The sequence below is a fragment of the Streptomyces sp. MB09-01 genome, assembly GCF_033794505.1.
Classification (GTDB): Bacteria; Actinomycetota; Actinomycetes; order Streptomycetales; family Streptomycetaceae; genus Streptomyces.
Genome location: NZ_JARAYQ010000027.1, coordinates 1 through 52,797, shown reverse-complemented (window position 1 = coordinate 52,797; position 52,797 = coordinate 1). Strand labels below are relative to the sequence as shown.

General features: G+C 72.0%; 53 protein-coding genes. 19 read left to right on the top strand and 34 right to left on the bottom strand.

Going from position 1 to position 52,797, the window contains the following annotated elements:
• Positions 1–124 precede the first annotated feature (124 nt).
• Entirely contained in the window at positions 125–1,276 is a 1,152-nt protein-coding gene (locus PV721_RS08995; RefSeq protein WP_416371064.1) for an ROK family transcriptional regulator, read from the bottom strand.
• Between the two features lie 55 nt (positions 1,277–1,331).
• Here PV721_RS08995 and PV721_RS08990 point away from each other — a divergent pair, with 55 nt between their 5' ends.
• From PV721_RS08990 to PV721_RS08975, 4 genes are all read left to right on the top strand, one after another.
• Positions 1,332–2,570, top strand: a complete 1,239-nt coding sequence (locus PV721_RS08990; RefSeq protein WP_319722315.1) for an MFS transporter — start codon at positions 1,332–1,334, stop codon at positions 2,568–2,570.
• A gap of 93 nt (positions 2,571–2,663) precedes the next feature.
• The gene (locus PV721_RS08985) at positions 2,664–4,061 is read left to right on the top strand and encodes a uracil-xanthine permease family protein (RefSeq protein WP_319722314.1); all 1,398 of its coding nucleotides are present in this window, start codon (positions 2,664–2,666) and stop codon (positions 4,059–4,061) included.
• Positions 4,062–4,137: 76 nt separating this feature from the next.
• Positions 4,138–4,815 carry a DUF5995 family protein gene (locus tag PV721_RS08980; RefSeq protein ID WP_319722313.1) on the top strand — a complete coding sequence of 226 codons (678 nt, stop codon included), beginning with the start codon at positions 4,138–4,140 and terminating at the stop codon, positions 4,813–4,815.
• 114 nt (positions 4,816–4,929) lie between these two features.
• Positions 4,930–5,250 carry a hypothetical protein gene (locus PV721_RS08975; protein WP_319722312.1) on the top strand — a complete coding sequence of 107 codons (321 nt, stop codon included), beginning with the start codon at positions 4,930–4,932 and terminating at the stop codon, positions 5,248–5,250.
• 66 nt (positions 5,251–5,316) lie between these two features.
• On the opposite strand, the gene PV721_RS08970 is transcribed toward PV721_RS08975, so the two are convergent.
• The 3 genes from PV721_RS08970 to PV721_RS08960 all read right to left on the bottom strand — a co-directional run bounded on the left by PV721_RS08970 (position 5,317) and on the right by PV721_RS08960 (position 8,495).
• A complete protein-coding gene (locus PV721_RS08970) occupies positions 5,317–7,014 on the bottom strand; it encodes an NAD(P)/FAD-dependent oxidoreductase (RefSeq protein ID WP_319722311.1) in 1,698 nt (565 codons plus the stop codon).
• 40 nt (positions 7,015–7,054) lie between these two features.
• Positions 7,055–7,855, bottom strand: a complete 801-nt coding sequence (locus tag PV721_RS08965; protein WP_319722310.1) for a carbon-nitrogen hydrolase family protein — start codon at positions 7,853–7,855, stop codon at positions 7,055–7,057.
• Between the two features lie 199 nt (positions 7,856–8,054).
• Positions 8,055–8,495 (bottom strand): hypothetical protein, encoded by a 441-nt coding sequence (locus tag PV721_RS08960; protein WP_319722309.1) that lies wholly within the window; start codon positions 8,493–8,495, stop codon positions 8,055–8,057.
• A 453-nt stretch (positions 8,496–8,948) separates the two neighbouring features.
• Here PV721_RS08960 and PV721_RS08955 point away from each other — a divergent pair, with 453 nt between their 5' ends.
• Together PV721_RS08955 and PV721_RS08950 are read left to right on the top strand one after the other, a co-directional pair.
• Positions 8,949–9,665: a GNAT family N-acetyltransferase gene (locus PV721_RS08955; protein ID WP_319722308.1), complete on the top strand. Its 717-nt coding sequence runs from the start codon at positions 8,949–8,951 to the stop codon at positions 9,663–9,665.
• Between the two features lie 91 nt (positions 9,666–9,756).
• Positions 9,757–10,056: a WhiB family transcriptional regulator gene (locus PV721_RS08950; protein ID WP_319722307.1), complete on the top strand. Its 300-nt coding sequence runs from the start codon at positions 9,757–9,759 to the stop codon at positions 10,054–10,056.
• 78 nt (positions 10,057–10,134) lie between these two features.
• Here PV721_RS08950 and PV721_RS08945 read toward each other — a convergent pair whose 3' ends face one another.
• Complete coding sequence (locus tag PV721_RS08945; protein ID WP_030027017.1) at positions 10,135–10,590, bottom strand: Lrp/AsnC family transcriptional regulator; 456 nt, start codon at positions 10,588–10,590, stop codon at positions 10,135–10,137.
• Between the two features lie 16 nt (positions 10,591–10,606).
• Complete coding sequence (locus tag PV721_RS08940; RefSeq protein ID WP_319722306.1) at positions 10,607–12,082, bottom strand: amino acid permease; 1,476 nt, start codon at positions 12,080–12,082, stop codon at positions 10,607–10,609.
• 464 nt (positions 12,083–12,546) lie between these two features.
• Between PV721_RS08940 and PV721_RS08935 the strand changes: the two genes are divergently transcribed.
• The 8 genes from PV721_RS08935 to PV721_RS08900 all read left to right on the top strand — a co-directional run bounded on the left by PV721_RS08935 (position 12,547) and on the right by PV721_RS08900 (position 20,420).
• The gene (locus PV721_RS08935) at positions 12,547–13,566 is read left to right on the top strand and encodes a GDSL-type esterase/lipase family protein (RefSeq protein ID WP_319722305.1); all 1,020 of its coding nucleotides are present in this window, start codon (positions 12,547–12,549) and stop codon (positions 13,564–13,566) included.
• A 119-nt stretch (positions 13,567–13,685) separates the two neighbouring features.
• Positions 13,686–14,666, top strand: coding sequence for an SCO0930 family lipoprotein (locus PV721_RS08930; RefSeq protein WP_319722319.1), 981 nt, complete (start codon positions 13,686–13,688; stop codon positions 14,664–14,666).
• A 124-nt stretch (positions 14,667–14,790) separates the two neighbouring features.
• The gene (locus PV721_RS08925) at positions 14,791–15,615 is read left to right on the top strand and encodes a LytTR family DNA-binding domain-containing protein (protein WP_319722304.1); all 825 of its coding nucleotides are present in this window, start codon (positions 14,791–14,793) and stop codon (positions 15,613–15,615) included.
• A 196-nt stretch (positions 15,616–15,811) separates the two neighbouring features.
• Positions 15,812–16,087 (top strand): hypothetical protein, encoded by a 276-nt coding sequence (locus tag PV721_RS08920; RefSeq protein ID WP_319722303.1) that lies wholly within the window; start codon positions 15,812–15,814, stop codon positions 16,085–16,087.
• A 135-nt stretch (positions 16,088–16,222) separates the two neighbouring features.
• Positions 16,223–17,980, top strand: coding sequence for a cation acetate symporter (locus tag PV721_RS08915; RefSeq protein ID WP_319722302.1), 1,758 nt, complete (start codon positions 16,223–16,225; stop codon positions 17,978–17,980).
• Positions 17,977–19,221: a sensor histidine kinase gene (locus tag PV721_RS08910; protein WP_416371063.1), complete on the top strand. Its 1,245-nt coding sequence runs from the start codon at positions 17,977–17,979 to the stop codon at positions 19,219–19,221. Before PV721_RS08915 ends, PV721_RS08910 begins: the two co-directional genes overlap by 4 nt.
• Before the next feature lie 403 nt (positions 19,222–19,624).
• Positions 19,625–19,981, top strand: a complete 357-nt coding sequence (locus PV721_RS08905) for a hypothetical protein (protein WP_319722301.1) — start codon at positions 19,625–19,627, stop codon at positions 19,979–19,981.
• 217 nt (positions 19,982–20,198) lie between these two features.
• Positions 20,199–20,420, top strand: a complete 222-nt coding sequence (locus tag PV721_RS08900) for a hypothetical protein (RefSeq protein ID WP_319722300.1) — start codon at positions 20,199–20,201, stop codon at positions 20,418–20,420.
• A gap of 237 nt (positions 20,421–20,657) precedes the next feature.
• On the opposite strand, the gene PV721_RS08895 is transcribed toward PV721_RS08900, so the two are convergent.
• The 28 genes from PV721_RS08895 to PV721_RS08760 all read right to left on the bottom strand — a co-directional run bounded on the left by PV721_RS08895 (position 20,658) and on the right by PV721_RS08760 (position 49,118).
• Positions 20,658–22,121: a GuaB1 family IMP dehydrogenase-related protein gene (locus PV721_RS08895; RefSeq protein ID WP_319722317.1), complete on the bottom strand. Its 1,464-nt coding sequence runs from the start codon at positions 22,119–22,121 to the stop codon at positions 20,658–20,660.
• 115 nt (positions 22,122–22,236) lie between these two features.
• Positions 22,237–23,397 carry an XdhC family protein gene (locus tag PV721_RS08890; protein ID WP_319722299.1) on the bottom strand — a complete coding sequence of 387 codons (1,161 nt, stop codon included), beginning with the start codon at positions 23,395–23,397 and terminating at the stop codon, positions 22,237–22,239.
• Positions 23,397–24,713 (bottom strand): transposase, encoded by a 1,317-nt coding sequence (locus PV721_RS08885; RefSeq protein WP_319722298.1) that lies wholly within the window; start codon positions 24,711–24,713, stop codon positions 23,397–23,399. The genes PV721_RS08890 and PV721_RS08885 overlap by 1 nt, the downstream gene beginning before the upstream one ends.
• A 72-nt stretch (positions 24,714–24,785) precedes the next feature.
• Positions 24,786–25,433, bottom strand: a complete 648-nt coding sequence (locus PV721_RS08880; protein WP_319722297.1) for a TMEM175 family protein — start codon at positions 25,431–25,433, stop codon at positions 24,786–24,788.
• A 116-nt stretch (positions 25,434–25,549) separates the two neighbouring features.
• A complete protein-coding gene (locus tag PV721_RS08875) occupies positions 25,550–25,891 on the bottom strand; it encodes a nuclear transport factor 2 family protein (RefSeq protein ID WP_030656331.1) in 342 nt (113 codons plus the stop codon).
• Positions 25,892–25,903: 12 nt separating this feature from the next.
• Positions 25,904–27,415, bottom strand: a complete 1,512-nt coding sequence (locus PV721_RS08870; RefSeq protein WP_319722296.1) for an ATP-binding protein — start codon at positions 27,413–27,415, stop codon at positions 25,904–25,906.
• Complete coding sequence (locus tag PV721_RS08865) at positions 27,412–28,668, bottom strand: MFS transporter (protein ID WP_319722295.1); 1,257 nt, start codon at positions 28,666–28,668, stop codon at positions 27,412–27,414. The genes PV721_RS08870 and PV721_RS08865 overlap by 4 nt, the downstream gene beginning before the upstream one ends.
• Positions 28,669–28,722: 54 nt before the next feature.
• Positions 28,723–29,553 (bottom strand): FAD binding domain-containing protein, encoded by an 831-nt coding sequence (locus PV721_RS08860; RefSeq protein ID WP_319722294.1) that lies wholly within the window; start codon positions 29,551–29,553, stop codon positions 28,723–28,725.
• Positions 29,550–31,955 carry a xanthine dehydrogenase family protein molybdopterin-binding subunit gene (locus PV721_RS08855; RefSeq protein ID WP_319722293.1) on the bottom strand — a complete coding sequence of 802 codons (2,406 nt, stop codon included), beginning with the start codon at positions 31,953–31,955 and terminating at the stop codon, positions 29,550–29,552. Before PV721_RS08855 ends, PV721_RS08860 begins: the two co-directional genes overlap by 4 nt.
• 5 nt (positions 31,956–31,960) lie before the next feature.
• Positions 31,961–32,485 (bottom strand): (2Fe-2S)-binding protein, encoded by a 525-nt coding sequence (locus tag PV721_RS08850; protein ID WP_319722292.1) that lies wholly within the window; start codon positions 32,483–32,485, stop codon positions 31,961–31,963.
• 2 nt (positions 32,486–32,487) lie between these two features.
• Entirely contained in the window at positions 32,488–33,102 is a 615-nt protein-coding gene (locus tag PV721_RS08845) for an NADPH-dependent F420 reductase (protein WP_319722291.1), read from the bottom strand.
• Between the two features lie 23 nt (positions 33,103–33,125).
• Entirely contained in the window at positions 33,126–34,610 is a 1,485-nt protein-coding gene (locus PV721_RS08840) for an aldehyde dehydrogenase family protein (RefSeq protein ID WP_319722290.1), read from the bottom strand.
• 32 nt (positions 34,611–34,642) lie between these two features.
• Complete coding sequence (locus PV721_RS08835; protein ID WP_319722289.1) at positions 34,643–35,383, bottom strand: type 1 glutamine amidotransferase domain-containing protein; 741 nt, start codon at positions 35,381–35,383, stop codon at positions 34,643–34,645.
• 69 nt (positions 35,384–35,452) lie between these two features.
• Positions 35,453–36,214, bottom strand: a complete 762-nt coding sequence (locus PV721_RS08830; RefSeq protein ID WP_319722288.1) for a MinD/ParA family protein — start codon at positions 36,212–36,214, stop codon at positions 35,453–35,455.
• Positions 36,215–37,474 (bottom strand): PP2C family protein-serine/threonine phosphatase, encoded by a 1,260-nt coding sequence (locus PV721_RS08825; RefSeq protein ID WP_319722287.1) that lies wholly within the window; start codon positions 37,472–37,474, stop codon positions 36,215–36,217.
• On the bottom strand, positions 37,456–37,929 hold the full coding sequence (locus tag PV721_RS08820; RefSeq protein WP_319722286.1) for an anti-sigma regulatory factor: 474 nt from the start codon (positions 37,927–37,929) through the stop codon (positions 37,456–37,458). Before PV721_RS08820 ends, PV721_RS08825 begins: the two co-directional genes overlap by 19 nt.
• Entirely contained in the window at positions 37,926–38,237 is a 312-nt protein-coding gene (locus tag PV721_RS08815; protein ID WP_319722285.1) for an STAS domain-containing protein, read from the bottom strand. The genes PV721_RS08820 and PV721_RS08815 overlap by 4 nt, the downstream gene beginning before the upstream one ends.
• Positions 38,238–38,253: 16 nt before the next feature.
• Entirely contained in the window at positions 38,254–40,392 is a 2,139-nt protein-coding gene (glgX, locus tag PV721_RS08810) for a glycogen debranching protein GlgX (protein ID WP_319722284.1), read from the bottom strand.
• Positions 40,389–40,733: an STAS domain-containing protein gene (locus PV721_RS08805; RefSeq protein ID WP_319722283.1), complete on the bottom strand. Its 345-nt coding sequence runs from the start codon at positions 40,731–40,733 to the stop codon at positions 40,389–40,391. The genes glgX and PV721_RS08805 overlap by 4 nt, the downstream gene beginning before the upstream one ends.
• A gap of 37 nt (positions 40,734–40,770) precedes the next feature.
• Positions 40,771–42,594, bottom strand: coding sequence for an AGE family epimerase/isomerase (locus PV721_RS08800; RefSeq protein ID WP_319722282.1), 1,824 nt, complete (start codon positions 42,592–42,594; stop codon positions 40,771–40,773).
• Between the two features lies 1 nt (position 42,595).
• On the bottom strand, positions 42,596–43,054 hold the full coding sequence (locus tag PV721_RS08795) for a VOC family protein (protein ID WP_319722281.1): 459 nt from the start codon (positions 43,052–43,054) through the stop codon (positions 42,596–42,598).
• Positions 43,054–43,665, bottom strand: coding sequence for a DJ-1/PfpI family protein (locus PV721_RS08790; protein ID WP_319722280.1), 612 nt, complete (start codon positions 43,663–43,665; stop codon positions 43,054–43,056). Before PV721_RS08790 ends, PV721_RS08795 begins: the two co-directional genes overlap by 1 nt.
• Positions 43,658–45,262: a GMC family oxidoreductase gene (locus PV721_RS08785; RefSeq protein ID WP_319722279.1), complete on the bottom strand. Its 1,605-nt coding sequence runs from the start codon at positions 45,260–45,262 to the stop codon at positions 43,658–43,660. Before PV721_RS08785 ends, PV721_RS08790 begins: the two co-directional genes overlap by 8 nt.
• Before the next feature lie 10 nt (positions 45,263–45,272).
• The gene (locus PV721_RS08780; protein WP_319722278.1) at positions 45,273–45,644 is read right to left on the bottom strand and encodes a nuclear transport factor 2 family protein; all 372 of its coding nucleotides are present in this window, start codon (positions 45,642–45,644) and stop codon (positions 45,273–45,275) included.
• A gap of 12 nt (positions 45,645–45,656) precedes the next feature.
• Complete coding sequence (locus tag PV721_RS08775) at positions 45,657–46,112, bottom strand: nuclear transport factor 2 family protein (protein WP_319722277.1); 456 nt, start codon at positions 46,110–46,112, stop codon at positions 45,657–45,659.
• Positions 46,113–46,135: 23 nt separating this feature from the next.
• The gene (locus PV721_RS08770; RefSeq protein WP_319722276.1) at positions 46,136–46,570 is read right to left on the bottom strand and encodes a nuclear transport factor 2 family protein; all 435 of its coding nucleotides are present in this window, start codon (positions 46,568–46,570) and stop codon (positions 46,136–46,138) included.
• 43 nt (positions 46,571–46,613) lie between these two features.
• Entirely contained in the window at positions 46,614–48,251 is a 1,638-nt protein-coding gene (locus tag PV721_RS08765; RefSeq protein ID WP_319722275.1) for a thiamine pyrophosphate-binding protein, read from the bottom strand.
• Positions 48,252–48,293: 42 nt separating this feature from the next.
• A complete protein-coding gene (locus PV721_RS08760; protein ID WP_319722274.1) occupies positions 48,294–49,118 on the bottom strand; it encodes a type 1 glutamine amidotransferase domain-containing protein in 825 nt (274 codons plus the stop codon).
• 281 nt (positions 49,119–49,399) lie between these two features.
• Here PV721_RS08760 and PV721_RS08755 point away from each other — a divergent pair, with 281 nt between their 5' ends.
• The 5 genes from PV721_RS08755 to PV721_RS08735 form a co-directional block, all read left to right on the top strand.
• The gene (locus tag PV721_RS08755) at positions 49,400–49,672 is read left to right on the top strand and encodes a UBP-type zinc finger domain-containing protein (RefSeq protein ID WP_319722273.1); all 273 of its coding nucleotides are present in this window, start codon (positions 49,400–49,402) and stop codon (positions 49,670–49,672) included.
• Positions 49,669–51,405 carry an FAD-dependent oxidoreductase gene (locus PV721_RS08750; protein ID WP_319722272.1) on the top strand — a complete coding sequence of 579 codons (1,737 nt, stop codon included), beginning with the start codon at positions 49,669–49,671 and terminating at the stop codon, positions 51,403–51,405. Before PV721_RS08755 ends, PV721_RS08750 begins: the two co-directional genes overlap by 4 nt.
• Positions 51,406–51,459: 54 nt before the next feature.
• Positions 51,460–51,969 carry a hypothetical protein gene (locus tag PV721_RS08745; protein ID WP_319722271.1) on the top strand — a complete coding sequence of 170 codons (510 nt, stop codon included), beginning with the start codon at positions 51,460–51,462 and terminating at the stop codon, positions 51,967–51,969.
• Between the two features lie 73 nt (positions 51,970–52,042).
• Positions 52,043–52,363 carry a putative quinol monooxygenase gene (locus tag PV721_RS08740; protein WP_319722270.1) on the top strand — a complete coding sequence of 107 codons (321 nt, stop codon included), beginning with the start codon at positions 52,043–52,045 and terminating at the stop codon, positions 52,361–52,363.
• Between the two features lie 5 nt (positions 52,364–52,368).
• The coding region (locus tag PV721_RS08735; protein WP_319722269.1) for a group II truncated hemoglobin at positions 52,369–52,797 on the top strand (429 nt) is incomplete at its 3' end.

Sequence of the window (52,797 nt, the reverse complement as noted above, 5' to 3'; positions counted from 1 at the left end):
AAAAAGGCCCTCTGGTTTTTTTCCCGTTTCGTGGGGTTGGGGATTTTTTTAAGGGACCGGCGCGCGCCCGGCCCCGCCCCTCCCACCGGCCCCGGCCCCGCACGAGCGGCGCCGCCAACCGGCCCTACCCCCCGAACAGCACGTCCTGCGCGGCCTCCTGTGCGGCCAGGCGGGCTCCGGCCAGGACCGCGGGGTCGCCCAGGGTCGTGGCGCGGACCTCCGTCGGGACCGGGGTCAGCTTCGCCAGGCGGCGGGCGACCCGGGCCGCCAGGGCGGGGCCGCCCGCGCGGCCGAGTTCACCCGCCAGGACCACGCAGCCGGGGTCCAGGATCGCCGCCGCGGCGGCCGCGCCCAGCGCGAGCCGCTCGGCCAGGACCTCGAGGAACGCCTCGCCGGCGGCTCCGGCCACCGCCTCCTCCGCGGGGCCCGTGAAGCCGTGTTCGCGTGCGAGCGCGCTCACGCCGTCCCGGCCTGCCAGGGCGTGGAATCCGCCCCCGCAGTCGGCGGCCGAGGGCAGGACTCCGGTGCCCGGTACCGGGAGGAAGCCGATCTCGCCCGCCCCTCCGGAGGCGCCCCGGCGCAGCCGGCCGTCCAGGACCACCGCCGCGCCCACCCCGGCGCCGAGCCACAGGAGTACGAAGGAGTCCAGGTCGCGGGCGACGCCCAGGCGTTGCTCGGCGAGGGCGGCCAGGTTGGTCTCGTTCTCGACCACCACCACGGCCGGCAGGGTCCGCTGCAGGGCGGTCACCAGGTCGCGGTGCCAGGCCGGCAGGCCGCTGGTGTCGCGGAGTTCGCCGGTGGCCGGGGTGACCAGGCCGGGGGCTCCGATGACGACGGTGTGCAGGGCCGCGGCGCCGGCCTCGTGTGCGGTGCGCAGCAGGGCCGCCACCGCGTCCTCGGGCGCGCCGACGGGCAGGGCGGCCTCGGCCAGGGGGTGGCCCAGGAGGTCGGTGACGACGGCGGTGACCCGGTCCGTGCGGACGTCCAGGGCGGCCAGGTGGGCGAGGCTCGCGACGATCCCGTACAGCTTGGCGTTCGGGCCGCGCCGCTGTGCGCCGGACTCCCCGACGACCTCGATCAGCCCGGCTCCGGTGAGCCGGTCGACGAGGTCGGCGACCGAGGGCCGGGAGAGGCCGGTCATGGACTTGAGCTGGGCGGCCGTCAGCGGTCCGGACTCCTGGAGGAGGTGCAGGGCGAGGCGGTCGTTGATGGCCCGGGCCGTACTGGGCGAGGCGGGGGACGGTACCGGGGCGTGGGCGGAAGTCACGGCGCCCATCCTAGGGAGTCGAAGCCGTCATCTATCAGGCAGGGTCCCTGATAGTTTATTTGTCATGACCGGGGACCACGACCTCAGCCCGGCGCGCCTGCGCCATGCCCGTTTCGCCATCGCCGCCGTCTTCTGCGCCCACGGCGCGGTGACCGGCTCCTTCGCCACCCGCATCCCCTGGATCCAGGACCACGCCCAGCTCAGCGCGGGCACCCTGGGGCTCGCACTCGCCTTCCCCGCCCTCGGTGCGGCGCTCGCGATGCCGCTGGCCGGGCGGATCAACCACCGGTTCGGCGCCCGCTCCGCGCTGCGGGCGCTGCTGGCGCTGTGGACCCTCTCCCTGATCCTCCCGAGCATCGCGCCGAACCTCCCCGCCCTCTGCTTCGCCCTCTTCGTCTACGGGGCCACCTCCGGCATGTCGGACGTGGCGATGAACGCGCTGGGCGTGGAGACCGAGAACCGGCTGCGCCGCTCGATCATGTCCTCGCTGCACGGCATGTGGAGCGTGGGCGCGCTGCTCGGCTCGGCCGCCGGCACGGTCGCCGCGCACGGCGGGGCCGACGCCCGCCTGCACCACCTGGTCGCCGCGCTCGCCCTCACCGCGGCCGGGCTGGTCGCCGTACAGGGAGTGCTGGACCTGAGGAGCGACGGGGAGGCGCAGGCGCCGCCGCACTTCGCACTGCCGCCGAGGTCCGCGCTGCTCATCGGGGCCATCGGGTTCTGCGCGGTCTTCGCGGAGGGTGCGAGCCTGGACTGGTCGGCGGTCTACCTGCGGGACGTGCTGCACACCGACGCCGGCCTGGCGGCCGCCTCCACCACGGCCTTCGCGCTCACGATGGCCGTGGCCCGGCTCGCCGGGGACCGGGTGGTGGACCGGTTCGGGCCGGTGCGCACGGTCCGGGCGGGCGGCGTACTGGCCACCGCGGGCGGGCTGCTCGTGGTGCTCGTGCGGCATCCGGGGGCGGCCATGGCCGGCTTCGGGATGATCGGCCTCGGCATCGCGGTGGTGGTCCCGCTGGCCTTCGCGGCCGCGGCGCGCAGCGGGCCGGCCCCTGCGCAGGCCATCGCGGGCGTCGCGACGATCACGTACACCTCGGGGCTGATCGCGCCGTCGGCGATCGGCGCGGTTGCCGACGCGAGCTCGCTGGTGGTGTCCTTCGGTCTGGTCACGCTGCTGGCCTTCGCGCTGGTCGGGGGCGCCGCGGTACTGCGCCAGCGCCCGCCGGTGGGGCAGTCTGGGGGCGGGACCGGCGAGAAGGCCGGTCCGGCCGATCGGGACGAACCCATCGATATCCGGCCGTAACATGTCGACTGGCCGCAGCGGCACGATCCGTGCCCTGCGGCCTCGACGTGTGAACGGCCGGCGCTGCGGCCGTCCGGAGAAGAGGAGTGGCACATGGGCCTCGGCGTGGGCTGGACCCTGCACGGAGACGGGCGGACCCCCGCCCCCGGCGCGGTGGTGCGGCCGGAGGAGCGGCTGTCGTGGCCGCGGACCGCCGGGCTGGGCGCCCAGCATGTCGTGGCGATGTTCGGCGCGAGCTTCGTCGCGCCGGTCCTGATGGGCCTGGATCCGAACCTGGCCATCATGATGTCCGGCGTCGCGACGGTGATCTTCCTGCTGGCGACGCGCGGCCGGGTCCCCTCGTACCTGGGCTGTTCGCTGTCCTTCGTCGGCGTCGCGGCGGCGATCCGGGCCTCGGGCGGGGACAGCGCGGTCGTCACGGGCTCCGTGTTCGTCGTCGGCGTGGCGCTGTTCCTGGCCGGTCTCGCGGTGCAGCGCTTCGGCGCGCGCATCATCCACACGGCGATGCCGCCCATCGTGACGGGTGCGGTGGTGATGCTGATCGGATTCAACCTGGCTCCGGTGACGGCGTCGACGTACTGGCCGCAGGACCAGTGGACGGCGTTGCTGACCATGCTGTTCACCGGGTTCGCCGTGGTCTGCCTGCGTGGTTTCTGGTCGCGCATCGCGATCTTCCTCGGGCTGGTCTTCGGGTACGCGATCTCCTGGCTCTTCGACCTGCTCTTCGGGAAGATCCACTCGACGGTGGGCGGGGAGGCGGCCGTGGACCACTGGCGCCTGGACCTCTCCGGGGTCGCGAAGGCCGACTGGATCGGACTGCCGACCTTCCACGGGCCGTCCTTCGAGTGGTCCGCGATCCTGATCGCCCTGCCCGTGGTGATCGCGCTGATCGCCGAGAACGCGGGGCACATCAAGGCCGTGGGCGAGATGACCGGCGACCCGCTTGACGACGAGCTGGGCACGGCCATCGCGGCGGACGGCGCCGCGTCGATGCTGTCCACGGCGGTCGGCGGCCCGCCCAACACCACGTACTCCGAGAACATCGGCGTCATGGCGGCCACCCGGGTCTACTCCACGGCTGCCTACTGGGCGGCGGCGGGCTTCGCGCTGCTCTTCGGTCTGTGCCCCAAGTTCGGCGCGGTCGTCGCCGCGATCCCGGGCGGCGTCCTCGGCGGCATCACCGTCATCCTGTACGGCATGATCGGCCTGCTCGGCGCCCAGATCTGGATCAACGGCCGGGTGGACCTGCGCAATCCGCTGAACCTGGTGCCGGCCGCGGCGGGCATCATCATCGGCGTCGGCGGTGTGAAGCTGCAGATCACCGACAGCTTCGAGCTGGGCGGCATCGCGCTGGGCACGATCGTGGTGATCGCGGGCTACCACGCGCTGCGCCACTTCGCCCCTGCCCACCTGAAGCCGCAGGAGCCCCTGCTCGACGCGGGCACTTCCGCCTACGACGCCGACGGGGAGGCGCAGGACAAGCCCCGTTGACGGGGTTTCGCCCGAATCGGGGAAGCGTACGGCCAAGTTCCCCGGTTCCGCGGCGGCGCCTGCGACTCTGCCTCCCATGGAAGCGGTGCTGGCGCGGATGCGCGCCCTGGACGAGCGGCTGCCGCCGCAGGACGGTGTCGCCGTCTTCAACCGGGTCTACCTGACGGTGACGGAGACCCTGCACCATCGGATCGAGCACGGGTGCTTCCCGGCGCCCCGGCGGGCGGCAACCCTCAGCGTGCGGTTCGCGGAGCGGTACCTGACGGCGGTGGAGGCGGACCGGGCCCCGGCCTGCTGGCGCCCGCTGCTGCAGTACCGCCGCCACCCCGGGATCCGGCCGCTCCAGCACGCGCTGGCCGGGATCAACGCGCACATCGGGCACGACCTGGCGCTCGCCGTGGTGGCCACCTGCGGTGAGCTGGACTGCGAACCGCGGGCCCTGGAGGCGGACTTCGACCGGATCGGCGACACGCTGGTCTCGCTGGAGGAGCACATCCGGGAGGACCTGATGCCGGGCCCGGACCTCCTGGAGATCGCCGACCCGCTGACCCACCTGGTCGGCTCGTGGAGCCTGGAGCGCGCCCGGGCCGGGGCCTGGTCGGCGGCCCGGCTGCTGTGGACGCTGCGCCGGGCGCCGGAACTGGCCGAGGAGTTCGCGGACTCCCTCGACGCGGGCGTGGGCCTGGTCGGCCGCTGCCTGCTGACCCCCGTCAGGACGCCCTCGGAAGCGGGCCGCTCCCCGAGCCGGGCCTGACCCGCCCGCCCGGGCACGCCCCGGGCGGCGTCGCCCAGGCGGGCCGTCGAGGAGCTGCACGCGGCGCGGGAGGTCTGGTTCGCCGCGTTCCGGGCCTGGAAGGGCGCGCGCCGGGTGCAGAGGCTCGCCGGGGTGCGGGTCCCGGAGCCGCCGGAGCCGCGCCGCGCGCTGTGGTGCCCCGACCCGGGCTTCCACCCCGCCGAACCGCTCGCGGCCGTGACGGCACGCATCCTGCGCGCCCCGCCGGGAGCCCTGCCGCACTGCCCCGTCTGCCCGGCGGGCCGGGGCACGGTGACCTGGCACGGCGGGACGCTGGTCCACCGGCTCTGCGCGGGCTGCGGGGTGGGCCTCGCCGTCCGGGAGGGCCCGCACGATCCCCGCATCGCCGCCGCCCGGGCGGAGCAGTGGCGGCTGGTCCGGAGACGGCGGGCATGAGAACGGGCCGCCGGCCCGCGTGCTGACGTTCGCGGGGCGGCGGCCCGTGATCGGGGGCCGGGAGGGTCAGTCCTCCGGGAGTTCGACCGGGGCGATGTCGTCGTAGACGTCGCCCGGGCCAGGGTTGGTGGCGTCCGTGGAGCCGCCGAGGTGGTGCATGACGCCCCAGACGGCGTTGAGGGCGGTCTGGACCGCGCCCTCGGCCCAGCCGGCCGTCCAGGAGATGTCGTCGCCCGCGAGGAAGATGCCGCGCTTGTCCTCGGGGAGGCGGTCCTGCATGAAGTGGGTGAACAGGCGGCGCTGGTAGCGGTAGTGGCCCGGGAGGTTGGCCTTGAACGCGCCCATGAAGTAGGGCTCGTTCTCCCAGGACACGGTGACCGGGTTGCCGATGACGTGGCGTCGGATGTCGACCTTCGGGTAGATCTCGCCGAGGGACTTCAGCATGACCTCCATCCGCTCGTTCGCGGACAGCGGCAGCCACTTCAGGCTGTCGTCGCACCAGGTGTACGAGAGGCAGATGACGGCGGGCTTGTCCGGGCCGTTGTCCAGCAGGTACGTGCCGCGGGTCATGCGGTCCGTGAGGGTCATCGACATGACGTCGCGGCCGGTCTCTTCGTCCTTGTCGAGCCAGAAGGGGCGGTCGACGGGGACGAAGAGCTTCGAGCTCTCCATGTAGTGGGTGCGCTCGATCGCCGTCCAGTGGTCGATCGGGAAGAGCGTGTCGTCGCACTCGATCTTCGACAGCAGCATCCAGGACTGGGCCGTGAAGATCGCGGCGCGGTACGTGCGGATGTCGCCGGAGGAGTCGGTGACCGTGATGCGGTTGCCGGCCGTGCGGTGCAGGCGGGTCACCGCCGGGCGCGGGGTGCCGTCGTGCAGGGTGGACAGGGACGTGCCCTGGGCCCAGTGCACGATCTTCTCGGGCTCGCGCTCCCACAGGCGCAGCGGCAGCTGCTGCGAGCCGCCCACGATGCCGCGGTGGTGGTCGTCGGCCTCGGTGTAGACGACGCGCAGGATCTCCAGGATGGAGTTCGGGAAGTCGGTGTCCCAGCCGCCGGTGCCGAAGCCCACCTGGCCGAAGATCTCGCGCTTGCGGAAGGACTGGAAGGCCTCGGACTTGCAGAGGAAGCCGTAGAAGGTCTCGTCGTCGAGCTTCTCGACGAGCTTGGCCCAGATCTCGCGGATGCGCGGGACGTCCCGCTCGCGCATCGCGGTGTTCATGTCGGAGAAGTCGGCGCCCTCGTCGAGGCAGGCGTTCCACGCGGCGGCGACGTCGCGGTAGACCTGCGGGAGGTCGGCGATGGTCTCGGCGTAGTGGGTCTCGCCCTTGAGGTCCACGACCGTCGAGGGGGTGGCCTCGGCGAGCGGGTTCGGGAAGGGCTCGGTGACCAGGCCGACGAGGTCGATGTAGTGCTGCAGGGCCGTGGAGGACGGCGGGAAGCGCATGGCGCCCATCTCCGCGGTCAGTTCCTCGGTGCCGGCGCCCTCGAAGCCGACGGTGCGCAGCCGGCCGCCGATCTGGTCGGCCTCGTAGACGACGGGCTTGAGGCCCATCTTCATCAGCTCGTAGGCCGAGATGATGCCGGACAGCCCGCCGCCGATGACGGCGACCTCGGTGCCGAGCTCGGTCGCGGGTATCTGGCCGAGCCCCGCCGGGTGGGCGAGGAAGTCGTCGTACGCGTACGGGAAGTCCGGGCCGAACATGGTGATCGGCGGCTGTCCGTCGCTGTGCGGGACGGCGGTGGTGGGCACCGTGGACGTCATGGGGGTACGTCTCCTTGCGGCAGGGCTGGGGGAAGAGGTCTTAGACGAGGGAGGCGTAGAGCCCGGGGCGGCGGTCGCGCAGGTAGGGGTTGTTCTCGCGCGACGCGGCCAGCAGCTCGGGGTCGGCCTCGCCGAACACCATCTCCTCGCCGCGGCCGGCCCGGGTCCGGGTGACCCCGTCGGGGCTCGCCAGGCAGCTGAGTCCGACGAACTCGAACTCGCCTTCCGGGCCGGTGCGGTTGACGTACGCGATGTACATCTGGTTCTCGAAGGCCCGTACGGGGACGAGCTGTTCGGCGACGAACTGGAACGGGTGCATCTGCGCGGTCGGCACCAGGAGGAGGTCGGTGCCGGCGAGCGCGTGCGCCCGGACGTTCTCGGGGAACTCCACGTCGTAGCAGATCATGATGCCGATGCGGAGGCCGTCGAGGTCCGCCTGGACGACGGGGGTGTCGCCGGGGGTGAAGGCGTCCTGTTCGAAGCAGCCGAAGAGGTGGGTCTTGCGGTAGTTCGCGAGCCGCACCCCGTCGGGGCCGATGAGCTGTGCCGCGTTGTAGACGGCGCCGTCCGCGCGCTCCGGGTAGCCGTACAGGACGGCGATGCCGTGGCGGCGGGCGATCTCGCCGATGGCGGCGGCGGACGGGCCGTCGGCGGGTTCGGCGAGCCCGGGGATGTCCTGGAGGTCCAGCGCGTAGCCGGTCAGGAACATCTCCGAGGTGACGAGGAGCCCGGACCCGCCCTGCGCGGCGTTCGCCGCCGCCTCGTCGAGCGCCTTGAGGTTCTGGGCGGTGTCGCCGAGAACTCCGGAGCTCTGGAGGAGGGCGGTGCGCAGCGCAGGCATGGGCTACCTCTGTGACAGGAGGGGTGGGGTCATACGAAGGTACGTTCGCGCGTCGTACCCGGACAAGCCGTGACCGTTGCGCTGCGCGCATCGATTCGTTGCGTCTTCCGGGAGGGGTGCGGCGATTCGTTGCGCGGGACCTTCGGGGGCTCCCGGGGAACCCGTGAGGACCGCCCGGGACCCCCTCGTCGGGCCCCTCCTACGAGGCCTTGCGGAAGGCCGGGTGGCCGGCCAGGAAGTGCAGGTCGTCGAGGATGTCGGGGGTGTGGTCGGAGACGACGCGGCCGCTCCAGGTGTCGACGAGGGCCGGGACGGTCAGGGTGCCGTCGAAGTGGTGGCCGGCGGCCTCGTACGCGAGGCGCAGCGCGGTGTGGCCGGCCGCCTCGGTGCCGCAGCCGGTCCCGGTGCCGACGAGGCTGCCGGCCTCGGTGCCGGTGCCGAGGACCGTGGTGGCGACGGAGTCCTCGATGCCCAGCGCGGCGAGGGCCGCGGCCACCCGCCGGGAGCGCGGACAGTCGGCACGGAGGTAGAGGCGGTAGCGGTGCGGGACGGGGGAGAACCCGGCCCCCGCCCTGCGCGGCCGCATCGGGGCCGGGCCGGTGCGGGGCAGGACGGTGTGGGGCAGGACGGTGTGGGACATGACTCTCCTGGGGCGGCGCGGGCGGTGGCCCGGGCGCAGTGCGGCCGGGCCGGCGTGGCGCCCCGGGCAGCAGGGCTCCGCCTCGGGCGGGGCGGTGCTGCGCAGGGCTGCGCTCCGGGCGGCGTGGCGCACGCCCGGTCCGGGTCACTCGTCTCTGAGGGGGGTCAGCCGCGCGGGCCGAATGCGCTGCACACCCGCAGGAGGTCGATGTGCAGGCGCCGGGTCAGCCACCAGCGCCGCAGGGTCGGAACTCCCGCTTCCGGGGTCCGGGGCGTGTTCACCGGTCCTCCACCCCCCGTCCTGTCCTCGGCGGCCCGCTTCGCGGTGGTTAGGCTTCCCGCGGCGGGCTCGGTCCGTCGTGGCCGTCCCCCGCAGTCTCGTGGCGGCGCCCGGGGCCGTCAAGAAGGCGGTCGCGGACGATCGCCGCCGCCCCACGCAAGGAGTCCCGCAGCCATGTCCCCCGAGACCGGCACCCGGTCCGACAGCGCCGTACTCGACAATCCCGTCTGGGCCGCACTGACCGGAACGCACCGCGGTTTCGCCGAGCTGGGGCCCGCGGGGCTGGCCGGCCGGTACACCTTGGACACGTCCCCCTTCGCGGCGCTCGCCGACCCGGCGGATCCGCTGGCGTGGGCGGACCTGGCCGCACTGGTGGGGCCGGGTCGGGAGGTCTGGGTGACCGGGCTGCCGACCCCGCCGCCGGAGTGGGAGACGCGGGTGAGCGTGCCGGGCCTGCAGCTGGAGGGCCGGGGGGTGCGGGCGGAGGGCGCGCCGGAGGCGGTCCCGCTGGGCCGCGGTGACGTACCGGAGATGCTGGAGCTGGTCGGGCTGACCCGGCCGGGCCCGTTCCTGGACCGGACGGTCGAGCTGGGCACGTACCTCGGGATCCGCCACGAGGGCAGGCTCGTCGCGATGGCCGGGGAGCGGATGCGGCCGGCCGGCTGGTCGGAGATCAGCGCGGTGTGCACCCACCCGGACCACCGGGGCCGGGGTCTGGCCGGCCGGCTGATACGGGCGGTCGCGGCGTCGGTCCGCGAGCGCGGCGACAGCCCGTTCCTGCACGCGGCGGCGGAGAACACCGGCGCCGTCCGGCTCTACGAGTCGATGGGCTTCACGCTGCGCCGCCGCCCGCTCTTCCTGGGCCTGCGGACACCGGCCCGCGAGGCCTGATCCGGGGGCGCCCGGGCACGTACCGGGCGTGGCGGTGTTTCAAGGGGCGGCGAGCGGTCACACGCGGGACATCCCGAAGAAAGGAACCGTCATGACCGACGTGTCGCGCCTGCCCGGCGCCGTCCACCACTCCTGGCAGTGGCAGACCAGGGCGGCCTGCCGGGACCTGGGGTCCGGCCGCTTCTTCCATCCCGCCGGTGAGCGGGGCGAGGACCGCGAGGAGCGGGACGCCGCCGCCAAGCGGGTCTGCGCCGCCTGCCCGGTCCGGACGGCCTGCCTGGAGCACGCGCTGCGGACCCGCGAGCCGTTCGGCGTCTGGGGCGGCCTCACGGAGGAGGAGCGCCACGCGCTCCAGGGTCCGGCGGGGATGACCCTGGCGGCGCGGGCTTAGACGTGGGGCGGTGGCCCGGGCCCGGCCGGCATCGGCCGCCCGGGCCACCTCCACTCCACGTCCGCAGCCGGGGAGGGGCTACGCCGGGGCGCCGGAGGTGAAGCGGCGCAGCAGGGGCGAGAGGACCAGCACCGACTTGGTGCGCTCCACGAAGGGCTCCCCCGCGATGCGCTCCAGGACCCGCTCGAAGTGCCTCATGTCGGAGGCGAAGATCTGGACGAGGGCGTCCGCGTCGCCGGTGACGGTCGACGCGGACACCACCTCGGGGTAGCGCTCCAGTCCTCGCCGGATGTCGTCCGGCGAGGTGTTGTGGCGGCAGTAGATCTCGATGAAGCCCTCGGTCTCCCAGCCCATGGCGGCGGGGTCCACGCGGACGGTGAAGCCGGTGATGGCGCCTTCGGCGCGCAGCCGGTCCACGCGCCGCTTCACGGCGGGAGCGGAGAGCCCGACCTCGGAGCCGATGTCCGCGTAGGAGCGGCGGGCATCCTCGGCGAGGGCGTGCACGATGCGTTCGTCGAGATCGTTCAGTCGCACGGGGGGTGAATCACTTCTATTCAGCGACCTCCTCGGCCGTGGCGGCCAGGGCGGCCACAGTGGCCAGGCTGGAGCGGCGCATGCCGTAGAAGAAGTAGATCACGAGCCCGGCGACCATCCAGCCACCGAAGACCAGCCAGGTGATTCCGGGCAGCTCGGTCATCAGGTAGGCGCAGAGGAGGAAGCCCACGATCGGGGTGACCGGGAAGAGCGCGACCTTGAAGGTGCGGTTCATCTCCGGGCGGGTCTGGCGCAGGATGATGACGGCCACGTTGACCAGGGCGAACGCGAAGAGCGTGCCGATGCTGGTGGCGTTGGCCAGCTCGCCCAGCGGGATGAAGGCGGCGAGCAGTCCGCAGAAGAGGGAGACGATGATCGTGTTGACGCGGGGGGTGCCGCTCTTCGGGTCGACCTTGGCGAACGCCTTGGGCATCAGGCCGTCGCGGGACATGGCGAAGAGGATGCGGGTCTGGCCGTAGAGGACGGCGAAGACGACGCTGGCGATGGCGACGACGGCGCCCGCGGCCAGGATGACGCTCCAGAAGGAGTGTCCGGTGACGTTCTCCATGATCTGGGCCAGGGCGGCCTCGCTGCCCTCGAACTCCTGCCACGGCATGGCGCCGACGGCGACCAGGGCGACGAGGCAGTAGATCGCGGTGACGATGGCGAGCGAGAGCATGATCGCGCGCGGCAGGTCCTTCTTCGGGTTCTTGGCTTCCTCACCGGCGGTGGAGGCGGCGTCGAAGCCGATGTACGAGAAGAAGAGCATGGAGGCGGCGGTGCTGATGGCGGTGACGCCGAGCGGGGCCAGCGGGGTGTAGTTGCCGGCCTTGATGCCCATGAAGCCGATGACGCAGAAGAGCACCAGCGTCACGATCTTGACGGCGACCATGATCGAGTTGATCCGGGCGCTCTCCTTGGCCCCGCGCAGCAGGAAGACCATGCAGAGCAGGACCACGACCAGGGCCGGCATGTTGATGTAGCCGCCCTCGCCCAGCGGGGCGGAGAAGCCCTCGGGGATGGTGATGCCGAGGGTCCCGTCGAGGAGCTCGTTGAGGTACTGGCCCCAGCCGACGGCGACGGCCGCGACGGAGACCCCGTACTCGAGGATCAGGCACCAGCCGCAGACCCAGGCTATGAGCTCGCCCATGGTGGCGTAGGCGTACGAGTACGAGGAGCCCGAGACGGGGATGGAGCCCGCGAGCTCGGCGTAGGAGAGCGCCGAGAACAGCGCGGTCAGGCCCGCGATGATGAACGCGATGAAGACGGCCGGGCCGGCGATCGGGGTGGCCTCGCCGAGGACGACGAAGATGCCGGTGCCCAGGGTGGCGCCGATGCTGATCATGGTCAGCTGCCACATGGTGAGCGAGCGCTTCAGCGCTCCGCCCTCACCCTGGCCGCCCTCGGCGACCAGCTGCTCCACCGGCTTGCGGCGGAGCAGCGGGTTGACGGGCTTCGTGGCGAGCGGTGGCGCCTGGCCGTGGTCGAGCACGAGGGGACTCCTTGTCACTGCGGATCGGGGAGGTCGGGGATGAGGCGTCGACCGCGACGATCCGGAGCAGGACAGGGCCCGACGGGGGAAGGGCCTGAGCATGGGAGGACCGCCGAGCTGGCGATCCGCCACTCCACGTACAGCGAGTGAGCCTACGAGCTGAGTGATAGCGCCCGTAATGCACCATCCTTGCACATTGGCGCACGATCGTTGCGCGGATCTGTCCGGGATGGTCCTTTGTTGCGTGCGGATGATCGATCGCTGCGCAGCGCTCTCTGAACCCCGTTTCTTGACACTTCGTCAGACGTGTCGCAGCGTGCCGCCTGACGGCATTGGTGCGACCGGAGGCGGTGGATCCGGGCCTGCACGGGGTACGGGTCGCCGAGACCGCGAGCGGGACCGAAGGATCCGAGCGGGACCGAAGGACCCCGGACCGGGACGGTGGACACGATCGGAGGCGAAGCGTGAGCAGACCGGGCGCTGACCAGCAGTGGCCGTGGCAGGATCCGCAGCCCTTCCTGCGCGGGGTCGCCTGGCTGGACAAGGGGCGGCCGGTGCGGGCCGACCCGGCGGACACCATGCGGCTGCCCTGGGACACCGGCGAGCGGGCCACCCTGCCCATCGGGGTCCGGCTGGAGTTCACCACCGAGAGCGCGCGGGCGGTGGAGATCCGCTACCGGGCGACCCTGCCCGGCCCCACCGACGCCCTGCGCGACCTCGCGCACGGCTTCGCCCTGTGGGACCGGCACGGGGTGGTCGCCGAGGTCTTCACCGAACCGGCCGCGGAGGCCGTCGTACGGATCGAGCTGGGGGGCGGCAACGGCCCGTTCACCATCCACCCGCCCGAGACCCAGTCCCCGCTGGTCCTCGGCCTGCGCGGGATCGGCGGCCCCCTCGCCCCGGCGCCGCCCGCCCCGCGCTGGGTGGTGCACGGCGACTCCATCACCGAGGGCTGGTGGTCCACCCGCCCCGCGCACGGCTGGCCCTCGGTCACCGGCCGCGCACTCGGCTGGGACACCGTCAACCTCGGCTACGCGGGCGCCGCGCGCGGCGAGCTCACCACCGCCGAGCAGCTCGCGGGCCTGCCCGCCGACGTCCTCACCCTCGCCTTCGGCACCAACTGCTGGTCCCGGGTGCCCTTCTCGGCGCCCCTGCTGTACGAGACCACGCGCGCCTTCCTCGAGCTGGTCCGGCAGGGCCACCCGCGGACCCCGCTGCTGCTGGTCTCGCCGGTGCTGCGGCCCGACGCGGAGCGCACCCCGAACAAGCTCGGCGCCACCCTGGGCGCCCTGCGCGACGCGATGGAGCGCGCCACCCGGGACCGGATCGCCGCCGGGGACGACCGGCTCGCCGTCCTCCCGGGCCGGGACCTGCTCGGTCCCGAGCACCTGGCGGACGGGCTGCACCCCAACGACAGCGGACACCAGGTCCTCGGCCTCGCTGTGGCCACGGCTCTGCGGCGCGCCGGGTTCGGCGCGGGGTGAGTGAAACAGCCCACACCGGTCCCCTTGAACAGATCCCTGCCAACAGGGCGTGTCCTGAGCACAGTTGCCGCCGCCGAGGCGACGGCACGACAGACACATCACACGTGGGAGAGATCAAGATGGGCATGAAGCGCGGAACCACCCTTGCCGCGGTCGCGATGGCCGTCGTCCTCGCCGCGACCGCCTGCGGTCCGTCCGACGACAAGGCGGCCGACTCGGCCCAGCCGGCCGGTGCCGCCTCCGCCCAGGGCTCCCAGGCTCCCGCCGCGGACGGCGCATACGGGGCCCCCGCCGCGGACGCGGGATCGGGCGCCAAGCCCGGCGGGCAGCTGGCCATCGCGAACAACGACCAGCTCGGCGCGGTGCTCACCGACAGCGCGGGGCTCACCCTCTACCGCTTCGACAAGGACACGGCCAAGCCGCCGAAGTCGAACTGCGACGGGGACTGCGAGAAGACCTGGCCGGTGGTCGCCGCCGGCGATGCCACCGCCGCGGCGGGCATGGACCCCTCGCTGCTCGGCGAGGTCGTGCGCAGCGACGGCAGCAAGCAGCTGACGGTGGCCGGCTGGCCCGCGTACCGCTTCAACAAGGACGCCAAGGCGGGCGACTTCAACGGCCAGGGCGTCGGCGGAGTGTGGTTCGCGTTCGCGCCGGACGGAAAGAAGGCCGCGAAGGCGGCGGCGCCCGCTGCCGGCGCGCCCGAGGCGGCCGCGCCCGAGGCGGGTGCGGCGGCCGAGGCGTCCGCGGGGCTCTCCGTGGCGAAGGACCCGAAGCTGGGTGACCACATCGTCGACGGCAAGGGCATGACCGTCTACCGGTTCAAGCCGGACACCGCGTGGCCGATGGTCTCCAAGTGCGTCGGCGACTGCCTGACCAAGTGGCCGGTCGTCCCGCCGGTGGACAAGGCGAACGCCAAGGGCATCGTCGAGAAGAACTACCTGGTCCTGGACCGCCCGGACGGCAAGAAGCAGCAGACCGTCGACTGCTGGCCCGTCTACACCTTCTCCGGCGACAAGAAGCCCGGCGACATCAACGGCCAGGGCGTGGGCGGCACGTGGTACGCCGTCTCCCCCGAGGGCAAGCTCATCACCGTCCAGTAGTCCCGGGACGGCTCCAAGACCCCTCCGGGCCCCCACCACGGTTCGCGCGGCCCCTGCCTCCGTCCCCCGGGGCGGGGGCCGCGCCCCGTTCCGCCGCGGCGCGCCGGTATCTAGACTCGGCGCCATGCTGCGCGTACTGGCCGTCGACGACGAGAAGCCGCTCCTGGAGGAACTCCTCTACCTGCTGCGCTCGGACCCCCGCGTGCTCAGCGCGGAGGGCGCCTCGGACGCCACCGAGGCCCTGCGCCGGGTCACCCGGGCGCTGGAGTCCGGACCGGACGGGGCCGACGGCATCGACGTGGTCTTCCTCGACATCCACATGGCCGGGCTGACCGGTCTGGACATCGCCCGGCTGCTGGCCGGGTTCGCGCAACCGCCGCTGATCGTGTTCGTCACCGCCCACGAGGGTTTCGCCGTACAGGCCTTCGACCTGAAGGCCGTGGACTACGTCCTCAAACCGGTGCGCCCCCAGCGGCTGGCCGAGGCCGTCCGGCGGGCCTGCGCGCAGCTGGGCCGCGCCGAGGAGGCGCCGGTGGCCGCCGAAGCGGCGGCGAGCCCGTCGGCCGTGGCGGCGCCGCGCCGCCCGGCCGCCGGGGTCACGGTCGCCGACCGCGCCCCGGAGCAGATCGCGGTCGAACTGGGCGGGGTGACCCGCTTCGTGGCGATCGCCGACATCGCCTACGTCGAGGCGCAGGGCGACTACGCCCGCCTGCACACCGACGAGGGCAGCCATCTGGTCCGGATCCCCGTGTCCACGCTGGAGGAGCGCTGGGCGGCGCGCGGGTTCGTGCGGATCCACCGCCGCCATCTGGTGGCGCTGTCGCGGATCGACGAGATCCGGCTGGACGCGGGCACGACCAGCGTCCGGGTCGGGGCGGCGGAGCTCCAGGTCAGCCGCAGGCACGCGCGGGAGCTGCGGGACCTCCTGATGCGGCAGGCCACTGGCTGAAAGCGGCCGCCGGCGGAGCCGGTACGGGCCGCCCGTCCGCCGGCGCCCGACCGTCCGGCGCGCGCGGGCGCCGTTCGTCGCGCCGGGAGGGACGTACGGCGATCCGCCGGAGCCGTCGGCCGCACCGGCGGGGTGAACGGCCCGCCACCGCCGGCACGCCTGCGTATCGTGGATCTTCCGGCGCGGGAGGAGCGAGATGTCCGAGATCCAGGCGCTGGTCGACACCCTGCGCGGACTGCCCCGTACCCGGCCCGCCGGGCCCGCCGAGGCCGAGGCGCTGCTGGCCCGGCTGCGCAGTGCGGCCGCCCGCTGGGCCGACATCCTGTACGAGGCCCGCGAGGGCGTCCGCGAGCAGGTGCCGCCGCGTGCGGAGGCGGCCCTGACGCTGGCCTTCCGGCGCGCCGAGGAGTCGTACGTGGAGCTGGAGATCGCCCTGCGGGACTGCGCCGAGCACCGCGACCCGGCCGTCTGATCCACGGGCGGCGCGGGGTCCCGGGCGAAGCCCGGGCACGGGCACCGCAGGGCTGGATCGTGCCTGTTGCCACGTCCGGGCTCGTGCGTAGACTCCGGTCTCCGCTCCCCTCCCCTGCGCCGAAGGACCCGATCGGTGAACCAGACGTACGCGCTGACCGCGGTCGCCGTCGTCGTGGTCGTCACCGTCCTGGTCGGCGCGCTGGGCCTGCGCATATCCCGGACCACCTCCGACTTCTACGTGGCCTCGCGCACGGTGGGGCCCCGGCTCAACGCGGCGGCCATCAGCGGGGAGTACCTCTCGGCCGCGTCCTTCCTCGGGGTGGCCGGGCTGGTGCTGCTCCAGGGGCCCGCGATGCTCTGGTATCCGGTGGGCTACACGGCCGGGTACGTGGTGCTGCTCGCGCTGGTGGCGGCCCCCCTGCGGCGCTCCGGCGCGTACACGCTGCCCGACTTCGCCGAGGCCCGGCTGGAGTCGCAGGCGGTGCGGCGGATCGCGGTGCTGTTCGTGGTCGGGGTGGGCTGGCTGTACCTGCTGCCGCAACTGCAGGGCGCCGGGCTGACGCTGGAGATCCTGACCGGGGCCCCGCACTGGGTCGGCGGGCTGGTCGTGGCCTTCGTGGTGAGCGCGGCGGTGGCCGCCGGCGGGATGCGGAGCATCACCTTCGTGCAGGCCTTCCAGTACTGGCTCAAACTCGCCGCCCTGCTGGTCCCGGCCTTCTTCCTGCTCGCCGCCTGGGCCGGGGACGGGGCGCCGCGGGCCACGTTCGACGCCCCGGCGGTCTTCCGGGAGCACACTTCGGTGACCCTCGCGGAGGACGTGCGGCTGTCCCTGGACGAGCCGCTGACGGTGACGGTGACCGGGCAGGTGGACGGGCACGGCTACGTGGCGGTCCCGCTGACCCTGGCCCCCGGCGCGCATTCCGTACGGGCGGACGCGCGGCTGGAGTTCGTCCCGGGCACGCCCGTCCCGGACACCCGTGCGGAAGCCGGACTCGGGGTGTCCAGCTGGTCGGAGCCGCTGTCCGGGGACCGCCCGGAGCACCGGCTGTACGCCACCTACGGGCTGATCCTGGCCACCTTCCTCGGCACGATGGGCCTGCCGCACGTGGCGGTGCGCTTCTACACCAGCCCCAACGGCCGGGCCGCGCGGCGCACCACACTGGTCGTGCTCGGCCTGGTCGGCGCCTTCTACCTGCTGCCGCCGGTGTACGGGGCGCTGGGCCGGATCTACGCCCCCGAACTCGCCCTGACCGGCGACGCGGACGCGGCGGTGCTGGTGCTGCCCGAGCGGATGCTGGGCGGGCTGCTCGGCGAGCTGCTGGGGGCGCTGCTGGCGGGGGGCGCCTTCGCGGCGTTCCTCTCGACCGCTTCGGGGCTGACGATGGCGGTGGCCGGGGTGCTCCACCAGGACGTGCTGCCGGCCCGCGGGGTGCGCAGCTTCCGTTCGGCGGTGCTCGTGGCGATCCTGGTGCCGCTGGGCGGGAGCGTGGCGGCGACGGAGGTGCCGGTGGCGGATGCGGTGGGCCTGGCCTTCGCCGTGTCGGCGTCGTCGTTCTGTCCGCTGCTGGTGCTGGGCATCTGGTGGCGCGGGCTGACCCCGCCCGGGGCGGTGGCGGGTCTGGTCACCGGCGGCGGGGCGGCGCTGAGCGCGGTACTGGCGACCCGGACGGGTCTGGCTCCGGCGGGCTGGTTGCACACGCTGCTGGCGTGGCCGGCGGTGTGGTCGGTGCCGCTCGGGTTCGTGACGATGGTCGCGGTGTCGCTGGCCACCCGGTCGCGGGTCCCGGCCGGGACTGCGGCCACCCTGGCCCGGCTGCACCTTCCGGAGAACGTTGCCGTGGAGCGGGCGTGGGAGTCCCCCCGGCGGAGCGAGGGGGAGGTTCCGCGGTGAGCGGGGTGTGTCCGGCCGTGCCCGCCCTGCTGGCGGTGGCGGGTGCGGTCCTGCTGCTGGCGACGGGCTGGGCGGCGGGGCGCCGGAACGCCCGGCGCGGTGAACGGGCGGCCGGGCTGGACCTCGGGACGCCGGTGGAGCGGGCCACGTTCCACACCCTGCACACGGCTTCGCTGGCCGCTCCCCCGCTGCGCGCCGGGCTCACCGAGGACGCCGCGCGCAAGGCCGCCCGGCGGCTGCGTTCGCTGCTGGGCACGGAGGCCCTGTGCCTCACGGACCGGGAGTCGGTGCTGGCCTGGGACGGGCCGGGCGCCGAGCACCACGAGCGGCGGGCGATGGCCCGGGTGGCGGTGATGCTGGAGTCGGGGCGCAGCCAGAGCGTGCGGACCGAGTGCCAGCGGCCCGACTGCCCGCTGAAGTGGGCGGTGGTGGCCCCGCTCACCGGCGAGGACGGGATGCTGGGCGCGCTGGTGGCGTACGGGTCGCGGGAGTCCGCGGTACTGGTGCGGGCCGCGACGGAGGTCGCCCGGTGGGTGTCCGTACAGCTGGAGCTGTCCGAGCTGGACCGCTCGCGGACCCGGCTGATGGAGGCGGAGATCAAGGCGCTGCGGGCGCAGATCTCCCCGCACTTCATCTTCAACTCGCTGGCCGCGATCGCCTCGTTCGTCCGCACCGATCCGGAGCACGCGCGGGAACTGCTGCTGGAGTTCGCGGACTTCACCCGGTACTCCTTCCGGCGGCACGGCGACTTCACCACGCTCGCCGAGGAGTTGCGCTCCGTCCAGCAGTATCTGGCGCTGGCCGGGGCCCGCTTCGGCGACCGGCTGAAGGTGACCCTGCAGGTGGCGCCGGAGGTGCTGCCGGTGGCGCTGCCGTTCCTCTGCCTGCAGCCCCTGGTGGAGAACGCCGTCAAGCACGGGCTGGAGGACTCCACCGAGGAGTGCCGGATCACGATCACCGCGCAGGACGCGGGCGCGGAGGCGGTGATCACCGTCGAGGACAACGGGGTGGGAATGGACCCGGCCCTGCTCCGCCGGATCCTGGCCGGGGAGCACAGCGGTTCCTCCTCCGGAATCGGGCTGCCCAATGTCGACGAGCGGATCCGGCAGGTGTACGGGGACGAGTACGGGCCGGTGATCGAAACGGGCGTCGGCGCCGGCATGAAGGTCACCATCCGCATCCCCAAATACCGTGCGGGCGTGCACAGTTCACCGTCGGGCCACCAGCTTCCCCGTCCCTGAGCGTCCTATCCCGTGTCATCCTGGGAGGGGCGCGGCGCGACCGGTGGGGACACCCCCGGCAGTGACTGCGGAAGGGATCGCCGACGTGCGGGTCGGGCGAGAGCGGCTTCGTGACGGGTTGCGGGAATGGGTGCGCGCGGGCGCCGAAGGCACGGGGCCTTCCTGGTCGTGGAGGGCGAGGCCGGCGCGGGCCGGACCGGCTTCGTACGGGACGCCCTGACACGGGCGGCGGCCCTGGGCTGCCGCGTGCGGTACGCGGCGGCCGACACCCCCGGCGTGGAACTGCCGCTGCGCGCCGCACTGGACTGCCTGCACCCCCGCGGCCCGGACCGGGCCGCGGCCGTCGCCCTGCTGCGGGAGGCCGAGGGGGCGGCGCGGCCCCGGCTGCGCGCTGCTGGCGGCCGTGGCCCTGCTGACGGCCGCGGTCGAGGAGTGGTGCGCACAGCGGCCGCTGCTGCTGGTGCTGGACGATGCGCACCGGGCAGACGCGGCCAGCCTGCTGCTGTGGCGGCGCCTGGCCGATCGGGCGGTAACGGGGCGGCCGCCCCTGCTGCTGGCGGCGACCCGGCGGCCGCTGCCGAGGCGCCCCGAGGTGGAGGAGCTGTGCGCGACTCCGGGCGGGCGCACGCTCCGGCTGGAGCCGCTGTCCGCGGCGGAGACGGCCGGACTGGTCCGGGACCTGCTGGGGGCCGGGCCCGGCCCCCAGCTGCGGGAGGCCGCGGAGCAGGCGGGCGGCAATCCGCGGCTGCTGATGCTGTAGGAGGGGGTCGAGGAGGCGGTGGCGTACGACCGACCCTGGGTGCTGTCGGAGATCGTCCGGCTGGCCCTGGAGTGCGGGGAGACGGCCACGGCCCGGACGGCGGTGGAGCGCTGCGGGCGCGCGGCGCGCACGCCGGCCGAGTACCCGGGACCGGCGCTGGCCCTGCTGCGCTGCCAGGGCCCTGTTCGCGCAGGATCCCGAACTCCTGGCGCAGGCGGTGGCGCGGGGCGAGCGCGGCGGGTGGCCGCTGGTGCTGGGCCACACCCTGGAGGACCTGGCGGTGGCGGGGGCGTGGCACGGCGATCTCGCCGGCGCGCGGTCGGCGCTGACGCGCGCGGCGGCCGCGTACGAGGACCTGGGCGCCCGGTGGGACATCGCCCGGGCCGATTCCCGGCTGCGCAGCCTGGGTGTGCGCTTCCTGGTCGGGACCTCAGCGTGACCGACCGGCGCCCCGGAGTTATCCGCCGCTTGGCGTATCCGGGTCCCGCCTGCGCCGAACGGTCACCCGCCACGCCGAACGGTCGCCCCGGGCCCTGCCCATGGGGCTCGATCGCCCGCGCGGCTCCACAGCCCGGGGCTCCGGCCCAGACCCGCGCGTCGCCGGGGGCGGGCGCCCCCGGAACGGCCGTGGCCCCGGCGTCCGTGGAGGGACGGCCGGGGCCACGGTCGGGTGGGACTAGCTCCAGCTGGCGTGCAGCGGCTTGCCCTCGGCGTAGCCCGCCGCGGACTGGATGCCGACGACCGCCTTCTCCTCGAACTCCGCCAGCGAGCCCGCACCGGCGTACGTGCACGAGGAGCGGACGCCCGCGATGATCGAGTCGATCAGGTCCTCGACGCCCGGACGCGCCGGGTCGAGGAACATGCGCGAGGTGGAGATGCCCTCCTCGAACAGGCCCTTGCGGGCGCGGTCGTAGGCCGACTCCTCGCTCGTGCGGTTCTGCACCGCGCGCGCCGAGGCCATGCCGAAGGACTCCTTGTAAAGACGGCCGTCGGCCGACTGCTGGAGGTCGCCCGGGGACTCGTACGTACCGGCGAACCAGGAGCCGATCATGACGTTGGACGCTCCGGCGGCCAGCGCCATCGCCACGTCGCGCGGGTGGCGGACGCCGCCGTCGGCCCACACGTGCTTGCCGTGCTTCTTCGCCTCGGCCGCGCACTCCAGCACCGCGGAGAACTGCGGGCGGCCCACGCCGGTCATCATGCGGGTGGTGCACATGGCGCCGGGGCCCACACCGACCTTGATGATGTCCGCGCCGGCGTCGATGAGGTCCTTGACGCCCTCGGCGGCGACGATGTTGCCGGCCACGATCGGGACCTGCGGGTCCAGCGCGCGGACGGCCTTGATCGCGTTGATCATCGATTCCTGGTGGCCGTGCGCCGTGTCGATGACGAGTGTGTCCACGCCCGCGTCGAGCAACTGCTTGGCCTTGGCCACGAAGTCGCCGTTGATGCCGACGGCGGCCGCGATGCGCAGCTTGCCGTTGGCGTCGGTCGCCGGGGTGTAGAGGGTCGCGCGCAGGGCGCCCTTGCGGGTGAGGATGCCGACGAGCTTGCCGTCCTCGTCGACGGCGGGGGCCAGCTTGCGGTGGCCGGCGTCGAGCTTGTTGAAGGCCTCGCGGGGGTCGATGTCGGCGTCGAGGAGCAGCAGCTCCTTCGACATGACCTCGGAGAGCTGGGTGAAGCGGTCGACACCGCTCAGGTCGTGCTCGGTGACGACGCCGACCGGTCGGCCCTCGTCGTCGACGACGACTCCGGCGCCGTGGGCGCGCTTGGGCAGCAGGGACAGCGCGTCGGCGACCGTCTGGGTGGGCGCCAGCGTGATCGGGGTGTCGAGCACGTGGTGGCGGGTCTTCACCCAGGAGATGACGTCGGTGACGATCTCGATCGGGATGTCCTGCGGGATGACGACGATGCCGCCGCGGCGGGCGACGGTCTCGGCCATCCGGCGGCCCGCGATGGCGGTCATGTTCGCCACGACCAGCGGAATGGTGGTGCCGGTGCCGTCGGGCGAGGAGAGGTCGACGCCCTGGCGGGAACCGACCGCGGAGCGGCTCGGAACCATGAACACATCGTCGTACGTCAGGTCGTACGGCGGCTTCGAGTCATTGAGGAAACGCACGTGCTGAACATCCCAGTCGATCGGAGGTACCTCGACGGGTCAGCCGAGGAAACGCACGTACTTCATTCTCCCACGACCTGGCGTTTACACCGTCCGGGCCGATCGTCCAGGACATACCGGGCCGCGTGGTTCTTTCCTACGGGACCTTCGTCACCGCCGGCCGGGCCGAACCCTCCCGCCGGTGCACCGGGCCGCGGCGCCGGGCCAGCGGGAGCACCGTTCCTCCGTGCCGCACCGCCGTGAACTCGGCGGCGATGGCCAGGGCGGTCTCCTCGGGGGTGGCGCCGCCGAGGTCCAGCCCGATGGGTGAGCGCAACCGGGCGAGCGCGGAGTCCGTCACCCCTTCCTCCCGCAGCCGTCTCTCGCGTTCGGCGTGGGTGCGCCGCGATCCCATGGCCCCCACGTAACCCACGGGCAGCCGCAGGGCCAGTTCCAGCAGCGGTACGTCGAATTTGGCGTCGTGGGTGAGGACGCACACGGCGGTACGGGAGTCCAGGCGGCCCGCCTCCCATTCCGCGGCCAGGTGCCGGTGCGGCCAGTCGACGACGACCTCGTCGGCGTCGGGGAAGCGCTCCGGGGTCGCGAAGACGGGCCGGGCGTCGCACACGGTGACCCGGTGGCCGAGGAAGGCGCCGATCCGCGCGAGGGCCGCGGCGAAGTCGATGGCCCCGTAGACGATGAGCCGGGGCGGCTCGGCGGCCGATTCGACGAGCAGGGTGAGCGGCTCCCCGCAGAGTCCGCCGGCGGTGCCGAGCTCGGCGGTGCCGGTGCGCCCGGCCAGCAGCAGGGCCCGTACCCGCCCGGCGGCGGCCCGGTCCAGGGCGGGGCCGCCGGCGAGCCCGCCCTCGTAGGAGCCGTCGGCGTGGACGGCGAGCGCCCGGCCGAGCTGGCGGGGCGGGCCGGAGACCACCCGGGCGAGCGCGGCGCGGGTCCCGCCGGCGGCGGCGTCGAGCACGGAGCCGAGCACGGGCCGTACCGGGTCGGGTCCGCGCACCGGGGTGACCAGCACCTCCAGGACTCCTCCGCAGGTCAGGCCCGCGGCGAAGGCGTCGTCGTCGCTGTAGCCGAAGCGGTGCAAACCGCCCCGGCCGGTCGCGATCGCGTCGAGGCACAGCTCGTGCACGGCGGATTCCACGCAGCCCCCGGAGATGGAGCCGAGGGCGGTGCCCCGGGCGTCGACGGCGAGGGAGGCACCGGGGCCGCGCGGGGCGCTCCCGCTGACGGCCACGACGGTGGCCAGTGCGAACTCCCGTTGCGCGGCGCACCACGCGCGTAGCTCGTGGGCTATATCGAGCATCAGCGGATGTACTCGCGGCGCGGGGTCTGGCCGGGGAGGTAGGGGCGCGGCGGCAGCGCGGCCGGGGTCGCCGGCCGGGCTGCGGCGGGCCGGGCCGCGGTGACGGCCGGCCGGGTGACGGCGGCGTGGGCCGGCCCGGGGTATCCGTCGGGCAGGTGCGGCCGGGTGCCGAGCAGGGTGGCGGCGTGGGCCACGCTCGCGAGGGTGGCGTGGTGGTGCCAGCCGCGGAAGGAGCGGCCCTCGAAGTCGCGGATGCCCACCGGTTCGCAGGTCTCGGCGAAGTCCAGGGAGACCCGGTCGGTGAGTTTGGCGAGCAGGAAGAGCTGGGCGAGGGGCCGGTCGCCGATGTTGGTGATCCAGAACTCGGAGGGCAGCAGGGCGGCTTCGGTCCAGGCTCCGACGAGCAGCAGCGGGGTGGGCGGCGCGGGCACGGGCCGGTCCTCGCAGGGGGTGGCGAGGATCGAGGCCGAGGTCAGTAGGGTCACCGCGCCTTCGGTGCGGCCGTGCCGGGTCCATTCGACGACGCGGCGCTGGGACCGCAGGGAGTCGATGAGTTCGCGGGCGGGAGCGGTGTGCGGTCCGGGTTTGTGGCGGCCGGCGCCGCCGAAGGAGACGGGCAGGGAGCCGTCGACCTTGAAGACGAAGGGGATGTCCTGCAGCGTGAAGGACTCGATGCTCTGTGGCAGATCGCCGTTGGCGACCTCCATCACCACGGGCCGGCGCTGGAGTTGCCAGGTCGCGGCCATCCGCTGGACGGCGTGTACGGCGTCCTGGGCGGGGGTGAGGGAGCGGGCGGTGTCGGGGATGCCGGCCCGTCGGCGGCGCAGGAGTTCACTGGTCCAGGGCCCGGGGAGGGTGAGGGTCCATTCGACCGGGAAGCTGGCCTCGCTGGAGGCGAGCCAGATCCCGCTGGCCTGCTGACAGTTGGCGGTGCGGCCGAGCTGGGGGACGAACTGCCGGCCGACGCCGACCGAGCGGTCGCCGGCCTTCTCTATGACCATGGGCTGGAGCACCCAGGCCAGGGGGCGCTGGACGGTGCGTTCGAGGTGCTGGGCGAGGGAGCGGCGCACCGGGGTCCAGTCCCAGGGGGACTTGCTGATGAACTGCTGGAGGCTCTGCTCGACGGAACTGGCCCCTGTTCCGGCGATGTTACGGATTGTTTTCTTCCCGGTGGTCCGCACCAACCCGTTCAGATAAACGCGGGCCCAGTTTCGCTGGTCCCGCCGGGGTAAGGACTCGAAGAGCAGAGAGATCAGGACGTCGATCAATTCGGAGATTTCCCTCGTGGAATCCTCCGGCAGAACTACGCGAGCCATCTGGGCCTCCCCCGCGACCAGCTAGATCCAATACCCTACTTGACCGCTGAGAACGGCCGTAGGCCCCGGCGGCTACTTCCTGAGGTCGCTGGCAGTTTCGAGCCGCTCTTCCTCTACCACGAGGGGGATGGGGATCTGGTTCGCCGCATAGTAGATCGCGATCAGGAAATGCGCGACAAGCGTGAGAGTTGCGGAGTAGAAGGCCAGCACGACGGTGAGGGGGTAGGCGATGGCACCGAGGCCGAAGCGCACCCGTGTGGCGCGTGCGCCCTCCCGGTCCACCTGTTCGTGGAAGAGGTGGCCGACCCGGGTGACGTACCACCAGAAGGCCAGGAACGCCATGGCGTAGGCCACGGTGACGCCGCTGTAGAGGACCGCGGCCGCGTTGGCGGAGCCGCCTTCCTCCACGAGGTGTTCGGCGAGGACGTTGGTGGTGTACGGGACCACCGAGACCACCATCAGCACCAGGAGATTCAGGAACAGCAGCGGGCGGTCGACCCTCTTCAGGTGACTGAAGATGGTGTGGTGGTTCACCCACATCACGCCGATGATGAGGAAACTCACGACGTAGGCGGCGTAATGGGGCCACTGTTCCCGGACCCCGTGCCAGAACTCCGAGCCCGTTTCTTCCGGAACCTTCAATTCCAGAACAAGGATGGTGATGATGACGGCGAATACACCGTCACTGAATGCCTCGATCCGCCCGGTTTCGTTTTCCATTGCCTCCCCTTTGCCACGGCTCGCATATATGCGCAGTCTGCAAGCGCACGGTATGCCACACATACGGGGAGGGCGCTCTCCCGCCCTCCCCGCACACGCTACCCAGATTTCGGCCGTCAGCCGCCGAAACCGGCAGTCTGACGCCAGATCCGGCCATCGCGGACGACGAGTGTCCCGAACGCATGCTCCGGTTCGCCGTTCAGGTTCATGATCGCCCGGTAAAAGATGGTGTCTTCGGTCTCGATGTACTCCTGGAGTTCGACGAGCGTGGGCTTCACCGTGAGATAGCCGGTGAACGTCTCGCGAACGGCTTCGATGCCCACCGAGACCCCCTCGAAGCGCAGCAGCACGGCGTCGTCGGTGTAGTTCTTCATCACCGCCTCGATGTCCAGGGCGGCCAGCGCTTCCATCTGGCGGACGAACACCGGGTGCAGCTTGGAGATGTCGTACTTGGCCATGTCGACTCCGTTTCAACTGGGTGAGGTGCCCTCGACGGGTGTCGTATCGGGCGTTGTGGCAGGTGGGACGCACGACTGGGCGCTGCCGGCGAGGGGCAGCCGGACCACCATCCGGGTCTCGCCGGGACGCGAGCGCGCGGTGATCGAGCCGTGGTGGCGCTGGGTCACGATGCGGTAGCTGAGGTGCAGCCCCAGGCCCGTGCCCTTGCCCACGTCCTTGGTGGTGTAGAAGGGCTCGAAGATCCTCGGCAGGGATTCCCCGGGGATGCCTCGGCCGGTGTCGCAGATCTCCACGACCATGCAGACGCCCTCGGCCCGGGCGCGCAGGGTCAGTACGCCCGCGCCCTCCATCGCCTCGGCGGCGTTGTCGACCAGGTTGGTCCACACCTGGTTCAACTCGCTCGGATAGCCCGTCAGTTCGGGCAGGCCGGGCTCGTACTCACGCACGATGCTGATGCCGGTGAGCTTGGCGCGCAGCACGACCAGCGTGTTCTCCAGTCCCTCGGTCACGGGGAAGCGCTGTTCGGGCGCGCGGTCGAGATTGGCGTAATCCCGGGTGGCGGAGACGAGTTGGGAGATCCTGGGGCCCGCGGCCCGGAGCTCCGCGGCGAGCGAGCGGATCTCCAGCAGCGCCGCCAGGTGGTCCAGGGCGCAGGCGAGGGCCGGCGCGCCGACCCCCTCCAGCCGTTCCACCAGCCAGCCCAGTTCCCGTCCGAGGTCCGAGATCCCGGAACCGAGCAGGCCGGGCCGTTCGGTGCCCGCCCCCTCGGCCCAGTCGGCGATCTCCTCCTCGGCGTCGGCCTGCGCGAACGGGTCGGTGGTCGCCGGCGGCGGCAGTCCGTCCAGTTCCTCGGCGAGCCGGTCGAAGACGGCCCGCTCCGCGCCGGTGGCGGCCGCGCCCCAGGCCTGGGCGGTCCGGGTGAGCCGGTCCAGGGCCGGGGCCAGCTCCTGTGCGGCCCGTGCCACGGCGGCCGCCGGGTTGTTCAGCTCGTGCGCGAGCCCGGCCGCGAGGGTGCCGAGGGCCTCCACAGTGGCCCGTTTGCGTGCCTGCACCTCGGAGGACTTGATCCGCCAGGCCAGTACGGGGATCAGTACGGCGGCCACCCCGTGGCAGCGGGTCAGCATGTCGAAGAACACCGGCCTGGGGTACGCCACGACGGTGGTCGACGGCCCGCTCGCGGCCGCGGTGGCCACGTACGAGCCCTCGGTCAGCAGGGGCAGTTCGCCGGTGAACCGGTGGGCGGCGGACGGTTTGCCGTCGTGCTCCTCGGCGGAAGCGCTCTCTTCTTCTGTGGAGTGGCGGGTGAGCACCTCCTCCCGGCCGTCGACGACCTTGGTGACGACCAGGCCGCCCGAGAGCAGGACGTGGAAGCCGGCGGCCTCCTCACCGTCCCGGAAGAGCACCTCCCCGTCGGCGAGGACCCGGGGTTCGGACACCGAGACCAGCCAGTCCAGCTGGTCCTCGGTCAGCCCTTCGAAGATCTCCAGCGAGCGCAGGGCGGACCGCAGTTCTGCCGGCTTCATACCGTGCCCCCCTCGGCCCTGGTGCGGGCGGCCAGTCGCAGGGTGGCCAGCAGGGCCAGCGCGCACACCCCGGCGACGGCGGCCATGAAGCCGACGCTGGTGCGGTGCAGCCCGTGGATGTTGGTGAGCATCCCGGCGAGGACCGCCGGCGCGCTCATCGCGAGGTACGCGAAGACGTATACGGCCGCGGTCAGTTCACCGCGGTGCGCCGGTTCGGCGAGCGCGCTCAGCGCCCGGAAGGAGCCGAGGAAGGCGGCGCCCCAGCCGCTGCCGAGGACCGCGGTGGCCGCCAGGAACACCACGGCCGAGCCGAGGCCCAGCGCGAGCAGCACCAGGCCGAGCCCGGCGAGCAGTCCGAACAGCCCGAGGACCGCGGTACGCAGCGCCGCGGTGCCGCCGAGCATCAGCTGGGCGACGGTGGCGGCGCCCGCGAGGAGGGCCACCGTGGCGCCGCCGACGAGGTAGTTGGTGGACTCCAGCAGCGAGAGCGCCAGGTGCGGCCCGAGCGAGAGGTAGAAGCCGCCCACCGACCAGACGGCGACGATGGTCAGCACGAGGACGGCGAACCGGCCCCGGGCCCCCTCCGGTACGCGGATCCGGTGCGGGACCACGCGGAAGCGCCCTCCGGCGCCCGGCGCGCTCTCCCGCATCCTGACCACGCCCACCAGGGTCACGGCGAAGGCCCCGACCAGCAGCAGGTAGCTCAGGACGGTCGGCGCGGGCGCGTACTGGACGAGCAGTCCGGCCCCGATCCCGCCGAGCCCGATGCCCACGGTCGGGCCGGCGCTGTTGACCTGGGCGCCGAGCGCGGGCTTCGAGGCGGGGCTGAGTTCCAGCAGGGCCGCGCCCATCGCCCCGGTGGCGAGGCCGACGGCCAGGCCCTGTACGGCGCGGGCGGCGAGGAGCAGGCCGAGCCCGTCGGCTCCGGCGAACAGGGCCATCGAGACGATCGCCAGGACCAGGCCGGCGCCCAGGACCGGGCGCCGGCCCAGGGTGTCGGAGAGGGACCCGAACAGCAGGAGCCCGGCGAGCACCGTGACGGCGTACAGGGCGAAGACCACCGTGATCGTGCCGGAGGACAGGCCCCACTCCTGCTGGTAGAGCACGTAGAGGGCGGAGGGTACGGAGGAGGAGAGCATCAGCAGGACGAGGACCGCTCCCACCAGCCAGAAGCCGGAGCCTCTGGCCGCGCCGGCCGCCGGTGCGGCCGGGTGCACGGTGATCCCCGTGGTCGTCTTCGATGATTCGGCCACTGCTTCACTCAACTCCCCCGTGATGGGGCCCGTTCCGGGCCCCCTGATGGGCGATCAGGCGAGTGCCTGCTCGGCCCGCTGCAAGGCTCGGGCCGTCAGTACCCCCGCGAGGTGGCCGAGGTACTCGGCCGAGGTGCCGCGCCCGGGGACGAAGAGCTCCCGGGGTTCGGCGCGAAAGGCCGCGAGGACGGCGGCGGTGCCGTACGGGCCCCCGCGCAGCCGGTCTTCGACCCCGCGCAGCCGCAGCGCGCGGGAGGTGGCCCCGGTGACGGCGATGCGCGGCCCGTCGGGAGTGATCCGTACGGCGGTGGCGCACACCGGGTAGCGGGTGGCCCGGTCGGCGGTCTTCGCGAAGGCGGCGGCCCGGCCGGCGGCGGGCACCAGCAGGGCGGTGAGCACCGCGGCGGCGGGTGCGCGGCCGGCCGCGTACTCCTCGGCCGGCAGGGCCGACCGCCCCTCGGGGCCGGCCAGTTCGACCACGGCGTCCGCGGCGATCGCGGCGACCGGCAGGTCGGTGGCCCGCCCGGCCGCGGCGAGGTTGCCGCCGACTGTGCCGAGGTTGCGGACCTGCGGGTCGCCGTTGGAGCGGGCCGCGGCGGCCAGTTCGGGGGCCTCGGCGAGCACCAGCGGGTCCATGGCGAGCTCGGCGAGCGTGGTCAGGGCCCCGATCCGCAGGTGCCCGCCGCCGGGGTCGGGCCGGACGCCCCGCAGTTCGTCCAGCCTCCGGATGTCGACCAGCAGGCGGGCGCGGTCGGCTCCCGCGCGCAGGTCGGGCAGCAGGCTCTGCCCGCCGGCCAGGACCCGGGCTCCGCGCACCCCGGTGAGCAGGGCCAGCGCCTCGTCGAGGCCGGCCGGCCGGACGTAGTCGAATTCGGTGAGGATCACTGGGATTCCCCTCTCAGGCGGCGCCAGACCTTCTCGGGGGTGAGCGGCATGTCGATGTGCTGGACGCCCAGGTCGGAGAGGGCGTCGACGACGGCGTTGACGACGGCCGCCGCGGGCGGGACGGTGGCGATCTCGCCGGCGCCCTTGGCGCCGAGCGGGTTGTGCGGGCTGGGCGTGACGGTCTTGTCGAGCGCGAAGAACGGCACGTCGGCGGCGCGCGGCAGGGCGTAGTGGTTGAGGTCGCAGCTGACGAGCAGCCCGTTCTCGTCGTATTCGGCGGCCTCCATGAGGGCCTGGCCGAGGCCGTGCACGATGCTGCCCTCGATCTGCCCGTGGACGATCTTGGGGTTGCCGATGTTCCCGGCGTCGTCGACGGCCGTGTAGGCCACCACCTCGGTCTCGCCGGTCAGTTCGTCGATCTCGACGACCGCGACGTGCGTCCCGAAGGGGTAGTTGAAGTCCGGCGGGTCGAAGTGGGTGGTCTCGTCGAGGGCCGGCTCGATCTCCGGGGGCAGCCCCCAGCCGTACCACATGGCCATGGCCAGCTCGGCGAAGGTCTTGGTGTTCTCCGGGTTGCCCTCTTCGTAGACCTTCCCGCCCTCGTAGACGACCTTCTCCTCGGGGACGCCCAGGAACACCGCGCCGGCCTTCACCAGCTTGCTCTTGATCTTCCGGGCGGTGAGGGCGACGGCGGGCGCGGCCATGCTGTAGGAGCGCGAGCCGTAGGTGCCCTGCCCGTACGGGGCCTTCTGGGTGTCGCCTTCGAGGACCTGGACCGTGTCCGGGTCGATGCCGAGCTCGTCGGCGGCGACCATCGCGAAGACGGTGCCGTGGCTCTGGCCGGTGGAGGCGGAGCCCACCGTGACGGTGACCTCTCCGGTCGGGTGGACGCGGATGTTCGCGCTCTCCCAGGTGCCGCCGAGCATGCCCTCCTGGGACATCCGGGTTGAGGGGCCGACGCCGCAGATCGCCACGTAGGTGGCGAGGCCGACGCCCAGGCGCTTGCCGCGGGTGCGGGCCTCGGCCTTGCGGGCGGGCATGTCGGCGTAGCCCGACAGCTCGATCGCCCGGTCGAAGTTCAGCGCGTAGTTCCCGGAGTCGTAGGTCCAGCCCAGACCGTTGGCGTAGGGGAACTTCTCCTTCGGCACCAGGTTCTTGCGCCGTACGGCCGCCGGGTCCATGCCGATCTCGGACGCGTACCGGTCGACCAGGCGCTCCATGAGGAAGGCGGCCTCGGCGCGCCCGCTGCCGCGCTGGGCGCCGAGCGGGACGGTGTTGGTGAAGGCGGCGTAGACCTCGCAGAAGGCCGCGCCGATGTCGTACATGCCGCTGATGGAGCGGCCCATCAGGGCGGTGGCGACACCGGGGCCGATGGTGGAGGGGTAGGCGCCGAGGTTGGCGTAGCTGGTCGCGCGCACGGCGGTGATGCGGCCGTCGCGGGTGCCGGCGAGGGTGACGTGCTGGCGGTGGTCGCGACCCTGGACGGTGGAGTTCATCAGCCCGGTGCGGGTGTCCACCCACTTCACCGGCCGGCCGAGCGCCTTGGAGAGCAGCAGGACCAGCGCCATGTCGGGGTACAGGTACCCCTTGGTGCCGAAGCTGCCGCCGACCGTCGGGGCGATCACGCGGAGTTTGTTGAAGGGGATGCCGAGGACCAGCGCGGAAAGCAGGAAGCGGTGGTTGTGCGGGCCCTGGGTGGAGGCGTAGAGCGTGTACTCGCCGGTGGCGGCGTTGAAGTCGCCGACCGCGCCGCGGGGCTCGATGGGGCTGTTGATGGTGCGCTGGTTGACCAGGTCGAGCTCGACGGTGACCTCGGCCTCGGCGACGGCCGCGTCGGTGCGGTCCTTGTCGCCGCAGGTCCAGTACGCGTTCAGGTTGCCCGGAACGGCCTCGTGCAGCCGGGGCGCGCCGTCGGCGAGTGCCTCGTCGGCCCGGGTGACCACGGGCAGCGGCTCGTACTCGACGGCGATGGCGGCGAGCGCCGCGGTGGCCTGGCGCGGGGTCTCGGCGACGACCACGGCGATAGGGTCGCCGACGTGCCGCACGGTGTCGCCGGTGAGGACCGGGCGGGCGCCGGGAAGTCCGTAGGGGTGGGGCGGGAAGTGGCTCTCGACCCCGCCGGGTATCCAGATGCAGGGCAGCGGCATCACGTCGGTGAAGTCGGCGGCGGTGGCCACCTTCAGCACACCGGGAAGCTGCTCCGCGGCCTTGGTCTCGATGGAGAGGATCTTCGCGTGGGCGACCGGGCTGCCCAGGATGGCCATGTGGGCGGAGCCCGGCAGGTCGATGTCCGCCACGTACGTCGCCTCGCCGCGCAGCAGCGGCGGGTCCTCGCGGCTGTCCAGCGGCTGCCCGAGCACCCCGCCTCCCACGGCAGGGGCGTCCCCCGTCACTGCGGTCATGTCCCTCACACCTCCTGTCCGGCAGCGGTGGACGCGGCGACGGCGCCGGACTCGGCGAGGGCCGCGGGCTTTTCGGCCCGGACGGCGGCGCAGGCGCGCTGCACGCCCCGTACGACGCTGTGGTAGCCCGTGCAGCGGCACAGGTTCCCGGTGAGCCACTCGCGGATCTCGGGCTCGGTGGGGGCCTGACCGCCGGCGGTGGTGTCGACGAGTTCGCCGAGCGCCATGACCATTCCGGGGGTGCAGAAGCCGCACTGGGTGCCGTGCTCCTGGCGCAGGGCCTCCTGGAGTCCGGTCAGTTCGCCGCCCGGGGTGGTGACGCCCTCGATGGTGGCCACCTCGCTGCCGGCGGCCGAGGCGGTGAGGACCAGGCAGCTCTTGACGGACCTGCCGTCGAGCCGGACGACGCAGGAGCCGCACTGGCCGGTGTCGCAGCCGACCTTGGTGCCGGTGAGTCCGAGGCCGTCGCGGAGCCGTTCCACGAGCAGTTCGTTCGGCTGCGCCGAGAACTGCTCGGGTCTTCCGTTCACATTCAGTGTGATATCCATGCCAGCGCCTGCGCTTCCGTGAGCGGCCGGTTGAAGAGGGGCCCGCCGGGCTGCTGGAGAATTCCTCCGGAGTGCAGCGGGCCGGTGTCTACGGGCGCGAATCCCAGATCCGTGATGATTCCCGCGACGATTTCCTTCGCTTTCGCGTCGTCGCCCGCCGTGTAATGCGCCAGGCGCTCTCCGGGTGCAGTTCCGGCGACGGCGAGGGTTTCGAAATGCATGGTGTTCAGGGATTTCACGACCTGGGCGTCGGGATACCACTCGGCGACCAGGTCGCTGGAACCGCGCCCGCCTCGCGCGGCGGGGGTGCCGGGGCCGCCCAACGCGTTGGTGGCGTCCACCAGCACCTTGTCCTGCACGACGCGCGGCGGGAGCAGCCCCCGGACGCCGTCGAAGGGCACCATCAGCACCAGGAGTTCGGCCTGGACGGCGGCCTCGGCGGGGTGCGCCGCCGAGGCCGCCCCTCCCAGCTCGGCCACGAGCGGGCCGAGGGTCTGCGGGCCCCGGGCGTTGGCGAGGACGACCTGGTGGCCCGCCGCCACCAGGATCCTGGCCAGGGTCGAGCCGATCCGCCCGGTGCCGATGATGCCTGTGCGCATTGCCGCTCCTTCGGGAGGGGACCTCAGTCCATGCCGATCCAGACCGACTTGGTCTGGGTGTAGCTCTCGAGCGACTCGGGGCCGCACTCACGGCCGTAGCCGGAGGCCTTGTAGCCGCCGTAGGGCACGGAGGGGTCGTACTGGTTGTAGCAATTGACCCAGACCGTGCCGGCCTTGATCTGCGAGGCGACCCGGTGGGCGCGCCTGAGGTCCTTGGTGTGGACGCCGGCGGCGAGGCCGTACGCGCTGTCGTTGGCGATGCGCACGGCGTCCTCCTCGGTGTCGAACGGGATGATCGACAGGACCGGGCCGAAGATCTCCTCCTGGGCGATCCGCATCCCGTTGTCGACGCCGGTGAAGACGGTCGGCAGGAAGTACAGGCCCTGGTCGGAGGCGCCCTCGGGGGTCCAGCCGGTGCCGCCGGTGCGCAGGACGGCGCCTTCCTTCTCGCCCACCTCGATGTAGGAGCTGACCTTGTCGAACTGGCCGCGGTGGGCCAGCGGCCCGAAGAGGGTGGCCGGGTCGCGCGGGTCGCCGGGCTTGAGGGCGGCGGCCCGGCGGACGAGGCGTTCGACCATCTCGTCGTGGATGGGCCGGTGCAGGAGCAGGCGGGAGCCGGCGGTGCAGATCTCGCCCTTGTTGTAGTAGATGCCGAAGAAGGCGAGTTCTTCGGCGGCGTCGAGGTCGGCGTCGGCGAAGACGATGTTGGCGGACTTGCCGCCGAGCTCCATCGTCACCTTCTTCAGGGTGCCGGCCGCCTTGCGGATGATGGACTGGCCGACCGAGGTGGAGCCGGTGAAGGCGATCTTGTCGATGTCCGGGTGGTCGGTGAGGGTCTCCCCCAGTTCCACGCCGGGACCGGTGATCACGTTCAGTACGCCGTCCGGGATCTCCGCCTCCTGGAAGAGCTCGGCGATCTTCAGGGCGGTGAGCGGGGTGGCCGGGGAGGGCTTGTGGACCACCGTGTTGCCCGCCGCGAGGGCCGGCGCGATCTTCGTCATCGACAGCAGCAGCGGGAAGTTGAACGGGGTGATGGCGCAGACCACGCCCAGCGGTTCGCGCAGGGTGTAGGCCAGCTGTCCGCCGGCCGGGGCCCGCGAGGAGCCGTCGACGCGGGTCACGGCGCCGGCGTAGTAGTGCATGAGCTGAGCGGCCATGGGGGCGTCGACCGTGCTGGAGAAGGCGAACGGCTTGCCCATGTCCACGGTCTCCAGCAGGGCGATCTCCTCCAGGTCGCGCTCGATGAGCTCACCGACCCGGTTCAGGCGCAGCGCGCGTTCCTGGGCGGACAGTCTGCTCCACGGGCCTTCCTCGTACGCCTTGCGGGCGGCGGCGACGGCCGCGTCCGCGTCGGCGGCGGCGGCCTGGGCCACCGGCACGATCTCCTGCCCGTCGACGGGGCTGATGTCCGGTTCGGTACGGCCGTCCTGGGCCGGGACCCAGGTGCCGCCGATGAACAGTTTCCCGGGGTTCGCGAGGGGCTGGCCGCTCAGCTCACGCTTGGTCATGGCTGCCTTCCGGTGTCGGGTGCGGGGCGGTACTAGCCCTTCGCGAGCTGCCGTAAGAAGGTCTCGGCGAGGGCCTTGGAGGAGTAGGGGTTCTGGCCGGTCGTCAGCTTGCGGTCCACGACCACGTGCGAGTCCCAGATCGCTTCGGCCTTCTCGTAGCGGCCGCCGAGCCGGGTGAGCTCGACCTCCAGGATCAGCGGGAGCCGGCCGGCCATGGTGGTGACCAGTTCCTCGCTGTGCGAGAAGGCCGTCATCCGGTAGCCCTCGAACGGCCAGCGGCCATCGCCGTCGCGCAGCGCGAGCAGCGAGGTGTGGCCGTGGCAGACGGTGGCGAGCGGCTTGTCCTGGGCGATGACCCAGCGCAGGATCTGCGCGAGCTCGTCGGACTTGGGCAGGTCGCCGATGGCGCCGTGGCCGCCGCTGACGTACACGCCGTCGTAGTCGGCGATGTCCTTCTCGGTGAGGTCCTCCAGCGCCAGGGGGGCTCTCAGCTGGGGGGTGTCCCCGATGACCCGGACGTACTCGGCGGCGTTGGCCGCGTCCTCGTCCGGCGAACCCTGGGGGCGGACCCACTGGAGGAACTGGGGGTCGATGCTCGTCCGGTCGACGGTGGGGGCCTGGCCACCGATCGTCGCCACGTCCACGGCGTGGCCGGCGGCCTTGAAGAGCTGATAGGGGACGACGAATTCCTCGGCCCAGAATCCCGAGGGATGCTGTTCGCCGTCCAGCAGGTGCAGTGTGGCCTTGGCCGTCATGACGACGAGAATCTTCATGACTCTCTCCTTGTTCTGGATTCGCTGCCGATTCAACACGCCCCCCGCAAGGGGCGTAAGGGGGAGACGTCAGGCCCGCGATACTTCGTCACGTGCGTCCAACGCCGAGATGATGGTGCGGAATTCACCGACCAGAGGGTGGCCGGGGTGGGCATCTGCGAATATGCGTTCCCCGTGCAGGGCCGCCATTTCCGGCGAGTACGGAAGGATTCCGGCCAGCGGTGCCCCGTAGACCTCCTCGGCGCGCCGCCGGGCGTTCTCCCGGTCGATGCCCTCGGGGGCCATGCTCAGCACCAGGATCCGCCGGCAGGTCAGGCGGCCGGCGAGGGCGATGGTCTCCTCGACCCCGGAGAGGTCGATCCGGTCCGCCCGCGCCATGATCATCAGTACGTCGGCGCTCGCCATGGCGGTCACCGACTCGTTGTTGAGTCCTGCGTGGGTGTCGAGCAGCAGCACGTCGAGCGCGTAGTGCTCGGCCAGCCGGTCGAAGCCCTCCGGCAGCAGCCCCACGTCGTAGCCGCTGGTCATGATCTCGCGCAGGGCGGCCGTCCCGGTCCGCGCCGGTACGACGTACAGCCCCCCCGGCCCCGATCCGAAACCGCCGCCCGTCTGCTGGGCGGTGGCCTCGATCTCGCAGCGGCCGAGGAGGTAGTCGGCGAGGGAGGCACCGGGTCCGAGCCGGAAGAGCAGGTCGAGGGTGGGTGACTGGATGTCGGTGTCCACCACCCCCACCCGGCGCCCCCCGGCCGCGATCAGCAGCGCGAGGTTCGCCAGGACCGAGGACTTGCCCGTCCCGCCGCGGTGCGAGTGCACCACGATGGTGCGGGCCACCTAAGCCACCACCCGGTGCCCGGCGCCGTCCGCGTGCGGCCCCCGCGCCGCGCGTGGCCGGTGCAGAGCCAGCATGGTGACGTCGTCGTGCTGTTCGGCGGTGCCGGTGTGTTCGCGCACCGCCAGGTCCATCCGGTCGACCACGTCCTTGCCGCTCACCAGAGGGCCGGCGAGCAGTTCCAGCATCCGTTCGTCGCCGAGGAAGCTGCCGTTCGGGCAGCGGGCCTCGGGCACTCCGTCGGTGAAGGCGAAGAGGGTGTCGCCCGGGTCCAGCTGGGCGTAGCCGAGGGTGTAGACGCAGTCGGGCAGGACCCCGACGGCCGGGCCGGTGACGTCCAGGGTCCGGGGCGGGCTGCCGTCGGCGGGCAGCAGCAGGGGCGGGTTGTGGCCGCCGTTGATGTAGACGAGGCTGCCGGTGAGCGGGTCCAGCACCCCGAAGAACAGGGTGGCGAAGTAGCCCTGCCGCAGGTGGTTGCGGGTGAGGTAGCCGTTGGTGGCGGTGACCGCGTTGAGCAGCGGCGTGGCGCCGACGACCGGGATGCGCCGACTGCCGCCGGCGCGTCCGGCGGCGACCAGGTGCTGCAGGCCGCTGTTCTGCGCGGTGTGCCGGAGCAGGGAGCGGATGAGCGCCATGAACAGCGCGGCGCCGACCCCCTTGTCGCAGACGTCGGCGACGACGAACGCCAGCCGGCGGCCGCGGGATATCTCGAAGACGTCGTAGAAGTCCCCGGCGACCTGCCGGGCCGGCCGGAAGCGCACGTCGATCTCCCAGCCCTCCGGGACGGGCAGTGATTCGGGCAGGAAGCCCGCCTGGATCTCCCGGCCGATCTCCAGTTCCTTCTCGTAGCCCATGAGTTCGGCGCGGGCGTCGGCCTCCCGCAGGGTGCGGCCGAGTCCGGCCCGCTCCGAGCAGCTGTGCAGCCGGGCCCCGACGAGGGCGGGCAGGAAGGGTGGTACGAGGTAGTCGTGCCCGATCCGGACGTGTGCCTCCAGGGCGGCGAACTCCGTCACGGTCCAGACGACGACGATGGGGGCCCCGGCCCAGCGGCGCAGCCGGCGTACGGCCGTGCGGACGGACTCCCCGTCGGACTCGGCCGGGGCCAGCAGCACGTCCGCGACGGGCAGCAGTTCCAGCGGGCCCGCGAGCAGCTCCGTCAGCGTACGGGTGACGAGTTCCGCGTCCATGATCCGCAGCGCCTGCAGGAGCTCGGGCGGCGGTGGCGGGTACGCGTCGAGGATGATCACGGTCGTGGAGGGCATCGGTCCGTCTCCTCAGCCTTCACGGTCAGCGTGCTGATGTTGCGGCCGTCCCGGTGCGCGTAGCTGAACTCGTCCACGCTGGTCAGTGCCAGGTGGATGCCGAGGCCACCGATCCGCCGGTTCTCCGGGGGGACCCCGGGGGCGGGCGGAAGGCGGCCTTCGACGGGGTCGAAGGCGGGTGCGGCGTCTTCGATGGTGATCTGCACCCCGCCCGGGCCGGAGCGGCCGCGGACGGTGATCCGTCCGTCGCCGCCCCGGTACCCGTGCATCACGATGTTCGTGGCCAGTTCGTCCACGGCGAGCCGGATCCGGTAGGTGGCGCGCTTGCCCAGGCCCGCCCGGCCGGCCAGCCGCAGGACGAACGCGGCGATGTCGCCCAGTGCCCCCACCGTCGCGGGCACCTCCAGCAGGGAGGAAGTCCTCGCCAGTTCGGCCATGTCAGTCACGGTGGTCACTCATCGGAGAGCACGATGCTGCGGTCGAGTCCGGCCGTCCGGATGGTCCGGGACACGGGCTCGATGGCACCGACCACCTTGATGGTGACGTGGTTCGCGACCTTCTGCTGGGCGAAGACCAGGGAGCGCAGTCCGGCGCTGGCCATGTAGCCGACGCCGGCCATCCTGATCTCGACGGTGCTGGTGCCGTGCCCGGCGGCCTTCTCGATGGTCTGGTGGAACTCCGGCGCGGTCTTGGCGTCGAGCTCGCCCGTCAGCTCGATGACGGTGGTGTCGCCCTCGATGCTGAGGGACACGGAAAGCGGCATGTCAGGTCTCCTTCGGTCACAGCATCTCGGGATCAGCGGTACGGCCCACCAGGATCACGACCGAGCGCGGGCCGATCAGGTACTTCCCGGCGTTGTCCAGTTCCTGCTCGCCGCCGGGGGTGCGGATGTCGTGCGGCGCCTCGGCCCCGGTGTCGGCGAACAGGTGCCAGCTCCGGCCTCCCGGCAGGGCGGGCAGTTCCAGGTCGTGCGACTCCCAGTGCGAGTTCATGGCCACGTACACCACGTCGTCGTCCCCGGTGCCGCAGCGGGCCACGGCGATCAGCCGGCTCTCGGAGGACCAGTCGGGCTGCCAGGCCCGCTCCCCGTGCCAGCTGATGTCCGGCAGGCCCAGGTTCTCGCGGACCTGGCCGGTGGGGTGGGCGGTGGAGCGCAGCTCGCGGTGGTGTTTGCGGAAGGCGATCATCTCCCGCGTGAACCGCAGCAGTTCGGCGTTCCGGTCGACCTGGTCCCAGTCGAACCAGGAGAGTTCGTTGTCCTGGCAGTACGTGTTGTTGTTGCCCTGCTGGGTGCGCGCGACCTCGTCCCCGGACAGCAGCATCGGGATGCCCTGGCTGGTGAAGAGGATGGCGAGCGCGTTCTTCATCTGACGCGTGCGCAGCGCGTTGATCCCCGGGTCGTCGGTGGGCCCCTCGGCGCCGCAGTTCCAGCTGTTGTTGTCGTTGGCGCCGTCGTTGCTGTTCTCACCGTTGGCGTCGTTGTGCTTGTCGTTGTAGGAGACCAGGTCGGCGAGGGTGAATCCGTCGTGCGCGGTCAGGAAGTTGACCGAGGCGGCGGTGCCGCGGCCGGCGTACAGGTCGGGCGAGCCGGCGATGCGGGTGGCCAGTTCCCCGGTGACCCCGGCGTCCCCCTTGAGGAAGCGGCGCACGGTGTCGCGGTACTTGCCGTTCCACTCCGCCCAGCGGCCGTACGCCGGGAAGTTGCCGACCTCGTAGAGGCCGCCGGCGTCCCAGGCCTCGGCGATGAGCTTGGTGTGCCGCAGGACCGGGTCGTAGGCGAGCAGTTCCAGCAGCGGCGGGTTGGGCAGCGGGGTGCCGTCCAGGGCCCGGCCGAGGATGGCCGCGAGGTCGAAGCGGAAGCCGTCGATGTGATAGTCGGCGACCCAGTGGCGCAGGCAGTCGAGCACGTAGTTGCGCACGACGGGGTGGTTGCAGTTGACGGTGTTGCCGGTGCCGCTGAAGTTGAAGTAGTACCCCTCGGGCGTGAGCATGTAGTACGTGGCGTTGTCGAGCCCCTTGAAGGAGATCGTCGGGCCCTGCTCGTTGCCTTCGGCGGTGTGGTTGAAGACGACGTCGAGGATGACCTCGATGCCGGCCGCGTGCAGGTCCTTGATCAGGGTGCGGAACTCGTCCCCCTGCATCCCGTACCGCCCGGTGGCCGCGTAGCCGGCCTTGGGCGCGAAGAAGGAGACGGTGTTGTAGCCCCAGTAGTCGAAGAGCCGCTCGCCCGTCTCCGGGTTGGAGCGCGGGTTGTCGCTCTCGTCGAACTCGAACACCGGCAGGAGCTCGATGCAGTTGATCCCGAGTTCCTTGAGGTACGGGATCTTCTCGCGCAGCCCGGCGAACGTGCCGGGCGCGGTGACCTGCGAGTTGGGGTGCCGGGTGAAGCCGCGCACGTGGGCCTCGTAGACGACGAGGTCCTCGGCGGGGATGCCCAGCGGCGTGTCGTCGCCCCAGTCGAAGTCCTGGAGGCAGACGCGGGAGCGGTACTGGTAGCCGCGGCTGCGGTCCGGCTCCACGCCCCACACGTCACGGCCCGCGATCAGCCGGGCGTACGGGTCGGAGAGGACCTGCCGGGCGTCGAAGCGGTGGCCGGTGACCGGGTCGTAGGGGCCGTCGGCCCGGTACCCGTACTCGATGTTCTCGTGGTCGAGGCCGAAGACGGTCATGGCGAACACGCTGCCGGTGCGGAATTCCTCGGGGAACTCCAGTTCGGCCATCGGTTCGGGCTCTCCGCGCTTGTAGATGACCAGGGTCATGGAGGTGGCCTGGTCGGAGAAGACGGAGAAGCTGACCCCGCCGGGGACCACGTTGGCCCCGAAGGGGAACGGTTTGCCCGCGCGGACGCGGTACCCGCCCACCTCGTGGGTCGGGTACGCGTCGACGCGCAGGACCTGCTCGGACCGGGTCTCGCTCATCGTGCGGCCTTGGCCTTGGCGGCCGCCGCGACGGCCTCGCCGGTCTCGAAGAAGTCGAGGAAGCCGGTGGCCGACATGACGAACCGGACTTCCTCGCTCACCCCGTAGAGGGTGACGGCGACGCCGGCGTGCTGCGCCTCGCGGTAGACGACGAGCAGGGTGCGCAGGCCGGCGCTGGAGACGTAGGTGACGGCCGTGAGGTCGATCTTCAGCGGCTTGCCCTCGCGGACGAGCGGCAGCAGGGCCTGGAGCAGCGATCCGGATGTCTCGCTGTTGATCTCGCCGGTGGCGACGAGCACGGTGCCCGTCTTGTTCCGGCGTTCCTTGACGTTGAGAGTCATTGCATTCCCCTCTGGTTGGGGCGCCCCCCGTTGAGCGCTACTTCTTGGCCACTGGACGCAGCCGCACCTTGACCTTCACCCGGCCCTGGACGTCGGGCAGCCGCACCGTGAGGGCGTCCGCGTCGAAGTCCGTGTACGGCTTCTCGTCGATCTCCACGGACGCGATCCGCACCGAGCCGGCCGGGAGCAGGTCGGGCGAGACGCGCAGGACGCGGTCGGGCAGGTCGGTCGGGTCGGGCTGGAAGTGGAAGTCCATCTCCCGGCCGTTGATGAGCAGGTTGTTGTAGACGGCGGAGAGGTAGCAGAGCTCTGCCGAGTGGTACATGGACATCGAGTGGCTGCCCTTGAGGCGCTCGGTGCCGAGCAGGTACGGCGTACCGCTGGCGAGCACGTTGAAGTAGACGGCGCCCTCGTCGTGGTCGAGGAAGAAGGTGTTGTAGAAGGACTGCGCCTGCCGGGCCTCGCGCAGGTTCGCCTCGCCGCCGACCGTGCCGTTCAGGATGAGGTAGGCGAGGATCGCCTGCTCCTGCTGCCACCAGGCCTTGCGGTCGTGCCAGGCGAAACGATACGTCTCCTCGTCCCCGGACTTGATCCGCTCGACGACGTCGTACCAGCCGCCGCGCTGCACGTCGCTGCCGACCGCCGGCATGATCTCGCCGATCTTCTTGGCGAGGTCCTCGTACGCGGGCTTGGCCTTCAGCGAGTTCATCCGCATCAGGTTCCAGGCGATCTTCAGGTTGTGGCCGACGACCGCACGGTTCTGCTGCCAGCTGTGGGCGGTGTCGTGCGACCAGTCGCGGAAGAAGCGCTCCTGGACGAAGGGGCTGTTCTTGTAGTCCGGGAACTTGTCCGCGATGGTGTCGAAGGTGTACTCGAGGAAGTCGGCGTACTTCTGCTCCCCCGTCGCCAGGTAGAGGTTGATCAGGTACGCGGGCGCGTGGTCGCCGACCGAGTTCCAGTTCTTGCGCTCGGCGTTCTCGCCGAGGGACTCGTGGTCCGCGCTGAAGAGGATCGGGTCGATGTGCGAGTAGTAGCCGCCCTGCTCCGGGTCGAAGAAGAACTTGTCGAACAGCCGGATGGTGGCGTCCGCGTCGTTCTTGATCCGGACGTCGCCGGTGACCCGGTACGTCTGGATGGGGCCGGCCAACGCGTAGATCTGCTCGTACATCGGGATCGCGTCGTAGTCGTCGGAGAACTCCGAGGTGAAGAGCTTGCGCTCGCTGTCCCCGTCGACGCTGATGCCGTGGTACCAGAAGACCACGTCCTCCTCGCTGTCCACGACCCGCATGTGCTTGCGCAGGTACTCGGTGCCGCGCTCGGCGACCTCCAGGTACTCGTCCTTGCCGGTCAGCAGGTAGGCGGAGGCCATGCCGTAGACCAGGCGGGAGATCGTGTCGGTCTCCTGGACGTGGCTGGCGGTCTTGTCACCGCCGAGCCGGATCTCGGTGCGGTACTCGGTGAAGTCCACCGGCCCGTCGCCGAACTGCGCCCGCTTGTAGAAGTCGGCCAGCGACTCGATCTGCTTGATCCACCAGCTGGGCTCCTCGAAGCGGTAGTCCTCGGCGCCGCGGCCCAGGAAGACCAGGCGCTTGGCGTCGAACCGCCCGCCGTGCTCCGGGTAGTGGACTCCGTAGACGAAGAGGAACCGGCCCGGCGAGAGCATCTCGTCGATGTGCCCGGAGGCGTCGATGTAGGGCTCGTCCAGGTTGCGGACCAGCTCGGCGCTGGGGGCGCCGTCGAGCGAGACGTCGAACCCGCGCCCGTCGGAGGTCTTCAGACGCAGCACGCGCGACCCGGAGTCGAAGCGTTCGACGTAGCCGGCGATGGTGTCGGAGAAGGAGAAGCTCACGGCATCCGCCATGTCAAGCACCGTCCTTGTCGTGAGAGCCCTCGTGAGAGCGGTCGTCCTCATATCCCTGGCTGACCTCGACGATCACCCCGTCGGGATCGCGGACCCACACGGTCCGCCACCCGCAGATGAAGTCGTCGAAGTCCAGCGGACCCAGGGTCACTTCGGCCGCGTCGCCGAGCGATGCCAGGAACGCGTCCACGCTGTCGGTCTGGAAGGCCAGGTGGCGCATCCGGCCGGGCGCCTGCGGCCCGTCGTCGTGTGCCTCGCGGGCCGGTTCGGCGTCGGCCGCGAAGAGCTCCAGGTACGCGTCCCCCTTGCGCAGGAAGACGATCTCGGCCTCTCCGAGGTCGACCACCCGGGCCCGGGCGAAGCCGAAGTGGCGGGTGTAGAAGTCCTCGGTCGTCTTCTGGTCCCTGCAGTTGAGGCCCACGTGCGACCAGACCATCGGCCGGTCCGCGGTGCCCGCCATCAGCCGGCTCCCCGGCCCCGTCCGGCCGCGATCAGCTCGATGATGCGGCGGGCGAACAGGTGGTGGTGGGCGCCGGTGCGGCCGGTGACCAGGTCCCCGTCCACCACCACGTCCTCGTCGACGTACTGGCCGCCCATGTTGCGGACGTCCCCGATGAGGTTGTTGTGGCAGACCACCTTGCGGCCGCGCACCTTGTCCGGGATCGAGGAGGCCAGCCACATGCCGTGGCAGATGATCCCCTTGAGGACCGTCGGCTCCTCGAAGGCCCGGCGCAGCAGTTCCGTCGCCGGGGCCGGCCGGTCCACGTCCTCGGTGTAGCGCAGCCGGTCGGCGACCATGCCGGAGGGCACGATGACCGCCGCGTAGCGGCGCAGGTCCTCGTCGCTCAGCCCCTCCAGGGACTGGTTCGCGGTGAAGGGCGCCCGGTACTCGTGCCCGGTGAAGGTGAGGGAGTCGTTGCCCCACAGCCGGGTCAGGAAGTCGACCTCGGCACCCTCCTCCGCGAACCGGTGCTGGTAGTAGAAGATCTCCGGCTCGTAGTAGTCGCTCTCGACCAGGACCGCGATCCGGGTCCCGGACAGCGCACCCTCGCGCAGCACGGCGTCAGGCACGGGACACCCCCCTCAGGAAGTCCGCCGCGCGCTCGGCGATCATCGCGATGGCGGTGTGGCAGTTGCCCGACGGGACCGCGGGCATCACGCTGGCGTCGACGACGCGCAGGTTCCGTACGCCGTGCACCCGCAGCTCCGGGTCGACGACGGAGAGGTCGTCGAGGCCCATGCGGCAGGAGCCGGCCTGGTGGTGGTAGCTCTCCGACTTCTGCTTCACGAAGGCCCGCAGGTCGTCGTCGCTCACGTAGCCGGGTCCGGGCTGGAGCTCCTGCTTGTACCAGGGGGAGAACGCGGAGGTCGCGAAGATCTCCCGGGCGGTCTTGACGCCCTGCACCATCCGCTCCAGGTCCCAGCGGTCGCCCAGGTAGTTCGGGTTGATCAGCGGGTGGGCCAGCGGGTCGGCGCTCGCGAGCCTGATCCAGCCGCGCGACACCGGCCGTACGACACCGGGCAGGATGGACACCGTGTCGGGGTGGTCCTGGCCGACGATCACGTCGAAGGGCACGTGGACGAAGGCGATCTGGAGGTCGGGCGCAGGCAGTCCGGGCTGCGAGGACAGGAACAGAGCGCTCTCCGACAGGTTCTGTGCCGGTGGCGGGAGCTCCTGGGTGACCTCGGCCATCAGTCCGGTCAGGACGTGGTTGTGGAAGTTCTCGCCGACCCCGGGCAGGGCCGCGGTGACTCCGATGCCGTGCTCGCGCAGCTGCTCGGGGTGGCCGATGCCGGAGAGCAGCAGCAGCTTCGGGGATTCGATCGCCCCGGCGGCCACGATCACCTCCCGGCGGGCCCGTACGGTGTGCAGCCCGGGCGCCGCGGCGCTGCTGTGCGCGTCCCGGACGGTCCGGCCGGCGAACTCGGCGAGGGGCCGGAGCTGGGCGTACTCGACGCCCGTGCAGGTGTCCCCGTCGAAGAGCAGCCGGGTGCTCTGCGCATTGGTGCGCAGGGTCAGGTTCGGCCGGTCGAGCGCGGGCTCCAGATAGGCGGCGAGGACGCCCTGGCGGCGGCCGTCGGCCGCGTCGATGTGGTGCCAGCCGGTGCCGAAGAGGCCGCGCCGGGGCCCGTCGGTGTTGAAGTCGGCGATCTCCTCGTGGCCCAGCTCGACGGCGGCGTCGATGAAGGCGCGCGAGACCGGGTTGGGGCCGTGCCGCCCGGCGTTGGTGATCCGCTGCGGCCCCCGGGTGCCGGTGGTGGCGGCGGTGACGTCCTCCTGGCCCTCCAGCAGGGCGAAGTACGGCAGGACGTCCTCGTGCGCCCAGCCGGCCGCGCCCTGGTAGGCCCAGTCGTCGAAGTCCGAGGCGTGGCCGCGGATGTGCATCATGATGTAGAGGTTGCTGCTGCCGCCGGGGGCCTTGCCGCGCGGTTCGTACGTGCGGCGGCCGTCCAGGCCGGGCTGCGGGGTGCTGGTGTAGCCCCAGTCCACGGGCCCGCCGAGGAGCTTGTACCAGGAGGACGGGTCGTCCACCTCGGGCGGGATCCGGGAGCCGCCCGCCTCCAGGACGAGGACGGAGACGTCCGGGTCCTCGGAGAGCCGGCCCGCGAGGACACTGCCCGCGGTGCCGGAGCCCACGACGATGTAGTCGTACTCTTCCACGCTCACGGGTCCCCCTTCAGCCCTGGCCCAGCACCTGGAAGGGAACCGTGTCGTGGTAGTTCGCCATGTAGGCGATCTTTCCGTCCACGATCCGGAAGAAGTTCATGACCTCGGCCTCGATGGGCTCGCCCGAGGCGCTGACCGCGGTCAGGTGCGAGACGGCCGCGGCCTTCTCACCGTCGACGAGGAAGTGCACGGGCTCGTTCCGGAACATCCGGTACATCGTGCCCATGCCCTTCATCATCGAGCGCAGGACTTCGAGTCCCTCGATGTGGCCGGCCAGCTGCTCGTCCATGACCTGGTCGTCGGCGAACAGGTCGCACCAGCGGTCCCAGTCCCCGGCGTTGGCGTACTCGTAGTACTTCTGAAGGATCTGTCGTGCGTCCATCGCGCTCATCCCCTATCGGTCCCTGCGGGTTCCGTCCGGCGCGAACGGCGCCCAGAACTGGCTGAAGGCGGACGCCGTGTCCCCGAAGAGCCCGTCGCGGCCCTCGACGATCCGGCCGTCCTGCCAGCGCATGTAGTGGAAGACCGGGTAGTCCATCCGCTCGTACGGGGACCCGCTCGTCCCGTCCGCGCCGGCCCGCAGGGCGACGTTGCGGCAGACGTCGGCGGAACAGTCCTCGCCGACGAGGACGGCCTCCAGGTCCATCCGGAAGGTGCCGCCGGTGAGCTTGTGGGTCTGCCCCATGAGCTCCAGGAAGGCGTCCAGGCTGTCGTACCAGCCGGCCAGCGGGTGGTTGCCCGGCACCAGCCAGCGCAGGTCCTCGGAGTAGTACTCCAGGATGCGCGCCCGGTCGCCGGAGCCGAGGGCGGCGTAGGCCGCCCGCACCCCCTCCTGCGTCACTTCGGTCATGGTCGCTTCTCCTTCGCCGGCGGTCAGAGGGAGCCGGAACCGGGCATCGGCGCCAGGTCGTTGACGGTGTACTGCTTGATCAGCGGTCCGTTCGGACCGGCGACCACGGTCCACGTCTGATCGGCGTCGAAGCCGAGCCACTCGCTGCGGGCAGCCGGCGGGTTCCAGATCTTGGCCTGCCAGTTGACGAGGACCCGGACGACGGCCCGGTCGCCCTCGATGACGGGTTCCACCTTCGTGACCGTGTGCACCTCGTCGAAGAAGCGGTTGGTGACGGCCTCGTACCAGCGTCCGAAGCCCTCATGTCCGAGGAAGGTGTCCTCGGGGACCTTGAACTCCAGGTCCTCGGTGATCAGGGCGAGCACGTCGGCCGCCCCCACGTGCTGGTCCAGCGCCACGTACCACTGCTCGGCGAAACTGCGGATCGCGTCCTCGGTCAGCTGCCGCTCGGCGGGCATGCGGTCTCCTCCTGTCCGTACGGGGACTTGCGTCGGATGGCTGTCAGATCTGGATGTCGACGAGGAAGGGGCCGGGGTGGGACAGCATCCGGCCCACGGCGGAGACCGCCTCGTCCGGCTTCTCCACGCGCATCCCGCCGGCGCCGAGCGACCGGGCCAGCCCGGCGAAGTCGATCTCGGGGTGCGAGAGGTCGAAGGAGCCCGGGAAGCCGTGCTCCGGAATGTCCCGCTCCCGCCAGTACTCGGCGATGTTGTCGTCCAGCAGCCGGTACTTGCGGTTGTTGCAGACCACGAACTTGGCGTCGATGCCGTGCCGGGCGGCGGTCCACAGCGCCTGGTACGTGTACATCGACCCGCCGTCGCCCGCGAAGCCGACGACGAGGCGGTCCGGCCGGGCCAGCTTCGCGCCGACCGCGCCCGGGAAGCCCACGCCGAGCGAACCGCCCCGGGTGAGGTGGTAGTCGCCGGGGCGCTCCGCCGGCAGGTACCGCGTGACCAGCGGCGAGGTGGTCAGCGCCTCGTCGAAGACGATCAGGTCCCCGCCGGTCCGCTCGGCCAGGGTCTTCAGGAAGACGGCCATCGGCGTGCCGTCGTCCGTGGCCGCCTGCGCCGCGCGGGCCCGCTCCCGGGTCCGTACGTCGAGCCGGGCGGACGCCGCGGCCCGCTGCTGCGGGCTCAGCAGCCGGTCCAGTACGCCGGCCAGCGCGCGCAGCGCCTGCCTGGGGTCGGCGGCCAAACCCAGGTCCACGGGGTGGTTCTTGGCGATCTCGTAGGCGTTGAGGTCGATGTGGACGACCTTGGCGCCCGCCCGGAAGGGGTTCTCCAGCTCGGGGAACACCTCCGGGAAGACATAGGTGCCGACGATCAGCACCCCGTCGGCCTCCCCCACCAGCTCCTTGCTGTGAGGGCCGAACATGTGGCCCGTCTGGCCGCGCCGCAGCGGGTGCGAGGCCGCGATGTTGACCTCGGACGAGTCGACCTCGTACACGTCGGCGCCCAGCAGCTCGGCGACGGCGGCGAGCTCGTTCTGCGCCCCGGAGAGCGAGACCCCGTCCCCGACGAGGACCACCGGCATCTGCGCGGAGGCGAGCAGCTCGGCCGCCCGCCCCACCGAGGCCGGCGAGGGCGCCACGTCCGTGAGCGGCACCGTGGCCGGCAGCACGGGCTCGGAGTTGAGCTCGTCCAGCACGTCCATCGGCAGCGCCACGAACACGGGCCCCCGGGGCGGGGTGAGCGCGATCTTCACGGCGCGCCGGATGGTGCGGAGCACGGAGTTCCGGTCGGTGACCCGGGTCGCGTACTTCGTCACCGGCTTGGCCATCGCCACCAGGTCGGACGCCATCTGGGCGTCCATGGCGTCGTAGCGGACCCCGGCGTCACCGGCGACCACGACGAGCGGGGTGTGGCCGCGCAGCGACTGGTAGAGCATGCCGATGCCGTTGCCGAGCCCCACCCCGGAGTGCAGCTGGAGCAGGGCCGCGCCGCCGGTCGCCCGGGCGTACCCGTCGGCGATGCCGGCGGCGACGGTTTCCTGGAGGGCGAGGATGTAGGTGAAGTCCTCCGCCGCGTCCACCGCGTCGAGGAATCCTTGTTCCACCGTCCCCGGATTTCCGAACATCACATTCAGGCCGTCGGCCTTGAACTGCTCGATCAGCCTTTCCCGTCCGGGAGTGGCTTCCATGAATTCCCCCTCAACTCTCCAATTTCTCTGCGGCCTCCGGGATTACCAGCCGTATCGGGTGAGACCGTCCTCCAGGACTTCCACGATCTTCTGCCCCGTGAGGTACGAATCGGGGGTGGAACGTCCGGTGACGAAGGGGAAGTCGACGATCACCGAGACCGGCTTGCCGAAGTTCCCGTGATACGCGCCGCGCGGACCCGTCGCATCGCGCAGGATGTACTCCAGCGGATACGGCGGCGGCCCCATGTTGAAGTCGGTACCGAGGAATCCGGTGCCGTCCTTGTAGTCGTACTCCTTGCAGTGGCCGGTCACGTGCTTGCCCCGGATGATGCTCCTGCGGTCGCTCCAGTCCCGGGCGAAGGCCAGGCAGGCGACCCCGTAGCACTCGGCGGCCACGACCTTGCCGGCCTTCTCGAAGGCCAGGATCAGGGCGTGCACGCGCTCGTTGTTGGCGAGGTCCGCGATCGGGCCGCTGCCGCCGACGATGAGGATCGCGTCGTAGTCCGCGACGTCGGCGTCGAGCTTGTCGAGGTCCCGGTGGTACTGCTCCAGCTTGCGCAGGTAGCCCTCGTCGCTCGTGTACGGACGCTCGGGGACCCACGCCTCGATGTCGAGCGGCGAGTCCAGCCGGCTCGACTGCTCGAACTCCCGCCCCAGCCGGGCGTTCTCCTCGCTGGTGACCGAGCGTCCCAGTGGAGGATCGATGTAGTTCGCGTCGAGGCTCGGCGGAAGAGCGTGTGCACGCTTTCCGGTCGGCGTGGCGAATATGACCTCGTAGCCCCGCTCGTCGAACTTCGATACGGGTCCGATCAGTTCTTCGGCCCAGTAACCGTGTTCGGAGACAATGACCAGAATCTTTCTGCTCACGTATTCCTCCAGGCGCCGCCTGTTGTCGTTGGCGTCCCCCACACTGGCCGCGCCCGGGGCGTGCGTCAAAGCGCTGGCATGCGACTTCGTGAGGTAGCCGCCCAGGTGATGGCAGCACCTCAGGAAGTCACCCGCGGACGTCAGGAAGTAGCTTCAGGACTACCTGACTTCGGCTGATTCGATGAACCATTACCGCGTCCCCGCCCTATGGTCTGGACGCGCCGTGAATCACGGGCGCGCGGGCCGTGTTGGTGAACGAGCACCAGAGAGGGACGGGGACGATGACGACGGACCTGTTGTGCACACACATCGATCAGATACGTCCGGTGAAACCGACGGCCGCGGGCTGCGAGGAGTGCCTCGCCGCCGGCGACACCTGGGTGCACCTGCGGATGTGCCTCAGCTGCGGGCACGTCGGATGCTGCGACTCGTCGAAGAACCGTCACGCCACCCGGCACTACCGGACCACCGAGCACGCCATAGCCGCCTCCCACGAGCCCGGCGAGGACTGGGCCTGGTGCTACGCCGACAAGCTGATGCTGGACCCGGCATGAGCGCGGCACCGGAGAGCTCCGCCGCCCCCGCCGCCCTCGCCGTGTCCGCGGCGGCCGCCGCCGAGCGGGCGGAGAACAAGAAGCCGGTCATCCTGGCCGTGGACGACGACCCGCAGGTGCTGCGCGCCGTCCGCCGCGACCTGCGCAGCGCCTACGGCGACCGCTACCGGGTGCTCGGCGCCTCCTCGGCGGCCGACGCCCTGAAGATCCTGGACTCCCTCGACGAACGCGGCCACGACCCGGCGCTGTTCCTCGTGGACCAGCGGATGCCCGACGTCACCGGCGTCGAGTTCCTCCTGGAGGCGGTCAGCCGCTTCCCGGACGCCCGCCGGGTGCTGCTGACCGCCTACGCGGAGACCGACGCGGCGATCACCGCCATCAACCGGGTCCGGCTGGACTACTACCTGCTCAAGCCGTGGGACCCGCCGCACGAGCGGCTCTTCCCCGTCCTGGACGACCTGCTGTCGGACTGGCTGGCCACCTACCGCCCGGCGTACGACGGGATCATCGTCGCGGGCCACCTGGTCTCCCCCGGCACCCACGCCGTCCGGGACTTCTTCACCCGCAACGGCCAGCCGTTCCGCTTCCTCAACGTCGAACGGGACCCCGAGGCGCTGACGCTGATCGCGGCCCAGCCCGACGGCGCGCTCCCCCTCGTGCGCTTCCCGGACGGCACGGTGCTCTCCGCCCCCACCGACACCCAGCTCGCCCAGCGCCTGGGCCTGGCCACCACCGCCTCGCGGCCGCACTACGAGTGCGTCATCGTCGGCGCGGGCCCGGCGGGCCTGGCGGCCGGGGTCTACTCGGCCTCCGAAGGCCTCTCCACGCTGATGCTGGACTCCCGCGCCCCGGGCGGCCAGGCCGGCACCTCCAGCCTGATCGAGAACTACCTGGGCTTCCCCTCGGGCCTCTCGGGCGGCGACCTGACCCGCCGGGCCACGATCCAGGCCTCCCGGTTCGGCGCCGAGATCCTGCACCCGGTGGAGGTGGTCTCGCTGAGCCGGGACGACCCGGCGAAGATCCTCACCCTGGCGGACGGCACGGAGATCAGCGCGGAGACGGTCCTGCTGGCCACCGGCGTCTCGTACAACCGCCTGGAGGCCCCCGGCGCGGACCGCTTCGAGGGCGCGGGGCTCTACTACGGCGCGGCCACCACCGAGAGCTCCGCCTGCATCTCGCAGCACGTGTTCATCGTGGGCGGCGCCAACTCGGCCGGCCAGGCGGCGGTGCACTTCGCCAAGTACGCGGCCCGGGTGACGATCCTGGTCCGCGCGGCCTCCCTGGACGCGAGCATGTCCCGCTACCTGATCGACGAGATCGACCGCACCCCGAACATCGAGGTCAGGGTCCGCACGACGGTGGTCCGCCTCGACGGCGACGAACACCTGGAGCGGCTGACCCTCCACGACGCGGACACGGGCGATAACACGGAGGTCCCGGCCCGGTTCATGTTCACCTTCATCGGCGCCCGCCCGCACACCGACTGGCTCGCCGGCGTCGTCGAGCGGGACGAGTACGGCTTCGTCCTCACCGGCTCGGACCTGATCGCGAACGGCGGCGAGCTCCCGGCCGAGTGGAGCCTGGAGCGGGCCCCCTACCCGCTGGAGACGAGCGTCCCCGGCGTCTTCGCGGCGGGGGACGTCCGCGCCCACTCGGTCAAGCGGGTCGCCTCGGGCGTGGGCGAGGGCGCGATGGCCGTCTCCCTGATCCACCGCTACCGCTCGATGGGCTGACGGCGAACACGAAGTCCTTGCGATCAAGAAGGTATCGGATGCAACGTTGATTACATGATTACAGCCGAACAGAGCGAACAGCTCCGCGCGTGGTTCGCCGAGCGCCTGCCGGTGGACGTCTACGAGTCCCTCGTCTCGGTCACGGCCGACCGCGAGGAGATCACGGTCGTCGGCGTCATACCGGCGACCGAGTCGGTCAAGGAGTTCCGCGAACGCACCCGCGAACAACGCATCGAGGTGGCCCGCGAGGCCGAGTCCCTCTACCGCCGCAAGGTCGCCTGGGGCGTGCGGGCGGGTGAGGAGACGACGCTCTTCACCCACCTCGCCGTGCCGGTCATGACCCGTCTGCGCCAGTCCGAACGCCAGGTCCTCGACACCCTGGTCGCCGGCGGGGTCGCCCGCAGCCGGGCCGACGCCCTGGCCTGGTGCGTCCGCCTCGTCGGGCGCAACACCGACACCTGGCTGACCGAACTGCGCGACTCCCTGGACACGGTCCGACAGGTCCGCGAGCAGGGCCCGGACGTCTCCGGCGGGACCGACTCCAGGAAGTCCGGGTCCGAATGACCGATCAGCCCCACTCCGGCGCATGATCGCGTAAGGCTGGCCGGGACCACCAACCAGGGAGGGGCACGCACCCATGACCACCACCGTCGAATACATCCGCTACCGGATCGCATTGGACGACCAGCCGGCCTTCGAGGACGCGTACGCCCGGGCCGCCGAGGCCCTGGCCGCGTCACCCGAGTGCATCGACTACGAACTGGCCCGGTGCGAGGAGGAGAAGGAGCGCTACATCCTGCGCATCCGCTGGACCTCGATCGAGGCCCACCTGGGCGGATTCCGCAAGGGCGAGCACTTCCCGGCGTTCTTCAGCGCGATCCGGCCGTACGTGACGGCCATCGAGGAGATGCAGCACTACCTCGTGACGGGCGTCGTGGGCACGGGAAAGGCCACCTGACGACGATGAGCACCACACCCACCATCTACGAGTGGATGGGCGGCGCGGAGGCGATGGAACGCCTCACCGACGCCTTCTACGCCCACGCCCTGCAGGACGAGATCCTGGCCCCGGTCTTCGCCGGCATGGACTCGGAGCACCCGCAGCACGTCGCGGTCTGGCTGTCGGAGGTCTTCGGCGGCCCCTCGGACTACACCGACCACCACGGCGGCCACCAGCACATGGCCACCAAGCACCTGGGCCGCGCGATCACCGAGAAGCAGCGCCGCCGCTGGGTGGACCTGCTCATGGACACGGCCGACGAGGTCGGCCTCCCGACGGACCCCGAGTTCCGCGGCGTCTTCGCCTACTACATCGAGTGGGGCACGCGCATGGCCCTGATCTACTCGGGCCCCAACCCACCCCCGGTGGACGCGGCCAAGATCCCGGTCTGG

What these genes read in the sequence shown, in the direction of transcription:
- PV721_RS08995 (WP_416371064.1), bottom strand. Translation starts at nt 1,276, where the DNA reads ATGGGCGCCGTGACTTCCGCCCACGCCCCGGTACCGTCCCCCGCCTCG.
- PV721_RS08990 (WP_319722315.1), top strand. Translation starts at nt 1,332, where the DNA reads ATGACCGGGGACCACGACCTCAGCCCGGCGCGCCTGCGCCATGCCCGT.
- PV721_RS08985 (WP_319722314.1), top strand. Translation starts at nt 2,664, where the DNA reads ATGGGCCTCGGCGTGGGCTGGACCCTGCACGGAGACGGGCGGACCCCC.
- PV721_RS08980 (WP_319722313.1), top strand. Translation starts at nt 4,138, where the DNA reads ATGGAAGCGGTGCTGGCGCGGATGCGCGCCCTGGACGAGCGGCTGCCG.
- PV721_RS08970 (WP_319722311.1), bottom strand. Translation starts at nt 7,014, where the DNA reads ATGACGTCCACGGTGCCCACCACCGCCGTCCCGCACAGCGACGGACAG.
- PV721_RS08965 (WP_319722310.1), bottom strand. Translation starts at nt 7,855, where the DNA reads ATGCCTGCGCTGCGCACCGCCCTCCTCCAGAGCTCCGGAGTTCTCGGC.
- PV721_RS08960 (WP_319722309.1), bottom strand. Translation starts at nt 8,495, where the DNA reads ATGTCCCACACCGTCCTGCCCCACACCGTCCTGCCCCGCACCGGCCCG.
- PV721_RS08955 (WP_319722308.1), top strand. Translation starts at nt 8,949, where the DNA reads ATGTCCCCCGAGACCGGCACCCGGTCCGACAGCGCCGTACTCGACAAT.
- PV721_RS08950 (WP_319722307.1), top strand. Translation starts at nt 9,757, where the DNA reads ATGACCGACGTGTCGCGCCTGCCCGGCGCCGTCCACCACTCCTGGCAG.
- PV721_RS08930 (WP_319722319.1), top strand. Translation starts at nt 13,686, where the DNA reads ATGGGCATGAAGCGCGGAACCACCCTTGCCGCGGTCGCGATGGCCGTC.
- PV721_RS08925 (WP_319722304.1), top strand. Translation starts at nt 14,791, where the DNA reads ATGCTGCGCGTACTGGCCGTCGACGACGAGAAGCCGCTCCTGGAGGAA.
- PV721_RS08920 (WP_319722303.1), top strand. Translation starts at nt 15,812, where the DNA reads ATGTCCGAGATCCAGGCGCTGGTCGACACCCTGCGCGGACTGCCCCGT.
- PV721_RS08890 (WP_319722299.1), bottom strand. Translation starts at nt 23,397, where the DNA reads ATGCTCGATATAGCCCACGAGCTACGCGCGTGGTGCGCCGCGCAACGG.
- PV721_RS08885 (WP_319722298.1), bottom strand. Translation starts at nt 24,713, where the DNA reads ATGGCTCGCGTAGTTCTGCCGGAGGATTCCACGAGGGAAATCTCCGAA.
- PV721_RS08880 (WP_319722297.1), bottom strand. Translation starts at nt 25,433, where the DNA reads ATGGAAAACGAAACCGGGCGGATCGAGGCATTCAGTGACGGTGTATTC.
- PV721_RS08875 (WP_030656331.1), bottom strand. Translation starts at nt 25,891, where the DNA reads ATGGCCAAGTACGACATCTCCAAGCTGCACCCGGTGTTCGTCCGCCAG.
- PV721_RS08870 (WP_319722296.1), bottom strand. Translation starts at nt 27,415, where the DNA reads ATGAAGCCGGCAGAACTGCGGTCCGCCCTGCGCTCGCTGGAGATCTTC.
- PV721_RS08855 (WP_319722293.1), bottom strand. Translation starts at nt 31,955, where the DNA reads ATGACCGCAGTGACGGGGGACGCCCCTGCCGTGGGAGGCGGGGTGCTC.
- PV721_RS08845 (WP_319722291.1), bottom strand. Translation starts at nt 33,102, where the DNA reads ATGCGCACAGGCATCATCGGCACCGGGCGGATCGGCTCGACCCTGGCC.
- PV721_RS08840 (WP_319722290.1), bottom strand. Translation starts at nt 34,610, where the DNA reads ATGACCAAGCGTGAGCTGAGCGGCCAGCCCCTCGCGAACCCCGGGAAA.
- PV721_RS08835 (WP_319722289.1), bottom strand. Translation starts at nt 35,383, where the DNA reads ATGAAGATTCTCGTCGTCATGACGGCCAAGGCCACACTGCACCTGCTG.
- PV721_RS08825 (WP_319722287.1), bottom strand. Translation starts at nt 37,474, where the DNA reads ATGCCCTCCACGACCGTGATCATCCTCGACGCGTACCCGCCACCGCCG.
- PV721_RS08815 (WP_319722285.1), bottom strand. Translation starts at nt 38,237, where the DNA reads ATGCCGCTTTCCGTGTCCCTCAGCATCGAGGGCGACACCACCGTCATC.
- glgX (WP_319722284.1), bottom strand. Translation starts at nt 40,392, where the DNA reads ATGAGCGAGACCCGGTCCGAGCAGGTCCTGCGCGTCGACGCGTACCCG.
- PV721_RS08805 (WP_319722283.1), bottom strand. Translation starts at nt 40,733, where the DNA reads ATGACTCTCAACGTCAAGGAACGCCGGAACAAGACGGGCACCGTGCTC.
- PV721_RS08800 (WP_319722282.1), bottom strand. Translation starts at nt 42,594, where the DNA reads ATGGCGGATGCCGTGAGCTTCTCCTTCTCCGACACCATCGCCGGCTAC.
- PV721_RS08795 (WP_319722281.1), bottom strand. Translation starts at nt 43,054, where the DNA reads ATGGCGGGCACCGCGGACCGGCCGATGGTCTGGTCGCACGTGGGCCTC.
- PV721_RS08780 (WP_319722278.1), bottom strand. Translation starts at nt 45,644, where the DNA reads ATGGACGCACGACAGATCCTTCAGAAGTACTACGAGTACGCCAACGCC.
- PV721_RS08775 (WP_319722277.1), bottom strand. Translation starts at nt 46,112, where the DNA reads ATGACCGAAGTGACGCAGGAGGGGGTGCGGGCGGCCTACGCCGCCCTC.
- PV721_RS08770 (WP_319722276.1), bottom strand. Translation starts at nt 46,570, where the DNA reads ATGCCCGCCGAGCGGCAGCTGACCGAGGACGCGATCCGCAGTTTCGCC.
- PV721_RS08765 (WP_319722275.1), bottom strand. Translation starts at nt 48,251, where the DNA reads ATGGAAGCCACTCCCGGACGGGAAAGGCTGATCGAGCAGTTCAAGGCC.
- PV721_RS08755 (WP_319722273.1), top strand. Translation starts at nt 49,400, where the DNA reads ATGACGACGGACCTGTTGTGCACACACATCGATCAGATACGTCCGGTG.
- PV721_RS08750 (WP_319722272.1), top strand. Translation starts at nt 49,669, where the DNA reads ATGAGCGCGGCACCGGAGAGCTCCGCCGCCCCCGCCGCCCTCGCCGTG.
- PV721_RS08745 (WP_319722271.1), top strand. Translation starts at nt 51,460, where the DNA reads ATGATTACAGCCGAACAGAGCGAACAGCTCCGCGCGTGGTTCGCCGAG.
- PV721_RS08740 (WP_319722270.1), top strand. Translation starts at nt 52,043, where the DNA reads ATGACCACCACCGTCGAATACATCCGCTACCGGATCGCATTGGACGAC.